This window comes from Methyloversatilis sp. (assembly GCF_030696805.1).
In the GTDB taxonomy this organism is placed as follows: Bacteria; Pseudomonadota; Gammaproteobacteria; order Burkholderiales; family Rhodocyclaceae; genus Methyloversatilis.
The window spans coordinates 1-49,050 of record NZ_JAUYRO010000097.1 but is presented as its reverse complement, the minus strand read 5'-3'; the positions used below and the strand labels follow the sequence as shown (position 1 = coordinate 49,050).

At 64.0% G+C, this 49,050-nt stretch carries 43 protein-coding genes and 1 pseudogene; 28 read left to right on the top strand and 16 right to left on the bottom strand.

Annotated elements, in window-relative coordinates; genetic code table 11:
- Positions 1-386 precede the first annotated feature (386 nt).
- The 5 genes from fchA to glyA all read right to left on the bottom strand — a co-directional run bounded on the left by fchA (position 387) and on the right by glyA (position 5,507).
- Positions 387-1,016 carry a methenyltetrahydrofolate cyclohydrolase gene (fchA, locus tag Q8R75_RS16890; protein WP_305626009.1) on the bottom strand — a complete coding sequence of 210 codons (630 nt, stop codon included), beginning with the start codon at positions 1,014-1,016 and terminating at the stop codon, positions 387-389.
- A gap of 3 nt (positions 1,017-1,019) precedes the next feature.
- Positions 1,020-1,880, bottom strand: coding sequence for an NADP-dependent methylenetetrahydromethanopterin/methylenetetrahydrofolate dehydrogenase (locus Q8R75_RS16885; RefSeq protein ID WP_305612433.1), 861 nt, complete (start codon positions 1,878-1,880; stop codon positions 1,020-1,022).
- 61 nt (positions 1,881-1,941) lie between these two features.
- Entirely contained in the window at positions 1,942-2,892 is a 951-nt protein-coding gene (locus Q8R75_RS16880) for a D-2-hydroxyacid dehydrogenase (RefSeq protein ID WP_305612435.1), read from the bottom strand.
- A gap of 82 nt (positions 2,893-2,974) precedes the next feature.
- Complete coding sequence (locus Q8R75_RS16875) at positions 2,975-4,162, bottom strand: aminotransferase class V-fold PLP-dependent enzyme (RefSeq protein ID WP_305612437.1); 1,188 nt, start codon at positions 4,160-4,162, stop codon at positions 2,975-2,977.
- 91 nt (positions 4,163-4,253) lie between these two features.
- Positions 4,254-5,507: a serine hydroxymethyltransferase gene (gene glyA, locus Q8R75_RS16870; protein WP_305612439.1), complete on the bottom strand. Its 1,254-nt coding sequence runs from the start codon at positions 5,505-5,507 to the stop codon at positions 4,254-4,256.
- A 272-nt stretch (positions 5,508-5,779) separates the two neighbouring features.
- Here glyA and Q8R75_RS16865 point away from each other — a divergent pair, with 272 nt between their 5' ends.
- The 12 genes and pseudogenes from Q8R75_RS16865 to Q8R75_RS16810 all read left to right on the top strand — a co-directional run bounded on the left by Q8R75_RS16865 (position 5,780) and on the right by Q8R75_RS16810 (position 24,131).
- Complete coding sequence (locus Q8R75_RS16865) at positions 5,780-6,955, top strand: malate--CoA ligase subunit beta (protein ID WP_305612441.1); 1,176 nt, start codon at positions 5,780-5,782, stop codon at positions 6,953-6,955.
- A gap of 117 nt (positions 6,956-7,072) precedes the next feature.
- Entirely contained in the window at positions 7,073-7,960 is an 888-nt protein-coding gene (gene sucD / locus Q8R75_RS16860) for a succinate--CoA ligase subunit alpha (RefSeq protein ID WP_305612443.1), read from the top strand.
- Positions 7,961-8,065: 105 nt separating this feature from the next.
- Positions 8,066-10,819, top strand: a complete 2,754-nt coding sequence (locus Q8R75_RS16855; protein WP_305612444.1) for a phosphoenolpyruvate carboxylase — start codon at positions 8,066-8,068, stop codon at positions 10,817-10,819.
- Between the two features lie 69 nt (positions 10,820-10,888).
- Complete coding sequence (locus Q8R75_RS16850) at positions 10,889-11,866, top strand: CoA ester lyase (RefSeq protein ID WP_069037546.1); 978 nt, start codon at positions 10,889-10,891, stop codon at positions 11,864-11,866.
- Between the two features lie 96 nt (positions 11,867-11,962).
- Positions 11,963-13,636 carry a formate--tetrahydrofolate ligase gene (locus Q8R75_RS16845; RefSeq protein ID WP_305626010.1) on the top strand — a complete coding sequence of 558 codons (1,674 nt, stop codon included), beginning with the start codon at positions 11,963-11,965 and terminating at the stop codon, positions 13,634-13,636.
- Positions 13,637-13,697: 61 nt separating this feature from the next.
- A pseudogene (locus Q8R75_RS16840) lies at positions 13,698-14,371 on the top strand (hypothetical protein).
- An 18-nt stretch (positions 14,372-14,389) separates the two neighbouring features.
- A complete protein-coding gene (locus Q8R75_RS16835; RefSeq protein ID WP_305626011.1) occupies positions 14,390-16,723 on the top strand; it encodes an SEC-C metal-binding domain-containing protein in 2,334 nt (777 codons plus the stop codon).
- Between the two features lie 279 nt (positions 16,724-17,002).
- Positions 17,003-17,311 carry a hypothetical protein gene (locus Q8R75_RS16830; RefSeq protein WP_305663797.1) on the top strand — a complete coding sequence of 103 codons (309 nt, stop codon included), beginning with the start codon at positions 17,003-17,005 and terminating at the stop codon, positions 17,309-17,311.
- 349 nt (positions 17,312-17,660) lie between these two features.
- The gene (locus tag Q8R75_RS16825) at positions 17,661-19,964 is read left to right on the top strand and encodes a class I SAM-dependent DNA methyltransferase (RefSeq protein ID WP_305626013.1); all 2,304 of its coding nucleotides are present in this window, start codon (positions 17,661-17,663) and stop codon (positions 19,962-19,964) included.
- Entirely contained in the window at positions 19,961-21,076 is a 1,116-nt protein-coding gene (locus Q8R75_RS16820) for a PDDEXK nuclease domain-containing protein (RefSeq protein WP_305626014.1), read from the top strand. The genes Q8R75_RS16825 and Q8R75_RS16820 overlap by 4 nt, the downstream gene beginning before the upstream one ends.
- On the top strand, positions 21,073-22,899 hold the full coding sequence (locus Q8R75_RS16815) for a DUF262 domain-containing protein (RefSeq protein ID WP_305626015.1): 1,827 nt from the start codon (positions 21,073-21,075) through the stop codon (positions 22,897-22,899). Before Q8R75_RS16820 ends, Q8R75_RS16815 begins: the two co-directional genes overlap by 4 nt.
- Positions 22,896-24,131, top strand: a complete 1,236-nt coding sequence (locus tag Q8R75_RS16810; RefSeq protein WP_305626016.1) for a hypothetical protein — start codon at positions 22,896-22,898, stop codon at positions 24,129-24,131. Before Q8R75_RS16815 ends, Q8R75_RS16810 begins: the two co-directional genes overlap by 4 nt.
- On the opposite strand, the gene Q8R75_RS16805 is transcribed toward Q8R75_RS16810, so the two are convergent.
- Positions 24,113-24,610, bottom strand: coding sequence for a hypothetical protein (locus tag Q8R75_RS16805; RefSeq protein WP_305613878.1), 498 nt, complete (start codon positions 24,608-24,610; stop codon positions 24,113-24,115). The two genes, Q8R75_RS16810 and Q8R75_RS16805, sit on opposite strands and share 19 nt — an antisense overlap.
- A gap of 69 nt (positions 24,611-24,679) precedes the next feature.
- Positions 24,680-26,761, bottom strand: coding sequence for a TonB-dependent receptor (locus Q8R75_RS16800; RefSeq protein WP_305613879.1), 2,082 nt, complete (start codon positions 26,759-26,761; stop codon positions 24,680-24,682).
- Positions 26,762-27,171: 410 nt separating this feature from the next.
- Between Q8R75_RS16800 and Q8R75_RS16795 the strand changes: the two genes are divergently transcribed.
- Positions 27,172-27,465 carry a type II toxin-antitoxin system prevent-host-death family antitoxin gene (locus Q8R75_RS16795; RefSeq protein ID WP_305611356.1) on the top strand — a complete coding sequence of 98 codons (294 nt, stop codon included), beginning with the start codon at positions 27,172-27,174 and terminating at the stop codon, positions 27,463-27,465.
- A gap of 6 nt (positions 27,466-27,471) precedes the next feature.
- Complete coding sequence (locus Q8R75_RS16790) at positions 27,472-27,903, top strand: putative toxin-antitoxin system toxin component, PIN family (protein ID WP_305611358.1); 432 nt, start codon at positions 27,472-27,474, stop codon at positions 27,901-27,903.
- A 238-nt stretch (positions 27,904-28,141) separates the two neighbouring features.
- Here the strand turns inward: Q8R75_RS16790 and Q8R75_RS16785 are convergent, their stop codons facing one another.
- Positions 28,142-28,543, bottom strand: a complete 402-nt coding sequence (locus Q8R75_RS16785; protein WP_305611360.1) for a group II truncated hemoglobin — start codon at positions 28,541-28,543, stop codon at positions 28,142-28,144.
- Between the two features lie 168 nt (positions 28,544-28,711).
- Here Q8R75_RS16785 and Q8R75_RS16780 point away from each other — a divergent pair, with 168 nt between their 5' ends.
- Complete coding sequence (locus Q8R75_RS16780) at positions 28,712-29,500, top strand: SapC family protein (protein ID WP_305626017.1); 789 nt, start codon at positions 28,712-28,714, stop codon at positions 29,498-29,500.
- Here Q8R75_RS16780 and Q8R75_RS16775 read toward each other — a convergent pair.
- Positions 29,494-30,924: an ATP-binding protein gene (locus Q8R75_RS16775; protein ID WP_305626018.1), complete on the bottom strand. Its 1,431-nt coding sequence runs from the start codon at positions 30,922-30,924 to the stop codon at positions 29,494-29,496. The two genes, Q8R75_RS16780 and Q8R75_RS16775, sit on opposite strands and share 7 nt — an antisense overlap.
- A 57-nt stretch (positions 30,925-30,981) precedes the next feature.
- Entirely contained in the window at positions 30,982-31,710 is a 729-nt protein-coding gene (gene ompR, locus Q8R75_RS16770; RefSeq protein ID WP_305612812.1) for a two-component system response regulator OmpR, read from the bottom strand.
- Between the two features lie 181 nt (positions 31,711-31,891).
- On the opposite strand from ompR, the gene Q8R75_RS16765 reads away from it, so the two are divergent.
- Genes Q8R75_RS16765 through Q8R75_RS16755 form a run of 3 tightly spaced genes read left to right on the top strand, consistent with a single transcriptional unit; the run spans position 31,892 to position 33,498 of the window.
- On the top strand, positions 31,892-32,221 hold the full coding sequence (locus tag Q8R75_RS16765) for a hypothetical protein (protein WP_305612813.1): 330 nt from the start codon (positions 31,892-31,894) through the stop codon (positions 32,219-32,221).
- A gap of 22 nt (positions 32,222-32,243) precedes the next feature.
- A complete protein-coding gene (locus Q8R75_RS16760; protein ID WP_305612815.1) occupies positions 32,244-32,582 on the top strand; it encodes a hypothetical protein in 339 nt (112 codons plus the stop codon).
- A gap of 31 nt (positions 32,583-32,613) precedes the next feature.
- The gene (locus tag Q8R75_RS16755) at positions 32,614-33,498 is read left to right on the top strand and encodes a DUF1501 domain-containing protein (RefSeq protein ID WP_305612816.1); all 885 of its coding nucleotides are present in this window, start codon (positions 32,614-32,616) and stop codon (positions 33,496-33,498) included.
- A gap of 56 nt (positions 33,499-33,554) precedes the next feature.
- Here the strand turns inward: Q8R75_RS16755 and Q8R75_RS16750 are convergent, their stop codons facing one another.
- Complete coding sequence (locus Q8R75_RS16750) at positions 33,555-35,129, bottom strand: response regulator (protein ID WP_305612817.1); 1,575 nt, start codon at positions 35,127-35,129, stop codon at positions 33,555-33,557.
- A gap of 140 nt (positions 35,130-35,269) precedes the next feature.
- Here Q8R75_RS16750 and tsaB point away from each other — a divergent pair, with 140 nt between their 5' ends.
- The 3 genes from tsaB to Q8R75_RS16735 are packed head-to-tail and all read left to right on the top strand — an operon-like array spanning position 35,270 to position 37,334.
- Positions 35,270-35,965, top strand: a complete 696-nt coding sequence (gene tsaB, locus Q8R75_RS16745) for a tRNA (adenosine(37)-N6)-threonylcarbamoyltransferase complex dimerization subunit type 1 TsaB (RefSeq protein ID WP_305612819.1) — start codon at positions 35,270-35,272, stop codon at positions 35,963-35,965.
- A gap of 59 nt (positions 35,966-36,024) precedes the next feature.
- Positions 36,025-36,525, top strand: coding sequence for a ribosomal protein S18-alanine N-acetyltransferase (rimI, locus tag Q8R75_RS16740; protein WP_336623628.1), 501 nt, complete (start codon positions 36,025-36,027; stop codon positions 36,523-36,525).
- The gene (locus Q8R75_RS16735) at positions 36,522-37,334 is read left to right on the top strand and encodes a uracil-DNA glycosylase (protein WP_305612821.1); all 813 of its coding nucleotides are present in this window, start codon (positions 36,522-36,524) and stop codon (positions 37,332-37,334) included. The genes rimI and Q8R75_RS16735 overlap by 4 nt, the downstream gene beginning before the upstream one ends.
- Before the next feature lie 39 nt (positions 37,335-37,373).
- Here Q8R75_RS16735 and lplT read toward each other — a convergent pair whose 3' ends face one another.
- Positions 37,374-38,639 carry a lysophospholipid transporter LplT gene (lplT, locus tag Q8R75_RS16730; protein ID WP_305612823.1) on the bottom strand — a complete coding sequence of 422 codons (1,266 nt, stop codon included), beginning with the start codon at positions 38,637-38,639 and terminating at the stop codon, positions 37,374-37,376.
- 246 nt (positions 38,640-38,885) lie between these two features.
- On the opposite strand from lplT, the gene Q8R75_RS16725 reads away from it, so the two are divergent.
- From Q8R75_RS16725 to radA, 3 genes are all read left to right on the top strand, one after another.
- On the top strand, positions 38,886-39,791 hold the full coding sequence (locus tag Q8R75_RS16725; RefSeq protein WP_305612824.1) for a LysR family transcriptional regulator: 906 nt from the start codon (positions 38,886-38,888) through the stop codon (positions 39,789-39,791).
- 102 nt (positions 39,792-39,893) lie between these two features.
- Positions 39,894-41,084, top strand: a complete 1,191-nt coding sequence (alr, locus tag Q8R75_RS16720) for an alanine racemase (protein WP_305612825.1) — start codon at positions 39,894-39,896, stop codon at positions 41,082-41,084.
- A gap of 6 nt (positions 41,085-41,090) precedes the next feature.
- Complete coding sequence (gene radA / locus Q8R75_RS16715) at positions 41,091-42,452, top strand: DNA repair protein RadA (protein WP_305612826.1); 1,362 nt, start codon at positions 41,091-41,093, stop codon at positions 42,450-42,452.
- A 122-nt stretch (positions 42,453-42,574) separates the two neighbouring features.
- Here radA and Q8R75_RS16710 read toward each other — a convergent pair whose 3' ends face one another.
- From Q8R75_RS16710 to Q8R75_RS16695, 4 genes are all read right to left on the bottom strand, one after another.
- Positions 42,575-43,414, bottom strand: coding sequence for a cupin domain-containing protein (locus Q8R75_RS16710; protein ID WP_305612827.1), 840 nt, complete (start codon positions 43,412-43,414; stop codon positions 42,575-42,577).
- On the bottom strand, positions 43,411-44,031 hold the full coding sequence (locus Q8R75_RS16705; RefSeq protein ID WP_305626019.1) for a sigma-70 family RNA polymerase sigma factor: 621 nt from the start codon (positions 44,029-44,031) through the stop codon (positions 43,411-43,413). The genes Q8R75_RS16710 and Q8R75_RS16705 overlap by 4 nt, the downstream gene beginning before the upstream one ends.
- A 140-nt stretch (positions 44,032-44,171) precedes the next feature.
- Complete coding sequence (locus Q8R75_RS16700) at positions 44,172-44,621, bottom strand: GNAT family N-acetyltransferase (RefSeq protein ID WP_305626020.1); 450 nt, start codon at positions 44,619-44,621, stop codon at positions 44,172-44,174.
- 2 nt (positions 44,622-44,623) lie between these two features.
- Entirely contained in the window at positions 44,624-45,943 is a 1,320-nt protein-coding gene (locus Q8R75_RS16695; RefSeq protein ID WP_305612492.1) for a DUF3422 domain-containing protein, read from the bottom strand.
- Between the two features lie 351 nt (positions 45,944-46,294).
- On the opposite strand from Q8R75_RS16695, the gene Q8R75_RS16690 reads away from it, so the two are divergent.
- From Q8R75_RS16690 to Q8R75_RS16675, 4 genes are all read left to right on the top strand, one after another.
- On the top strand, positions 46,295-46,954 hold the full coding sequence (locus tag Q8R75_RS16690) for a GspH/FimT family pseudopilin (RefSeq protein ID WP_305612491.1): 660 nt from the start codon (positions 46,295-46,297) through the stop codon (positions 46,952-46,954).
- Positions 46,954-47,406, top strand: coding sequence for a type IV pilus modification protein PilV (gene pilV, locus Q8R75_RS16685; protein WP_305626021.1), 453 nt, complete (start codon positions 46,954-46,956; stop codon positions 47,404-47,406). Before Q8R75_RS16690 ends, pilV begins: the two co-directional genes overlap by 1 nt.
- Complete coding sequence (locus Q8R75_RS16680; protein ID WP_305626022.1) at positions 47,403-48,443, top strand: PilW family protein; 1,041 nt, start codon at positions 47,403-47,405, stop codon at positions 48,441-48,443. The genes pilV and Q8R75_RS16680 overlap by 4 nt, the downstream gene beginning before the upstream one ends.
- The coding region (locus Q8R75_RS16675; RefSeq protein ID WP_305663796.1) for a PilX N-terminal domain-containing pilus assembly protein at positions 48,440-49,050 on the top strand (611 nt) is incomplete at its 3' end. The genes Q8R75_RS16680 and Q8R75_RS16675, both read left to right, overlap by 4 nt.

The following is a 49,050-nucleotide window of genomic DNA, read 5'->3' as shown; positions in this document are numbered from 1 at the left end:
GCGCTCAGCCCAACCTGCGGGTGGATGCGGGTCGGATCGGTGGGCGATTGCGTGGGGTGTCGGTGAGGCGCGTGTGGCGTGTTGTTGTTGGGCATCGCTGCGCTCAGCCCAACCTACGGGTGGATGCGGGTCGGATCGGTGGGCGATTGCGTGGGGTGTCGGTGAGGCGCGTGTGGCGTGTTGTTGTTGGGCATCGCTGCGCTCAGCCCAACCTACGACGGTGATTCGGCGGCCAACCCCGGCCTCCATTTTTGGCCGAGCAGCCGTAGGTTGGGGTGAGCGCAGCGATGCCCAACATCCGCCCCCGATTCAACGCCGATATCTTTTGTTCCCGCCCGAAAAAAAAGGGGCGCCCGCAGGCGCCCCTTGATGGCGAAGGATAAGACTCAGAGCTTGCTCTTCACCACCTCGACCACGCGGTCGGCTTCGGCCACCCACCTGGCCAGCAGGGCATCGGTTTCGGCGCGGCGTGAAGCGGCGAAATCGGCGTCCTTGATGCTGGGCACGTTGATGTCGACGTTCAGCGCTGCCGAACGCAGCGCCGCCTGGGCGGCCAGTGCGGCGACACCGGCGTCGGACACGACGTTCTTGTTGCCCTTTTCGGCAGCGATCAGGCTGAGCGCGATCACGTCGGCGCAGGCGCGGGCGCAGGCCAGCGGAGCGTCGGTGGCCATTTTCAGGCCGTCCTGGATCGCAGCCGAACGCGCAGTCTTCTGCTCGTCCGTGTCCTTCGGCAGACCGTAGGCGGCCATCAGGCCGTCAAACGCTTCGACGTCGGCGCGGATGAAATCGGTCAGCGTGGCACGCAGGCCTTCGGCTTGCGCCAGCAGGTCCTTCATGTCGCCTTCGACTTCCGCGTATGCCTTCTTGCCGATGGTCAGATTGCACACCATGCTGACCAGCGCTGCGCCCATGCCGCCCATGATGGCCGCAGCGCTGCCGCCGCCCGGCGTCGGTGCGCTGCTGGCCAGTTCGTCGAGGAAGGTGGTGACCGGCTTGTCCTTGATCATGGTCATTGCTCAGCCCACCATCGTCTTGGCCATCGCGTAGATTTCCGGCGCATCCAGCGTGATGTCGTTGCTTTCGAACAGCTTGGCCACGCAGGCGCGCTGCAGTGCGATCTTGAGCGCACCGAAACCGATGGCACCGAACACGATCTTGCCGTGCTTGACCGCGCCCTTGTCCATCATGTCGATGCCTTCGATGCCGAGCGGCGGCGTGGCGTTGGCGTCAGCCATCATTTCCAGCGTCGGGTTGTCCTTCCAGTGACGCTCTTCGAGCAGCTGGATGCCACCTGCGCCGGTTGCGATGACGATGTTCGCGCCTTCGATCGCGCGACCGCGCGCGTCATTGTCCGCCGCCTCGGCAATGCCGACGTCGAGGTTGAACGAGGCCTTCAGTTGTTTCGCCGCGTCTTCCGCGGTGGCCAATTTGCGCGACACCAGCGTGACCGTTGCACCTTCGCTGGCCAGCATCACGGCGGCGCGCGTGCCGACCGGGCCGGTACCGCCGAGGATGACGACCTTCTTGCCCTTCAACGGGCCACGGTGACCCATCCACGCGACGCAGGCGGCCGCGGTGGTGTTCGAACCGTTGCTGTCGAGCATGACCGACACGCGGAAGTTGCTGAAGAACTTCTTCTTCACCGCCTTGAACAGGGCTTCGCCTTCGGCCATGTTGCTGCCGCCGATGAAGATGGCCGTGTTCTTCTTGTCCTTCGGCGCGCGCGTGAAAATGGCGCCGTCGACCATGGCACCGACGTTGTGCGGATGCACGCCACCATAGCCGATCACGTGATCGGTGCCGCCGTCGTGGCACACCACGCTGTCGAACACCGACGGATGTTCATCGGTATCGAATTGATAGAGCAGTTTTTTCATTGTCGTCTCTCGCTGTCTTGATGAACGCGGCGCCGCCTGCACGGGGCGCTGCGAACGGTTTTCAGGTCACGGTGTTGACCGGGCTGCCCTTGACGTAGGCATCCACATTGTCGATCAACTGGTCGGCCAGGAACTGCATGGCACCGTCGGACGCCCATGCCACGTGCGGCGTCAGGATGAAGTTGGGCAGGCGCAGGTCGAGCAGCGGGTTGCCTTCCTTCGGCGGCTCCTTGGTCAGCACGTCGAAGCCGGCGCCGCCGATGACGCCTTCCTTCAGTGCGGTCACCAGATCTTCTTCATGCACCAGGCCGCCGCGCGCCGTGTTGATCAGGATGGCGCTGCGCTTCATCTTCCTGAATTGCGGCATGCTGAACATATTGCGGCTGTCCGCGGTGAGCGGGCAGTGCAGCGAAATGATGTCGGACTCGGCGAGCACCTGCTCGACCGGCGTGAATTCCACGCCCGGCGCCTTCGGACCTTCGTGGTCGGCAAACAGCACCTTCATGCCGAAGCCGCGCGCGATCTTCGCCGTGCCCTGACCGAGCGCGCCTTCGCCGAAAATGCCGATGGTGCTGTCGAACAGGTCATGGATCGGATGATCGAAAAAGCAGAACTGATCGACTTCCTGCCAGCGGCCGCGCTCCACGTCCTGCCGGTAGGCGAGGATGCTGCGGCGCAGAGCGAGGATCAGCGCGAACGCATGTTCCGGCACGGTGTGCACCGCGTAATTGCGGATGTTCGACACCGTGATGCCGCGTTCGCGGCAGGCCGGTACATCGATCACGTCGTAGCCGGTGGCGGCGACGCCGATCATCTTCAGGTTCGGCAACTGCGCAAGCACGTCGCCGCGCAACGCAACCTTGTTGGTGATGGCCACAGTCGCATTCTTCAGGCGCTCGACCACCTGGGCGGGGGAGGTGGTCTCGTATTCTTCCCAGGTGTGCTCGAACGACGGCCGACGTACGGTGGCCTTGAGCGTCGAACGGTCCAGAAACACGACGTGTTGCGACATGCTTTTTCCTCGCAGTGTTTGTAAATGCAAAAAAGGCCGGGCGAACCCGGCCGTTCAAGAGGGGTAAAAAGACGGCGGGCCCTTACTTTACCTGCTGCGTATGGGTACGCCACCAGGTCGAGGCGGCCGCGACACCGGAACCCGGGGTCACGTTGATGCCATTGTCGAGCATCGACATTTCAGCACCGGCAATCGCGCTCATCAGCGACAGGCAGTTCAGGTCGCCGACGTGGCCGATACGGAACACCTTGCCGGCCACCTTCGACAGGCCTGCACCCAGCGACAGGTTGTAGCGTGCGTAGGCATTGCTGATCACCTTGGCGGCGTCGAAACCTTCCGGCACCAGGATGGCGCTGACGGTGTTCGAGTACCACTCCGGCGCCTGGGCGCACAGCTTGAGCTTCCAGCCGTCGTGCACCGCGGCGCGCACGCCGCTGGCGAGGTATTCGTGGCGGGCGAAGATGTTTTCCAGGCCTTCCTCGAAAATCGTGTCCAGCGCTTCACGCATGCCGTAGAGCATTGGAATCGACGGCGTGTAGGGGAAGTAGCCGGTTGCGTTGTTCTTCAGCATGTCGCCGATGTCGAAGTAACAACGGCGCGAGGTCGCACCTTCCATCGCCTTGATCGCCTTCGAGCTCATGCCCAGGATACCCATGCCTGCCGGCAGCATGAAGCCCTTCTGCGAACCCGAAACCGTGCAGTCGACACCCCACTCTTCCATGCGGAAGTCGATGCTCACCAGCGAACTGACGGTATCGACCATCAGCAGCGCCGGGTGACCGGCGTTGTCCATGGCCTTGCGCACCTTGCCGATATCGCTCGACACGCCGGTGGCGGTTTCGTTCTGGCACGCCAGCACGGCCTTGATCTTGTGTTCCTTGTCGGCGCGCAGGATTTCTTCGTACTTGTCGTACGGCACGCCGGTGCCCCATTCGGTGTCGATGACCTGCACCTCGAAGCCGAGGCGCTGCGCCATGTCGGCCCAAAGGTGGCTGAACTGGCCGAAGCGCGAGCACAGCACCTTGTCTCCCGGCGACAGGGTGTTGGTGAGCGCGGCTTCCCACATGCCGGTGCCCGATGCCGGGAAGGTGACGATGGTGCCTTCGGTGGTCTTGAACACCTTCTTCAGGTCCGCCAGAACCGACAATGTCAATTCCGGAAACCTGGGCGAGCGATGATCTTCCTGTGGCACCACCATGGCACGCAGGATGCGCTCCGGCGTGTTGGTGGGGCCCGGCACGTACAGATGGTTACGGCCTGCGATACGCATATGTCAATCTCCTGAAATGAATGTTTCTAAGTCTTGAAGGTTCTGAAATCGGGAATTCCTTGGTGGCGTTCATGGCGCTCACGGTCAGTCCTTATTTGCGTCCGTATACCGGCAGTGCGGTGCACAACCGGGTGACGTCAGCGACGACACGCGCGATCACGGCGTCGTCGTTGGGTGCTTCGAGTACATCGACGATCAGGTTGGCAACCTGCTTCGCCTCGGCTTCCTTGAAACCGCGGGTCGTCATCGCCGGGCTGCCGATGCGGATGCCGCTGGTGACGAACGGCTTTTGCGGGTCGTTCGGGATGGCGTTCTTGTTCACCGTGATGTGGGCGCGCCCCAGGGCGGCTTCCGCTTCCTTGCCGGTCACGTTCTTGGCACGCAGGTCGACCAGGAACAGGTGCGACTGAGTGCGTCCGGACACGATGCGCACGCCGCGCTCGACCAGCGTCTCGGCCATCACCTGCGAGTTGTTCAGCACCTGCTGCTGGTAAGCCTTGAATTCCGGCGTTGCCGCTTCCTTGAAGGCCACGGCCTTGGCCGCGATGACGTGCATCAGCGGACCGCCCTGGATGCCCGGGAAAATCATCGAGTTGATCGGCTTTTCGAATTCGGCCTTGCCCATGATCACGCCACCGCGCGGGCCGCGCAGCGTCTTGTGCGTGGTCGAGGTGACGAAGTCGGCAATACCGATCGGGCTCGGGTACAGGCCGGCAGCGATCAGGCCGGAATAGTGGGCCATGTCGACCAGCAGGTAGGCGCCGACCGAATCGGCGATCTCGCGGAAGCGCTGGAAGTCGATGTGCAGCGAATAGGCCGACGCGCCTGCGACAATCATCTTCGGCTTGTATTCATGCGCCAGCATTTCGACCTGCTTGTAGTCGATCGCTTCGGTTTCCGGATCCAGACCGTAGGCGACGCCCTTGTAGATCTTGCCGGAGAAGTTCACCGACGAACCGTGCGTCAGGTGACCGCCATGGGCCAGCGACATGCCCAGGATCGTGTCGCCCGGCTGCAGCATCGACATGTATACAGCGGCATTGGCCTGCGAGCCCGAGTGCGGCTGCACGTTGGCGAATTCGGCGCCGAACAGCGCCTTCAGGCGATCGATCGCCAGCTGTTCCGCAACGTCGACAAACTCACAGCCACCGTAGTAGCGCTTGCCCGGATAACCCTCGGCGTACTTGTTCGTCAGTACCGAACCTTGCGCTTCCATGACCGCAGGGCTGGCGTAGTTTTCCGACGCGATCAGCTCGATGTGGTGTTCCTGGCGTGCGTACTCCGCCTCCATGGCGGCCCACAGTTCGGGATCGGAATGGGCGATGGTCTGTTTCGGGTCAAACATGGGATGCCTTTCGGGGAAGTGAGCGTCTGGCCCGGTTTCGGGCGTTGGCGCGTGAACTAAAACAAGACAAATCAACTATATCGTACGAACGCAAGCCGTCGTATCGGACTTTCTTATCGCCGGGATAAGTATAAGTGAAGCTTAATTCAAACAGCCTCATCCATAATCAAATCCATAGGTTTGCGTTCCGGACCTCCGCGCTGCCCGAAGGTCGGCTGCCGGTGATACGACGTCAAACAGTCCTCTGAATTCAATCTGACAGAAGGTGAAGCATGGACATTCACGAATACCAAGCGAAAGAGCTGCTGGCCGGTTTCGGAGTTCCGGTGCCGCGCGGCAGCGTGGCCTACAGCCCGGATCAGGCTGTCTATACGGCGACGGAACTGGGCGGCTGGCACTGGGCGGTGAAGGCACAGGTGCACTCAGGGGCGCGCGGCAAGGCAGGTGGCATCAAGCTGTGCAAGACCTATCACGAGGTCGATGCGGCGGCTCGCGAACTGCTCGGCAAGCGTCTTGTTACGGTGCAGACCGGCCCTGAAGGCAAGCCGGTGCAACGTGTTTACGTCGAAGTCGCCGAGCCGTTCGAACGCGAGCTGTATCTGGGCATCGTGCTCGATCGCAAGGCCGAGCGGGTTCGTGTGATCGCCTCGGCCGAAGGCGGCATGGACATCGAGGAACTGGCCAACACCGCACCGGAAAAGATCATGCAGGTCGTGGTCGAGCCGGCGGTCGGCCTGCAGGCCTTCCAGGCCCGGCAGATCGCCTTTGGCCTGAAGCTGAACATCAAGCAGGTATCGCGTGCCGTCACCGCGATCATGGGCGCCTATCGCGCCTTCCGCGATCTCGACGCGACCATGGTCGAAATCAACCCGCTGGTGGTGACCAAGGACGACCGCGTACTGGCGCTCGACGCCAAGATGTCGTTCGACGACAACGCGATGTTCCGTCAGCGTGCCGTGGCCGACATGCGTGACCCGTCGCAGGAAGATCCGCGCGAAGTGCAGGCGGCCGAGCACAACCTGAACTATGTGGGTCTGGAAGGCGACATCGGCTGCATCATCAACGGTGCCGGTCTGGCCATGGCCACGATGGACACCATCAAGTACGCCGGCGGCGCACCGGCCAACTTCCTCGACGTCGGCGGCGGCGCCTCGCCCGAGCGCGTGGCCAATTCCTTCCGCCTCGTGCTGTCGGACAAGAACGTCAAGGCCATCCTGGTCAATATCTTCGCCGGTATCAACCGCTGCGACTGGGTCGCCCAGGGCGTCGTTCAGGCGTGCAACGACATCGATATCACGGTGCCGCTGATCGTTCGTCTGGCCGGAACGAACGAGGAAGAGGGGCAGCGCATCATCCGCGAAAGCGGGCTGCCCATCATCAGCGCCAGTTCGCTCACCGAGGCAGCGAAGAAGGCGGTCGAAGCGGCACGCGCCCACGCAGCGAGCTGAGAAAAAAAAGGACCCCACGCTCACTTCGTTCGCTGCCCCCGAGGGGGCTGCGCTCGCCCTTGGGGCGGCTCGGCGGGCGGCGCGTAGCGGATAACCGATGCACAAGAGGATTTAGATATGAGCATTCTGATCAACGAAAAAACCAAGATCATCGTCCAGGGTTTCACCGGCGACAAAGGCAGCTTCCACGCCAAGGAAATGATCGAGTACGGCACCAATGTGGTCGGCGGCGTCACGCCGGGCAAGGGCGGCTCGACCCATCTGGGCAAGCCGGTGTTCAACACGGTGGCCGAAGCGGTCGAAGCGACCGGTGCCGAAGCCAGCATCACTTTCGTGGCGCCGGCCTTCTGCGCCGATGCCATCATGGAAGCGGCCGATGCCGGCCTCCAGCTCGTGTGCTCGATCACCGATGGCATCCCGGCGCAGGACATGATGCGCGTCAAGCGCTACCTGATGCGCTATCCGAAAGAACGCCGCACATTGCTGGTCGGCCCCAACTGCGCCGGCATCATCAGCCCGGGCCAGGCCATGCTGGGCATCATGCCGGGTCATATCTACAAGCAGGGCACGGTCGGCATCGTGTCGCGCTCGGGCACGCTGGGTTATGAAGCGGCGGCGCAGATGAAGGCGCTGGGCATCGGCGTGTCGACCTCGGTCGGCATCGGCGGCGACCCGATCAACGGCTCGTCCTTCCTCGATCACCTGATGAAGTTCCAGGAAGATCCGGACACGACGGCGGTCGTGATGATCGGCGAAATCGGCGGCCCGCAGGAAGCGGAAGCGTCGGCCTGGGTGAAGGAAAACATGACCAAGCCGGTGGTTGGCTACGTCGCCGGCCTGACGGCACCGAAGGGCCGCCGCATGGGTCACGCCGGCGCCATCATTTCGGCAGCCGGTGATTCGGCTGCGGAGAAGTCGGAAATCATGCGTTCCTACGGTCTGTCGGTCGCCCCGAGTGCGGGCGAACTGGGCACGACCGTCGCCGCCATGATGGCCAAGCTCTGATCGAACGACGTCTGATCCAGGCGCCATCCGCTGCGCTGCACTGTCCGTCGGGCCGCTCCGGTCCGGCGGGCAGCGCCCAACCTCGACCAGCGAAGGTCCATCGTGGTGAGTGATCCCGTTTCCGTCCCGGCGTCGTCCGACGCTTCGGGGCCTGGTTTTTCCGAGAAGGCCGTCGACCTGCTGTTCGCGCTGTTGCGCGATGTGGTCCAGCGCCATCATCCCGAATTGCTGAACGTGCTGTCCGGCGGCACATCGGGCGCCGGGCTGTCGCCGCAGATGCTCGGCCGCGCCATCCAGGCGCAGGGCATCCTGTTCCAGTTGCTGTCGATCGCCGAACAGAACGGCGGGATGCGCAAGCGCCGCGAAGTCGAGCGGCTGCAGGGACGCGAATGTCTGCCCGGCACTTTCGCCCACGTGTTTGCTGCGGCGCGCAAGGCCGGGCTGAGCGCCGACGCGGTGCGCGCCGCCTTCGCCGGCCTCAAGGTGCGGCCGGTGCTGACCGCCCATCCGACCGAAGCCAAGCGGGTGACCGTGCTCGAACGGCACCGTCGCATCTACCGCCTGCTGATCGATCTCGAATCGCCGCGCTGGACACCGCGTGAGCGCACCGGGCTCGAAGGCACGCTTCGCAATGAAATCGAACTGTTGTGGCTGACCGGCGAGTTGCGCCTTGAAAAGCCCAATGTGTCGCAGGAAATTGCCTGGGGCCTGCACTTCTTCAATGAAACCTTGTTCGACGTCGCGCCCGATGTGCTGGCACGCGCCGATGAGGCGATGGCCGAGCACTTCGGCGCCGACGAAGCCGGGCTGCCCGGTTTCCTGGAATTCGGTTCGTGGATCGGCGGTGATCGCGACGGCAACCCCTTCGTCACCAACGCCATCACGCGCGGCGCGCTGACCGAATGCCGGCTGGCGGCGCTGCGTCGTCACCGGCAAAGCGTGTTCGATCTGGTGCGCAGCCTGTCGGTGACCGAGGCGGCACTTGCGCTGCCGGATGACTTCCGCGACGCGCTGACGCTGGCGCTCGAAGAACGCAGCGACGGCAATGCGATCGCGGCGCGCAATCCGGGCGAGCCGTTCCGCCAGTTCCTGGTGTGCATGCTGGCCCGGCTCGACGACAGCATTGCCGATGCGCTGGGCGAGTCGAACGACGCCAGCGCGCGTCACGGCTATGAATCGGCCGAACGCCTGATCGCCGACTTGCGCACGCTGGAAACCGGCCTGGCGGAATGCGGTCTGGCCGCGCTGGCCGACAGCGAAGTGCGCCCGGTTCGCCGCGAGGTCGAGGTGTTCCGCTTCAGCACCGTGCGACTCGACCTGCGCGAAAACTCCACCCGCGTCACCCAGACGCTGGAAGCGCTGTGGCGCGCCGGCCGCGGCGAGCCGGCCGATACGCCGGCGCCGGAGCAGACCGGCCCTGAATGGCGCGACTGGCTGCTCGCCGAACTGGCACAGCCGCGCAGCGGCCCGCGCGACTTCGACGAACTGCCGGCGGTGGCCAGCGAAACGCTGGGCCTGTTCCGCCTGATCGCCGAACTGCGGCCGCGCCTGGGTCGCGACGCCTTCGGCAGCTTCATATTGAGCATGACGCGCAATGTGTCAGACGTGCTCGGCGTCTATCTGCTGGCCAAGGAAGCCGGGTTGTACGCGGACCCGGGCGGCGTCGAACGCTGCGCGCTGCCCATCATGCCGCTGTTCGAAACCATCGAAGACCTGCGTCGCGCGCCGGCGATCATGCGCGAGCTGCTGGCCATGCCGCTGATCAAGCGTTCGGTGCGCGCGCTCGGCGGTGTGCAGGAAGTGATGATCGGCTACTCGGATTCGAACAAGGACGGCGGCTTCCTGTCGTCGAACTGGGAGCTGTACAAGGCGCAGATGAAGATGACTTCGGTCGGCACGGAAGCCGGCGTGAAGATCGCCTTCTTCCACGGCCGCGGCGGCTCGGTCAGCCGCGGCGGCGTGCCGGCCGGGCGCGCCATCGCGGCGCAGCCGGCCGGCTCGATCCAGGGCATCTTCCGCCTGACCGAGCAGGGTGAGGTCATCTCTTCGAAGTATGCGAACAAGGGCACGGCTGCATTCAACCTAGAACTGCTGGCGGCCAGCGTGTTCGACCATGCGCTGAAGTCCGGACGCAGTGACGGCATCACGATGGTGGCCGAATTCGACGACGCGCTCGAAGCCCTCTCCGGCGCCGCACACGCCGCCTACGCGAACCTGATCGGTCACCCCGGGCTGGTGAGCTACTTCCAGGAAGCCAGCCCGCTCGACGAAATTTCGCTGCTCAACATCGGCTCGCGCCCGGCGCGTCGCTTCGGCGCGCGTTCGCTGTCCGAGCTGCGGGCGATTCCGTGGGTGTTCGCGTGGGCGCAGAACCGCCACCTGATCACCGGCTGGTTCGGCGTCGGCTCCAGTCTGGATAACTTCACCCGCGTGCGCGGGGCCAGCGGCGAAGCACTGCTGGCGCGCATGTTCAACGAATCGCCGCTGTTCCGGCTGATCGTCGACGAGGTCGAAAAGACGCTTGCGGTAGTCGATCTCGAACTGGCGCGCGAATACAGCCTGCTGGTGGCCGACGCCGGGGTGCGCGAAGAGGTGTTCGGCATGATCGTGCGCGAGCACGAAATCACCTGCAGCCAGATCCTTCGGCTGTCCGGTTCGCGCACGCTGGCCGAGCGTTTCCCCGACTATCGTCAGAAGCTCGGTAACCGCCTGCCGGTGGTCAATCAGGTCAGCCGGCAGCAGATCGGGTTGCTGCGCGCCTACCGCCAGACCGACGACGCGGCTCGCAAGGAGGAATTCCGCAAGGCGCTGTTGCTGTCGATCAACTGCGTGGCCGCCGGTTTCGGCGCCACCGGCTGACCGGGTGCGCCCTGTTCATCGTTTTGAACCATTCATTCAACATTCACACCATCAACGGAGGAGACATCCATGAGCTTCACAATCATCGAACAAGCCACACCGCGCCTGCACCGCTCCGAACTCGCCGTCCCGGGTTCCAACCCGGGCATGTTCGAAAAGGCCGCCAAGTCAGCCGCCGACATCATCTTTCTCGACTGCGAAGACGCGGTTGCACCGGATGACAAGGAACAGGCACGCAAGAACATCATCCAGGGCCTGAACGAGATCGACTGGGGCACCAAGACGATGATGGTGCGCATCAACGGTCTCGACACCCACTACATGTACCGCGACGTGGTCGACATCGTCGAAGCCTGCCCGCGCCTGGACATGATCCTGATCCCGAAGGCCGGTGTGGCGGCGGACGTGTACGCGGTCGACATGATGGTCACGCAGATCGAAGCGGCGAAGAAGCGCACCAAGCGCATCGGCTTCGAAGTGCTGATCGAAACCGCGCTTGGCATGGCCAATGTGGAAGCGATCGCCCAGTCGTCGAAGCGCCTCGAAGCGATGAGCTTCGGCGTCGCCGACTACGCCGCCTCGACGCGTGCCCGCACGACCGTGATCGGCGGCGTGAACAAGGACAGCGTCGTGCTGAGCGACAAGGACGAAGCCGGCAACCGCCAGGCCTTCTGGACCGACCCGTGGCACGCCGCGCAGACGCGCATGATGGTGGCCTGCCGCGCCTACGGTCTGCGCCCGATCGACGGCCCGTTTGGTGACTTCAACGATCCGGACGGCTATATTTCAGCCGCGAATCGCGCCGCAGTGCTGGGCTACGAAGGCAAGTGGGCCATCCACCCGTCGCAGATCGAACTGGCAAACACGGTGTACACGCCGTCGGCTGCCGAAGTGACCAAGGCCCGCCGCATCCTCGAAGCGATGGCCCAGGCGGCGAAGGAAGGTCGCGGTGCGGTGTCGCTCGACGGGCGCCTGATCGACATCGCCAGCATCCGCATGGCCGAAGCGCTGATCGCCAAGGCCGACAGCATCGCCGCGGCGACCTGATCGCTGCATATATATAGAGGGGGCGCGCATCGGCACTCGCCGGTCGCGCCCGCATCCGATTCATGACCACATCTCGACTACACGGAAAAAACCGATATGGCATCCGATATTGAAATTGCACAGCAGGCCAAGATGTTGCGCATCAGCGAGGTCGTGTCCAAGCTGGGTATCCCGGAAGACGCGATCGAGCCGTACGGCCACTACAAGGCCAAGGTGTCGCTCGAATACCTGAACACGCTGAAGGACCGCCCGGACGGCAAGCTCATCCTGGTCACCGCGATCAGCCCGACGCCGGCCGGCGAAGGCAAGACCACGACCACGGTCGGTCTGGGTGATGCGCTGAACCGCATCGGCAAGAAAACCATGATCTGCCTGCGCGAACCATCGCTCGGGCCGGTGTTCGGCGTGAAGGGCGGGGCGGCCGGCGGCGGCTACGCCCAGATCGTGCCGATGGAAGACATCAACCTGCACTTCACCGGTGACTTCCACGCCATCGGTGCCGCGCACAACCTGCTGTCGGCGCTCATCGACAACCACATCAACCACGGCAACGAGCTGCGCATCGACCCGCGCCTCATCCAGTGGAAGCGTGTGGTCGACATGAACGACCGCGCACTGCGCAAGATCACCATCGGCCTGGGCGGCACCGCCAACGGCTTCGTGCGCGAAGATGGCTACGACATCGTGGTGGCCTCCGAAGTGATGGCCATCCTGTGTCTGGCCGGTTCGCTGTCCGACCTGAAGGAACGCCTCGGCCGCATCATCATCGGCTACACGATGGGCGACAAGAAGCCGGTGTATGCGAGCGACCTGAAGGCGCAGGGCGCCATGGCCACATTGCTGAAGGACGCGATCAAGCCGAACATCGTGCAGACGCTGGAAAACAACCCGGCCATCATCCACGGCGGCCCGTTCGCCAACATCGCGCACGGCTGCAATTCGGTCACCGCGACCAAGGCCGGTTTGAAGATGGCCGACTACGTCGTGACCGAAGCCGGCTTCGGCGCCGACCTGGGTGCCGAAAAGTTCATCGACATCAAGTGCCGCATGGCCGGGCTCAACCCCGCTGCCGTCGTGCTGGTCGCCACCATCCGCGCGCTCAAGTTCCACGGCGGCGTGAAGAAGGAAGAGCTGAACCAGGAAAACCTGGCCGCGCTCGAAAAGGGCATCTGCAACATCGAGCGCCACCTGAAGAACATCAAGGAGCACTACGGCCTGCCGTGCGTCGTGTCGGTCAATCACTTCACCTTCGACACCGACGCCGAAATCGCGCTGCTGAAGAGCCGCATCGAAGCCCTCGGCGGCAAGTTCGTCATCGCCCGCCACTGGGCGAGCGGCGGTGCCGGCGCCGAAGAACTGGCCCGCATGGTCGCCGACATCTGCGACAACGCGCCCGGCCAGCACACCTTCGTGTATGACGCCAACGCCACGCTGCAGGACAAGATCACCACCATCGCCACCAAGATCTACGGCGCCGGTGCAGTGACCTTCGCCGACGCCGCGCGCAAGCAGCTTGAGGGCTGGAATGCCGACTACGGCCACTTCCCGGTGTGCATGGCCAAGACCCAGATGTCGTTCTCGGCCGACGCCAACGCCAAGGGTGCCCCCAGCGGCCACACCCTGAACGTGCGCGAAGTGCGCCTGGCCAACGGCGCCGGCTTCGTCGTCGCCGTCTGCGGCGACATGATGACCATGCCGGGCCTGCCGAAGGTGCCGAGCGCAGAGAAGATCGACATCGACGACCACGGCAAGGTGTCGGGGTTGTTCTGATCTGAGCATCCCCGAAAAGAAAAGGCCGCCCTCGGGCGGCCTTTTCTTTTCACCATTCATCATGGCAAAACTCAGGCTCACCAAGTCCGCAGTCGATGCGGTAAAACCTCAGACGCATGCCATCAAACTACGGGAGACGCTGGTGACTAACTCCCTATACAAGATTACAACCTCGGGCCGTAAGGTGTTCGTGCGCCAGTGACGCACGAACGCGGACGAGCGCCTTGAGCGTGCCTTTGGCCAGGACGGGGAGCTGACGGTCGAAAAGACCCATCGCCGGCGTAGGAATGGATGACTCAGTTGCGTGAGGGGAGCGATCCTGCTGCCGGCAAGACAGCGGCACGCAAGGCCCGACGATCAAGGAGTTGTGTCTGAAGTTCATGGAGGACTACTCCAACGTACGTAACAAGCCCAGCACGCCGGGACGGCTACCCCTACGTCCTGCCCTCACCAAATGGCCCGACCAAGACTCTCACCGAAGGTGAGTGTTGCTGTGGCTGGAGCCGGGCCCAAGGCCGCTGGGGCAACACTCCGGCACACACGCCTTTCGTAACCGCTCTGCCGCCGACATCTTTAACTCGGGCATTCCAGTCAAGGTGGGCATGGCGCCGACGGCACACAAGACCGTGGCAATGTTTATCCGCTACGGTTCACACTCAGGATGACTCACTGCGCACGGCATCGGAGTTGGTTGCTAAGCGCCGCAGAACGGTGATCATGGGTAAGAGCAACTGATAGTACGGGAGAATAGTTTTGGACGAAAAAAAACTAAATGAGGTCACCGCTTCTTTGTTGAAGGACATGGAAGCCGGTTCCGCTCGCATCCGCGAACTAATTGTTGCTATGCCTCCGCATGATTTGCTCGGCTACATCTATGCCCAGTACATGATGAAAGCGATGGCAGATCAAAGCGCCGCCGAGGGGCAGTGCGAAACGGACGCCCCAGATGAACTGATTAACGAAAACCAGTTCTTGCTGGAGTATGTGCACGCGGTTCTCGCGGCAGATGCTGCTCCTGCGGAAATGACATTCGACGAAGCTCGTTGCGCAGAGCTGTTTGAGCTTGGCCGCAAACTGCGAGAGCAGGCCATATTTTTCGCAATGGCCACGTCTGCTGGTACCAAAGATGGCATCTTCGGTCCCGCCACTGCCGATATTGAATTTCACGCGAAATCCACTTGGGTCATGATGCGTGGGAACCGCTACCAGGTTTTGGAGCGCGAGTTTTACCGCTACGTTCTGGCGCCTCACAATGATGTCCTACAAGAAGTGTATGGCGTTGGTGCCGCCGATATTGCGGAAGGCTTCCAGGCCATGGCTGACGCCACGCGTTCAGGGCATGCCGACGCTTCTATGGCGATCATGAAGCAGTTTGAGGCAGCTCAGGCCTTCGCTGCGGCACAGGATAAGCCTTTGGAAGACGTCATGGAGGAATGGGTTGCAGCCAATGCGGAACAGGCGAAAGCCACCGAGCGGGCAATGGATGACATGTTTCGGGGCGGCATCACCAACGTAAGCCGTCACACGAAGCTACCGCCAACGCTGCTAGCGGACCTAGCGTATCAGCGCGGAGAAGAAACGGAGTTCTTCGCTGCGGGCGATTTTGCGGGGACCCCCTACCGGACATTGCCCGCCCGGAAGAAACCATTGATTCAGCTTGGGGCAGACTACTATGCCGTCGACCCGTGTTTCGCCCGCGATGCGGGGTATCGCGCGCTTCTTTACAATCTGCTGCAGCGAAAACCGGAATACAAGAAGACGTTTGAGGATCGTCAGAGGAAGATGAGCGAAGCTGCCTTCGCCGACATTCTGGTCGCTCAGCTCCCAAGCGCCACAGTCCTCCAGGAGATCTACTACAAGAATCCGGTCAGTAAGCAATGGTCCGAGAACGACGCCCTAATCTTGGTAGATGACGTGCTGCTTTTAGTTGAGGCCAAGGCTGGTGCGGCCGCCACCATTGCATCGCCAGCGCTTGATTTCGACCGCCACGTCCAATCCGTTCAGGACTTGGTGCTCAAGGCGTACAAGCAGTGCGAGCGCTTCTTCAATTATCTGAATTCCGCGGATGAAGTGTCTCTCTATCGCCTGGTGGACGGCAAATACGAAGAATGCGGCCTTGTCCGCCGTTCCGAATACCGAGTGATGGTGCCGATTGGGTTGACCGTTGAGTCGTTCTCGCCCTTTTCAGCATACTGCAAGGAACTGCCGCAGGTTGAGCCGCTACTTGGAAGGCATGCCTTCGTTTCGTTGTCCATCGACGATCTGTTTGTACTCAAGCGACTCCTGCCTACACCCGGCGAGTTCGCCCATTACATGGAGGTGCGACAAGCCGTGGCGGGGATGCGCCAGTCTCATCTTTTCGACGAGTTTGACCACTTGGGCGCGTATCTGAAGAAGAACCGTTTCGATCATGACATTGCCGAGCAGTTGAAGGGTGGCAAGGCGAGCATGCTTATCTGGGATGGCATGAGCGACATCGTCGACAGAAGCTTCGAGGGTGATGACTGGGAAAACGGGCCGTTTCCTACACAAGACTTCCCGGCTGAGGTGCTGAAGTTGCTTGGGGCGCTAGACGCAACCCGAGCGCGCGGGTGGCTTTCGGCGGAGAGCCATATCCGTGATCTAGGCGAGGAAGGCCGGAATAATCTGGCCAAGATGCTGTCCGACCTTCGACAAACTCTGAACCAGCATCCCGCTCGCTACTTCATTCTGTCCGGTGATGGTGGAGCGTTCTTCGTTTGGCTTCTAAGGCATGACCACCCAATTGACTGGACCAAGGTGAATAACAAGGCCAGCGCAGCTGCGCTTACCGTCAAGGCGTCCAACGTCGTCGGCATCGTGGCAGAAGTTAGTGCCGATGGAAGTTACTCTTCGGCGCAGTCTTTCGCAGTCCACACCCCGACAGAGAGAACGGAAGAAAACGCCCACATATATGAAGATGCCGCGCGAATGGCTAACCCCGCGCGTTCAGTCAATCTCAATCGGCGAAAGAATGTCATCCCTGCTGTCAAAAGCAAAAAGATAGGACGGAATGCCGCGTGTCCGTGCGGGAGCGGAGCAAAGTTCAAAAGGTGTCACGGCAGTTGAGTGCTCGTAGGTACTGTTGACCGACCAGATATTATTTGTACGGCCTTTATATCGGTTTTAACGGCTAATTTATGGTCTGCTATCCGCGGAACAATCGGGGGCCGAACAATCGGCGAACAATCGGGGACAGACCACGAATAAGTCTTCTACCTTCGAGTGAGTATTCGTTGTCTTTCCTCTATTGCCACGCAGGACAAGTCATGATACGCGGAAGGATACGGATATTTATGGTCGGCCCATTTCTCGTAGCTTGTGGAGCGATCCATCGGCTATTCTGTCATGGGAATGAAGATGATCCTGGTGAATCTATTGTTAGAACGCTATCGCACGGCGTTAGTATTTTCCTATAGAACGCTCGTACTAATACTCATGCTTATCGCGATTCAAAAGATCGACAGTTTGAACGCCAAATTAATATCGATCGCAACTGATGCATCGGATGCTGCGGAATACGCAGAGCAAGCATTCGGGTTAGCGGAGGTCACAAGATCAGCAGCGATTGGCGCCGATATTAATGCTTCGAAAGCGGTAAAAGCAGCGGAGGCGGCACGTTCAGAGTGTCTTTTTCAAGCCTTGCAAGGTAAATAACTAGAGACAGGCGGCAGATCGTGAATATCAGAGGGGAAAATAGGGGCAGAATTTTTCCGTATATTCTTTTGAGTACGATCGCAGTGCGATGAAGATACGCGTAATTTGTGTGTATTTGCAATGGGTGGCCGAGCACGAATACAAGAACGCGGGGTGATAAATTGCACCCCTATTTTTCTCATTCGAGATGACTTTGCCCAGCGAGCTAGATCGAACCTCTCACTCCCAATGTCGGCACGACCTAATACACAGGTTCATACCCAAAAAGAAACGTCAGCAGCCTTCGTCAAGTAGTCTTTACGAAAGCGCCACCCCACCTCACCACGTACATGACGAACCTCCCCGACTGATGGACCAAGCAACCCACAACAAGATCGTTTCCTTCATCTGGGGCATCGCCGACGATGTCCTGCGCGACCTCTTCAAGCGGGGCAAGTACCCGGACGTGATTCTGCCGATGTGCGTCATCCGGCGGATGGATGCGGTGCTCGAGCCGACGAAGCAGCAGGTACTCGGTACCCGCAAGATGCTCGACGACGCCGGCATCACCGAGCAGCGGGCGGCGCTTTGTGCGGCGGCGGGGCAGGCGTTCTACAACACGTCGAGGTTTACGCTGCGCGACCTCAAGTCGCGCGGCAGCCAGCAGCAGTTGCTGGCCGACTTCGAGGACTACCTGGACGGCTTTTCGCCGAACGTTCAGGACATCCTCGACAACTTCAAATTCCGCAACCAGTTGCAGACGCTGTCGAAGGCTGATGCCATCGGCACGCTGATCAACAAGTTTCTCGACCCCGACATCGATCTTTCGCCGGCCGGCATCGACAACCACTCGATGGGCACGGTGTTCGAGGAGCTCGTCCGCAAGTTCAACGAAGAGAACAACGAAGAGGCGGGCGAGCACTGGACGCCGCGCGACGCGGTGCGCCTGATGGCCAACCTGGTGTTCCTGCCGATCGAGGCCGACATCCGCTCGGGCACCTATCTGCTTTATGACTGCGCCTGCGGCACCGGCGGCATGCTCACCGTGGCCGAAGAGACGCTGACCGCCATCGGCGACCGGCGCGGCCAGCAGGTCAGAAGTCTGCTCTACGGTCAGGAGATCAACCCGGAAACTTACGCGGTCTGCAAGGCCGACATGCTGCTGAAGGGCGAGGGCGATAGCGCGGACCACATCGTGGGTGGCGCGGAATGGTCCACGCTGGCGCACGACGCTTTTCCCGCGCAGGAATTCGACTTCATGATCGCCAACCCGCCTTACGGGAAGAGCTGGAAGAAGGACCTGGAGGCGATGGGCGGCAAGGACGGCATGCGCGACCCGCGCTTCAAGGTGATGCACGCGGGCGAGGAACTGTCGCTGGTCACGCGCTCAAGCGACGGGCAGATGCTCTTCCTGGCCAACATGGCTTCGAAGATGAACGGGAAGTCGGCGCTGGGCAGCCGCATCGCCGAGGTGCATAACGGCTCGTCGCTATTCACCGGCGATGCGGGGCAGGGCGAGAGCAATATCCGCCGCTGGCTGATCGAAAACGACTGGCTCGAAGCCATCGTCGCGCTGCCGCTCAACCTCTTCTACAACACCGGCATCGCCACGTACGTGTGGGTGCTGTCGAACCGAAAGCCCGCGCACCGCACAGGGCAGGTGCAGCTCATCGACGCCAGCCAGTGGTTCAAGCCGCTGCGCAAGAACCTCGGCAAGAAGAACTGCGAACTGTCGCCCGACGACATCGACCGCATCAGCCGCACCTTCCTCGATTTCAAGGAGACCCCGGAATCGAAGATCTTCCCCAACGCGGCCTTCGGCTACTGGAAGGTGACGGTCGAGCGCCCGCTGCGCCTGCACAGCCAGCTCACGCTCAAGGCCATCGACACGTTGCGGTTCACGTCCGGCGACGAAGACATCCGCGCGGCGCTGGTCGATGAGTTCGGCGACGACCTGTTCTCCGGGTTTGCCAATGTGTCGGCCTCCCTGGAGCAGCGCCTGGCCGACTGGGGTAATGATGAGGACGAGGGCGACGATGAGGACGGCGGCGCGAAGAAGGGCCTGCCCGAGAAGAAGCGCAAGAAGCTGCTCGACCCGAAGACATGGGAGCGCGACGGCCGCCTGGTCGAAGTCGCCAACATGCTGCGAGCGTCACTGGGTGAAGCGTTGTTCGAAGACCACAACCTGTTCCGCGACCGCATCGACGCCGCGCTCAAGCAGGCCGGTATCAAGCTCGCCGCTGCCGATCTGAAGCAGATTCTGAAGGCCGTGAGCTGGCGCGTCGACACCGCGGCGCCCGTCATCGCCAGGGTGCACAAGCCGGGCAAGGTCAAGGCCGACCCGCTGCGCGGCCTGTTCGAGGCCACCGTCGATGGCAAGCCCGCCGTCGTCGAATACGAGCCGGATTCCGACCTGCGCGACACCGAACAGGTGCCGCTGCTGGAAGAGGGCGGCATCGAAGCCTTCATCCGCCGCGAGGTGCTGCCCTACACGCCCGACGCCTGGATCAAGGAAGACGCCACCCGGATCGGCTACGAAATCAGCTTCACGCGCCACTTCTACAAGCCGCAGCCCCTGCGTACGCTGGAAGAGATCAGCGCCGACATCCTCGCCATCGAGAAAGAGGCGGAGGGCTTGCTTGATGGGTTGCTGAAGGTGAATGCCGAAGCATGAAAAACACCTCCGCCGGACAAGGCAATTCGGCACGCTCGAAGGCCACGGTGGAGGCGCCGGTCGAGCGCGCCTTCGACGAGATCGTCGAGTTGATCCGGGCCGCTCGCCAGCAGGCCGCGCGGGCGGTGAACACCGGGTTGATCGAACTCTACTGGCGCATCGGTGACTATCTACACCGGAAGATCGAGGCCGACGGCTGGGCCAAGGGCACGGTCGTGCAACTGGCTGCCTGGATCGCGCAGCGCGAGCCTGGCCTGCGCGGTTTCTCGCCGCAGAATCTCTGGCGCATGCGGCAGTTCTTCGTCGCCTACCGGGACGATGCAGAACTCTCACCGCTGTTGAGAGACTTGCCCTGGTCTTCCCATCTGCACATCCTCAGCCGCTCGAAGAGATCCGAGGAGCGCGAGTTCTACCTGCGGATGGCGACGCAGAATCGTTGGTCGGTCCGAGAAGTGGCGCGACAGCTCGATGCTGCCCTCTTCGAGAGGGCGGTACTGAGTCCTCCAAAACTCTCAACAGCGTTGAGAGAATTGCATCCTGCGGCCGCCAGCCATTTCAAGGACGTCTACCTCCTCGAGTTCCTGGCCCTGCCCGGCGAGCATTCCGAAGCTGACCTGCACCAATCGCTGTTGCGGAATCTTGGACGCTTCCTGACCGAACTGGGGCGCGACTTCTGCTACGTCGGCTCCGAATACCCGGTGCAAGTCGGCGGCCAGGACTTCGCGCTCGATTTGTTGTTCTTCCACCGCGGCCTCAACTGTCTCCTGGCGATTGAATTGAAGGTCACCGCCTTTCAGCCCGAGCACCTCGGCAAGCTCAACTTCTACCTCGAGGCCCTCGACCGCGACGCGCGCAAGCCGCACGAGAACCCGGCGATCGGATTGCTGCTGTGCGCCTCGAAGGACAACGAGGTGGTGGAATACGCCCTCAGTCGATCGCTCTCGCCGGCCTTGATCGCCGAGTACCAGACCCAACTGCCCGACAAGAAACTGCTCGCGGCCAAGCTGCACGAGTTCTACGCCCTCAACGCGCCGGAGCAGGCCAGGGCCAAGCCTGCGAGCAAGTCAGCGAAGCGGACGAAGATGCGCAAGAACGATGGAGCGGCAAAGTGAGAGAAATTCTCGGCAAGGCCAAGACAGTTCGCGAACTGCTCAAGGGAGTGAAGTACTCCATCGACTACTACCAGCGCGAATACAAGTGGCACGAGAAGCAGATCCGCGAACTCGTGGACGACCTGAGCGACAAGTTTCTGGAGGAGTATCAGCCTGCGCACCCGCGCAGCAAGGTCGCCGACTATCCCCACTACTTTCTCGGCTCCATCATCATCAGCAAGAAGGAAAGCGTCGGCTACATTGTGGACGGGCAGCAGCGGCTTACCAGTCTCACGCTGCTGCTGATCCTCCTCCGCAACCTGCAAAAGGACCAGACGAAGCAGGTGAATGTGGACGAGCTGATCTTCTCCGAGAAGTTCGACCAGAAGTCCTTCAACCTCCATGTCGATGAGCGCACCCAGGCAATGGAGGCGCTCTACGACGGTCAGCCTTTCGACGTCACCGATCGCCCCGAGTCGGTACAGAATCTCGTGCAGCGCTACCGCGACCTCGAAACCTGCTTCCCCGAGGAACTGCGCGAAGCAGCACTGCCTTACTTCATCGACTGGCTGCTGGAGAACGTCCACCTCGTCGAGATAACCGCGTACTCAGACGACGACGCCTACACGATCTTCGAGACCATGAACGACCGCGGGCTCTCGCTCAGCCCCACGGACATGCTCAAAGGCTACCTGCTCGCCAACATCGACGAGGCCAAGCGCACCAGCGCCAACACTCGCTGGCGCGACCGCATCCGCGAACTCAACGGTGCGGGCAAGGAAGTGGAATCCGATTGCTTCAAGGCGTGGTTCCGCAGTCAGCACGCCACCAAGATCCGCGAGCGCAAGAAAGGCGCAAAGCCCGAGGACTTCGACCGCATCGGCACCGAGTTTCACCGCTGGCTGCGCGACGCCGCCGACACTGTGGGCCTCAAGCAGAGCGACGACTTCTACCGCTTCATCGACCGCGACTTCGACTTCTACAGCCGGCAATACCTGCGGCTCATCGAGGCTGCGCAGGAGCCCGTGCCCGGCCTGGAGCACGTGCTCTACAACGCTCAGCAGGGCTTCACCTTGCAATATATGCTCCTGCTCGCGCCGCTACGTCCCGACGACAGCGAGCCGGTGGTCGTCCGCAAGGTCGGCCTCGTGGCGCAGTATCTCGACATCCTGCTCACGTGGCGGCTGTGGAACTTCCGCACCATCGCCTACTCGACCATGCAGTACGCCATGTTCGTGGTGATGCGTGACATTCGCGGCCTTGCGGCCGATGCCCTTGCCCACAAGCTGCACGAGTTCCTTGGCAAGGAAGGCGAGACCTTCGCCAGCAACGACCGCTTGCGGATGCACCAGCAGAACCGCTACCCCCTGCACCGCATCCTGGCCCGCCTCACCGACTATGTGGAAACGCAGTCCGGCCAACCCTCGCGCTATCTCGACTACGTGAGCGAGGGCAAAACCCGCTACGAAGTGGAGCACATCTGGGCCGACCATGCCGAACGCCACACCGCCGAGTTCGGCCATCCCGCTGACTTCGGCGAGCACCGCAACCGCATTGGCGGTCTGCTGCTTCTACCAAAGAGTTTCAACGCCAGCTACGGCGACCTCACCTACGCCGAGAAACTACCGCACTACAACACCCAGAACCTGCTGGCGCGCTCGTTGCACGCTCAGTGCTATGACCGCAACCCAGGCTTCCTCCGCTTCATGGAGCAGAGCGGCCTTCCGTTCGTGGCGCGGGCCGAATTCAACAAAGCCGACCTCGAAAGCCGCAGTCAGCTCTACCGGCAGATCGCCGAGCGCATCTGGAACCCCGCTGACCTGTTGACGGGAGGCCAGCCATGATCGCCGACCTCAAGCCGTATGCGGAGTACAAGGAGTCGGGGCTGTTGTGGCTCGGGCAGGTGCCGGGGCATTGGGTGACCAAGCGTGGCAAATCCTACTTGGCCACCATCGACGAACGGTCAAAGACCGGCAGAGAGGAGCTTCTCACCGTTAGCTCCGCTCGCGGAGTGGTGCCTCGCAGCAGCGCCAATGTGACGATGTTCAAGGCGGAGTCCTACGCTGGTCACAAGTTGTGCTGGCCTGGCGACTTAGTCATCAACATTCTCTGGGCGTGGGGCGGCGGATTGGGCGTGTCACAGCATCATGGAATCATCAGCACCGCTTACAGCGTCTATCGGAGCCGTCCTTCAGCGCAGATCAATCCCCGGTTTCTGCACGAGTTGGTCCGTTCGTCAGCGATCCACTGGGAGCTACAGGTCAGGTCGAAGGGCGTCTGGATTTCCCGACTACAGCTGACCGACACAGCGTTTCTTGACGCACCAATCCCGCTTCCCCCACCCGACGAGCAGGTGGCGATTGTGCGGTTTCTGGACTGGGCGAACGGGCGGCTGGAACGAGCGATCCGGGGGAAGCGGAAGGTGATTGCGCTGCTTAACGAACAGAAGCAGGCCATCATCCACCGCGCCGTCACCCGCGGCCTCGACCCCTCCGTCCCCCTCAAACCCTCCGGCATCCCCTGGCTCGGCGATATTCCTGAGCACTGGGAATTGGCCCATGGTGTGGCCGTCGGCCGGCACTTCGGTAAGCGTGCCCGCGTCGAGCACGGTCATGCCTTCCTGCATCGGGTAGCGCGCGCCCTGACGGCCGTTGAGGCGGATCTGTTCGGACAGGTTTTCCTGCACTCCGGCCGGGCCGTAGGTTTCGGTCAGACCATAGACGTGGGTGATGCCGAAGCCGATGCGTGCCATGCCTTCGATCAGCGCCGCCGGGGGCGCTGCGCCGGCGACCGAAGTCGGAGAACAGGAAGTTACTTGTTCAAGTCGACGGGCGAGGGGTGGCAGTCGCCCATGACGGCGTGCTTCGCCAGTATGTCGAGAGCCATTCGCGCCCGCCGCAGAAGTGAAGCCCGGCTGATGTATCGGAAGGCTTCTGGTCAGTGGTATCCGGGACACCTCACGGATATCGGACGCGCGACCGACAGCCCCGGCCTCACCCTGAAAAGCGCCTTGCCCGACCCCTGCCGCGCCCCGAAGGACGCCAGCAGGCCCGCGCGTCAATCCGCGATGCGGTAGCCCGCGTGGCAGGCGACGCAGTTCTGCAGGTTCGCTGCCAGCAGCTGATTCACGGCATCCTTGTCGCCCATCGTCGTGGCGATGTCGGCGATTTCGTCGAAGCCGGCGTGGGTGGTGCGGCCCAGCGGCAGGAAGGCGGGCGGTGCCTTCCTGCGGATGTCCTGCACCATGGAATTGGGGTTGGCGAAGTCGTCCTTGTGCGCCTTCAGGCCGACGCTGGAGGCGGCCTCGGCGACGGCTTTCATGTCGTTGGCCTGACTGGCGGCGAGAATGCGCTGGGTCGCCGCGAGGAATTCGCGCATTTCGGCCAGCAGGAAGGCGCGTTCGGCGGCGTTCAGCGGAATGGGGTGGCGCGCGTCGATGGCGTCGGCGGGCGCGTGGCGGGCGTCGTGTGCGGCCGAGGGCAGGGCGACGGTCACGAACAGGGCGGCTGCGGCACAGCAGAAGGTGGTGAAGCCGAGGCGTCGGAGTGTTTTCATGATGGATGTGTCGATGGGGTGATGGAGTGAAGGATGGCGGGCCGCCGGCACGGCCGCCCGCACGCAGGATCAGAAACTGCCGCGCCAGCTCACCTGCAGCGAACGGCCCACGGCGCGCAGTTCCTGTCCGGACAGGCCGTCGGCGAGGTGTTCGTGATAGGTCTTGTCGGCGAGGTTGCGCACGGCCACGCGCAGGCTTTGCGAGCGCTCGAGCGGGATGGTGAAACCGGCGTCCGCGGTGACGAAGCCCGCGGTTTCATCTTCCGCGCCGCGCGTGAAGACGGTGGCCACGCGGTCCTGGCGGTCGACCAGGCGCAGCGTGAAGTCGGCCCGCACGGCATCGAGCACCTTGCCGGTCCAGCCCAGCGACAGCTCGTCGGCCGGCATCTGGAACAGCGGTTCGTCGAGGTCGTCGTTGTCGCCGCGCAGCGCTGAATACGCCGCGCTCAGCCAGTGACCGCGCGCGATCTGCCAGCGCAGCGATGCTTCGATGCCGCGTATCGTCGCCGAACCGAGATTCACGTTCTTCTTGCAGTTCGCTGCATTGGGGCCACCGCAGGCGGCGATCGCTTCGGCACCGCTCAGGATGCGGCCGGTCAGGTAGTTGTCGATGCGGTTGTGATAGGCCGACAGGCTGTAGGCGAAATCGTCGCTGCTGCCCTTGATGCCCAGTTCGAACTGGTCGGCCTTTTCCGCTTCGACCTCCGGGCTGCCGGCGTAGAAGTAACCGTCGCCGCGCAGGCCGGATTCGTAGCGCTCTCGCATGCCCGGCGCGCGAAACGCGCGGGCATAGCTGGCGTAGGGACGCAGCAGCGGCGTGATGCGGTAGATCGCGCCCAGGCTGCCCGAAAGTGCGCTGTCCGCGCCGGCCAGCCCGGTCGTGCGTGCGCCGTTGCTCATGCTGTCAGCGTCGGACGTGACCTTGTCATGGCGCAGGCCGGCCAGCACGTTCAGCGCACCGAAACGCATGTCGTCCTGCACATAGGCGCCGATGGCGCGTACGCGTGCATCATCGAAGGGTGCGTTCTCCGCGAAGGTCGCGAAGGCCGGCGCTGCCGCCATCTGCCGGTTCGGGTCGGCGCGCATTTCCCAGGCATTCACGCCGGCCGACAACAGATGTTGCGGATGGACCAGCCAGTCGCCGCGGGCGTCGAAGCCGTCGGTTTCGAAGTCCACGCGGGTGGTGACGATGTCGCGCCCGAGCCAGTTGGCGTAGGCGAAGATCTGCCGCTGCATGTTCTGGCGGTAGAGGCGCACATCAAGGTTGAGCGGGCGGTCGCCGCCGGCCTGCAGGCTGTAGCCCAGTTCGAACAGGCTGCGTTCCTGCCCGGGTGAGCGCACCGTGGTGCTGCGGCTGGCGGGATTGCTCGGGTGCGGCCGGGTCGAACCCGGGTACCACACGTCTTCGTCGCGATGCAGCTGGGCCGATACGCGCAATTGCTGTTCGCCGTCGATGCGGAAGCGGTACTGGCCGATCAGCGCATCGGAATCGTAGCCGGTGCGCGCGGCCTTGCCGTCCGGCGTGTCGTAGTCGCCGATGCGGGCTGTCGACACGCCGATCATCAGCGCGTGATCGCCATGGCCGATATTCGTGACCGCGGTGCCGCGCAGGCCTTCGCTGGCGCTGTCGAAGCGGGCGCCGGCATCGATGCGCGCGCCATCGACAAACTTCGCCTGCGGCAACAGCACATTGATGGCGCCGCCCAGTGCACCGGTTCCGTAGAGCACCGATGCGCCGCCGCGCACCACTTCGACCATTTCCGCCAGGCCGAGCGACATGAACGAGGCGATGGCGCCGGCCGGCTGCGCGGAATTGAAGCGCATGCCATCGACCAGCAGCACGATGCTGTCGCGACCAAGCCCGCGGATCACCGGGTTCTGTCCCTGGGCGCTGTCCGAGGCGACGGCAATGCCCGGCTCGCCGCGCAGCGCTTCGCCCACGTTTGCGCTGCCGCGCCGGTCGAGTTCGGTGCGATCGAGCGCCGTCGTGGCGATCGGTGTTTCGTTGTCGGACATGGCGTAACCCGTAGCGGTCACGGTGACGGACGGAAGGATCTTGTCGGCGTCCGCGGCCTGTGCGGCGGGAAAGGCGCACAGCAATGCGATCGCGATAGGGGGTGCGGCAGCGCGCAGGGGCGGGTGCAGGGGCATGACAGTCTCCGTAAGGGGCTGGCTGGCATGCGCTGGCTCGCCTGATCAATAGATCTATACAAAAGTAAGCTTATGAGAATGATTTGCGTTTGATGTTGATCAAGGTTAGCTGAATGGCGCGCCGACGCTGTCGTCAGCATCCCGGACGCCTTCACCCGCTGACGCCAGCCCGCCCACACCCGTCGCGCTCGTAAGGCGCGGGTGAGTGGTGGATGTCCGCTTCCGATTCCGCGCAAAGCAGGCTCGGAGCCGGGCGAAGTCGAACGAAAATTCGGGGGTGATGCGAGATGGACAGCTGATACACGGTGCCGTTGGCTCCCGGATCTGTTCATCTACATGCCTGAAGTTCACTTGATTCTCAACGAGGGCCGGACCATCATGATCATGATGGTCATAGCAATGGAGGGGGCGTGATTACCGAAACGAGTGCAGTGAGTTTTCGGCAGAATCTGGGCGAGATGCTCAATCAGGTGCAGTACCGCCACGACAGCATCGTGATCAACAAGGACGGCAAGCCCGTGGCAGCGCTGGTCGACGCCCGCCTGTTCGAGCGCATCCGCCGTATGCAGAGCCGCTTCGACGCACTGTGCCAGCGCATCGAGGGCGGCTTTGCCGGCGTGCCGGAAGCGGAAGGGATGGCCGAGATCGACGCCGCCATCGCGCAAGACCGGGTGCAGGCAGGTTCTTCGGCCACCCGGCGCTGAGACCTCGTGGCAACGCTGCGGGTCGTGCTCGACACCAACGTGCTGCTGTCGGGCATTGCGTATCCGGGCAGCCTGCCGGGCAAGATACTGGCCGCGTGGCGCCACGGTTCGGTGGACGTGGTGCTCTCTATATACATACTGGAAGAATTGCGGCGCGTGCTGCCACGCCTCGAGCATCGCCATGGCCTGACGGCGACGGAGATCGACGACCTCGTCGATGTGCTTTCGATCCAGGCCGAAGTCATCGAACCGCTGCCAAGTCTCGAACCGGACCTTCGCTATGGGAACGACCAGCCGGTACTGGCCACCCTGCTCGCCGCGCTGAATACCTCGGGCGCTCACTACCTTGTGACGGGCGACAAAGACCTGCTCGCGTTGGCGGATCGTTATGCCATTGTGACGCCGGCCGCTTTCTGGTCGGCCCATGGCGGGCTGTGAGCGCCGGGTAAGGCGACGGTCGACGCGCTGTTGCAGGACATCGGCCGCGACCCGCAACGCGTGCCGCAGATACTCGCCAGCATCCTGCGCCACCTTGCCCGATGAGGCGAGGCACGGATGCGGAGCAGCCTTCGCACAGATGTTTCGATAGGCCAGGTTCGCTGCGGCGCGGCGGGCGAGCGCCATCGGTTAGCCGGCTGGAGTTCCCTCCCCCGACGGGCAGGCCTGCCGACGGTCGCTAACCGGCCATGTTCCGCATGTGGTCGGCCAGGTCAGCCAGCGCGCCGTAAAGCTGCGCGTTGGAATCGTCCGGCGGCAGCACTTCTTCCATCGCCATGCGCATGCACATGAGCCACTGGTCGCGTTCCGCCTCGCCGATCGTGAAGGGCAGATGGCGCGCGCGCAGGCGCGGGTGGCCGTAGGCTTCGATGTACAGCTGCGGGCCGCCGAGCCAGCCGGACAGATACATGTAGAGCTTTTCGGCTGAGCCGGACAGGTCGGCCGGATGCAGCTTGCGGATGCCGTAGGCCTCGGGCAGCGTGTCCATCAGCTCGTAGAAGCGATCGACCAGCGTGCGCACGGCGGGGGCGCCACCGATGTGGTCGTAGAAGGTGGTGCTGGCGGGTTGGGTCTGTGTCATGGGGTGGTGAGCGTGTTCAGTCGGCTACCGGTGGTGGCCTCAAAGCGTGATTTTATATCGCTCCGGCCTGCCGGACTTTGGGCATCGCGCGGTCGTTTTTCGCGCGGCGGCCCGAGCGGGCGGCATAGAATCTGCCCCGGCGCACTCCCATCCACCGGAAGGATTTCAATGAAAACGCTGCTTTTCTACGACAGTGTGGTCGTTCTGAACCGCGACACCCACCGTGACCTTCACCTGAAGCCGCAGGACAACCTGCGTTTCGCCGCGAGCACCAACTGCGTGCCGCTGGCGCTGGTCGAGTTCGGCGATGTGGCGCGCGAGTACCCGATCGTGTTCGCACGGCTGCCGGGCGGTCTGGTACCGGTGGCGCTGCTCGGTCTGCGCGACGCGGAAAACCTCTATCTGAACGACGAAGGCAAGTGGGACGCACGCTACGTGCCCGCCTTCGTGCGCCGCTACCCTTTCGTCGCGGTGCAGGACAACACGGCCCCCGACAAGCTGCTGGTGTGCATGGACGAACAGTTTCCGGGCTTCAACAAGGAAGAGGGCGAACGACTGTTTGACGAGAACGGCGCCGAAACGCCCTTCCTGAAGAATGCGCTGGCGTTCGTGCAGGGTTACCAGAACGAGGCGCAGCGCACGGCGGAGTTCTGCCGCGAGGTCGAACAGCTTGGCCTGCTGAACGAAATGAGCGCGATGGCCGAACTGAAGGACGGTCGCAAGTTCCGCCTCGATGGGCTGTGGGTGATCGACGAAGCGAAGCTGCAATCACTGTCGGCGGCGGCGGCGGTCGATCTGTTCCGCCGCGGCTGGATGGGTCTGGTCTATGCGCAACTGCTGTCGCTCGGCCATCTGCGCGTGCTGCTGGACCGCACGGCGCAGCGCGGCGGTGACGCACCGGCCGCAGCGGCCGATGATGCGACTGTCACGGCGACCGAATCAGGCAGCGTTCACTGATTCTGCCGGTCACGGCTGGCTGCTGCCGGTGGGGTCAGCGGCAGTTGCAGGCGGGCGATCAGCCCGCCGCCCTCGCGCTGCAGCAGTTCGAACCGGCCGCCGTGCGCACGCAAGGTGCGCTCGACGATGGCCAGACCCAGTCCGGCGCCGCTCTGTCCGGTGCGCGAATTGTCCAGTCGCGTGAAGGGCCGCTTCAGACGGTCGATCTGCTCGGGCGGTATGCCCGGGCCGCGGTCGCTCACGTCGATGCAGGCGACCGGTCCGTCCACCACGCATGACAGTTCGATAGGCTTGTCTTCACCGGCGTGACGCAGCGCGTTGTCGATCAGATTGTTCAGGCAACGGCGGATGGCGAGCGGGCGAAAGCGCAAGGCCGGCACCGGATCGAGCCGCGCTGCGCTGACCGCGAAGCCGTGCCGGGTGTAGGCCTGGGCCGCTTCCAGCACGAGGCTGGCCAGATCGCCTTCGACCGGTTCTTCGCCGGTGGTCATGCGGGCGAAGTCGAGAAACTGGCCGATGATCTTGTCCATGTCATCGATGTCGGCGCTCATGTCGCGCACCGTGTCCGGGTCAAGCCCGGCCATTTCCATGTCGAGCCGCAGTCGGGTCAGCGGCGTGCGCAGGTCGTGCGAAATGCCGGCCAGAATGAGCGCGCGCTCGTCTTCCATGCGCGCCAGATCGTCGGCCATCTGGTTGAACGCATGCGCCACTTCGGCCAGTTCCTCGGCGCCGTGTTCGGGCAGCGGAGCGGGGCGCTCGCCGCGACCGATCGCGCGGGCCGCGCGCTTCATCGCCGACAGCGGCCGGGTCACCCGGCGCACGATCAGGAAGGCGCCCCCGAGCGCGAGCAGCAGCGCGGCGGTGCCCCAGCCGACCACTTCGAGCGCCAGCGGGCGCTCGATGCGGTTGCGCGGCAGCATGAGCCAGTAATCGTCGAGGCCTTCGCCGTCGGAGATGCTGAAGCTGACAAACAGTCCGGTCTGGATGCCGCGCGATACGACAATGCGGGTGCGCGGGTCGAGCCGCTTGCGCAGTTCGTCCTCGATGGCAGCCAGGGAGCGGTCGCCGGGGATCGGGTCGAAACCCGGAATGTCGCCGTCGAGATAGATGCGCAGGCCTTCGCGCATCGACAGGTCGGTCAACAGTTCGACGCGTCGCTGCGGGTCGGCGCTGACCAGCGAAGCACGGGTGAGGTTGATGACGCTGATGATGATCTGCGCCGCCTGCTGCGCACGTGGCGCGCGCTCCAGCCAGGCGTAGATGCCCGACCACGCGAGTACCGAGGCGGTCAGCAGGCCGGCCAGCAGCAGGAAAGTGCGCGCCAGCAATGTGCGCGGCAGCAGCGGAAATCGGCGCAGCGGCGCGCGCAGGGCCTGACTGGTCAGCCGGGCGAACCTGCCGCGGCGACGCGTGCGCCTTACCACGGGTAAAACGCCGGCGCGCAGCCGGTCGAAGTGTGACCGGCTGCCGCAGGGGCGTGATCAGGCATGCCGTGTACCGTCAGGTACGAATACGTAGCCGAAGCCCCACACGGTCTGCAGGTAGCGCGGCTTGGCGGGGTCGTCTTCGACGAGCTTGCGCAGGCGCGACATCTGGACGTCGATCGAGCGATCGAAAGCGTCATACTCGCGGCCGCGCGCCAGTTCCATCAGCTTGTCGCGCGACAGCGGCACGCGCGGCGATTCGAGCAGCACCTTGAGCAGCGAAAACTCGCCGGTCGTGAGCACCTGCTCCTGCTCATCGCGGGTCAGCGTGCGCGCGGCGAGATTGACCTCGACCTGGCCGAAGTGCACCACGCGTTCGTCGAGCGCCGGCGCGCCGGGCGGGGGCTTCGGTGCCTGCCGGCGCAGCACTGCATTGATGCGGGCGACCAGCTCGCGCGGGTTGAAGGGCTTGGGCAAGTAGTCGTCGGCCCCCATTTCGAGACCGACGATGCGGTCGACCTCGTCGCCCTTGGCGGTCAGCATGACCACCGGGATCGTGTTGTCCTGGGCACGCAGCCGGCGGCAGATGGCGAGGCCGTCTTCGCCGGGCAGCATCAGGTCGAGCACCATGAGGTCGTACAGTTCGCGCGCCAGCGCGCGGTCCATCTGCGTGCTGTCGGCCACGGCCTTGACCGCGAACCCCTGTTCTCCGAGGTAGCGCTCGAGCAGGGCGCGCAGACGGGCGTCGTCGTCGACGATGAGGACCTTGCGTTTTTTTTCTTCCATGGCGTGATGCTACCCGAGCGGGTCTGCAGTATTCAATCTGCCGGTGAGCGCATGTAAGCGGCACCGCAGGCGTTAACGTGCGCTTACAAACCGTGGCGGTCTGCTCACATCCGGCTAACAGCGGATGTCCAGGCTTCGTCCATCAACCAGTCAAGGCGGGAAACGCCACAGGGAGGCAGTGATGAAAGGGTTCGGAGTGATGGTTGGCGCGTGTCTCTGCAGCGCATCGTTTACCGCGTCGGCGGCCAGTGCGATGTTGCCCCTGGTGCAGGCGGGTGGTGCGGCGAAAGTCGAAGTGCAGACACCCTTTGAACCCATTCCGGCCCGCTCATCGGATACCCTGAAGCGGGATGGGGCAGGTACAGCATCGTCGGATGTGGCGCAGGGCAAGGATCAGGCGGCACATCTGGCTCGGCAGTACGCACTTCACCGCGCCAGTCTCTACCTCTACAATCCGGGTCGCATCGGGCCAATGGCGCGAGCGCCGGGCGGTGCCGCAGTTGAACAGTAGCGACGGCAAGGAGCTAACAAGAATGATGGGTGCAGACCTGAGCAGCGTACGACGGCGGCGTGCCGTGCTGTGCTCCTGTATGGGCGCGGCGGTCATTGTTTCGACGACGTTCGAGGCCGCTGGGGGCGAACCGGTCGGACGTCGCGATTTCGTCGGCGGCCAGTACATGGAACGCATCATGCCCGCCAGCGGTGAGCTGCCGCCGATGCGCCGTTTCGACGGCGAGGATCCGACAGCGGCCCGCCGTGCCAATTACGGTGACCAGCGCGGCCCCGGGCTGACGCCGGAAGAGCGGCGGCAGCTGCGGCGCGATATCCGTGACGCATCGCGCGAGCTCTACCGCGACAAGCCGGACCGTTAGCCAAATACCCCGCCTATCTCCCCGACGACCGATGGACAGACGTCATTTCCTGCAATGCGCCGCTGCAGCGCCGCTGGCCGGAGGGAGCATCGGGGCTGCCGAAGCAGCCCCCTGCGGCCGGCTGCTGATCGTGATTGATCTGGTCGGCGGCAACGACGGTCTCAATACCGTCATCCCCCTTTCCGATCCACGCTACACCGCACTCAGGCCGACCATTGCGATCGACCTAAAAAGCTGCTTGCCGCTTGATGAGCGCAACGCGCTGCATCCGGCGCTGCAGCCCCTGATGCCGCTGTGGTCGGCCGGCGAACTGACGGTCGTGCATGGCGTGGGCAGCGCCGAGGCGAGCCTGTCGCACCACCGTGCGGCCGAGCTCATGCAGGCTGCCTTGCCCGACTTTCCGTCGGCGGACGCCGCTGAGAATTTTCCGGAATCTTTACTCGCCCATTTACCCGCCCAGTCCTTACTCGCGCAGGCGCTTGAGCAGATCGTGTCCGGCGCGCCGCTGCAGTCGCTGCACCTTGCACTGCACGGCTTCGATACGCACGAGCGCCAGCCCGAGGTGCATGCCCGTCTGCTGGCGCGACTCGCCGCGACGATGTCGGTGCTGCGCGCGGCGTTGCAGGCGTCGGGCCGCTGGTCCGACACGCTGTTGATGACACGCTCGGAATTCGGTCGTCGCGCGGCGGAAAACCTCAGTGCCGGAACCGATCACGGCAGCGCCGGTGTTCAGTTCATCGCCGGCGGTCGGCTGGCGGGTGGGGTGTCTGGCGCACAGCCTGATCTCGATCGGCTCGACCGACGCGGCAATCCACCGCCACAGGTCGAGACCGGCAGGCTGAATCGCGATGTTGCCGCCTGGTGGTCAGGTGCGCAGGCCCGATTTGTCCCGGCCGCGGCATTTTCGTCGACTTGAGCCGCTGGCACGTCTTGCTGTAATCCCCTCGGCGCCGATCAACGGAGCTTTCAGGTTCATCCCGGACTGCTGACCCGCGCCGTCGGCTTGTGCCGTTCGAAGCCGTGCTTCTGCGCCACCCTGTTGTAGTGGATGTGCGCGTCGATGACGCTGCGCTCGCGCGGAGCCAGCGTGAAGGCGTCAATCAGGATATTGCGCGCGTCCGTCGCGAGCGCGTCGTCCCAGGTCACATCCAGCCGCTTGATCAGTGTGCCAAGCCGCGTCAGTTCGGCCTCGATGTGCTCGAGGTCGGGGCCTTCGGCGCGCTCGGCTTCAAGCTGCGCTGCCGCAACCTTGGCACGATCACGCGCCGACTGTGACTGGCGCTTCAGCCGGTTCGGCAGCACACCGGGCGTGTCGGGCAATGTGCTGATCAGTTTCTCGGCCGCGTCCTGGCGGTCGGTTTGCAGACAGGCTTCGGCCAGTTCCGTCGTGGCGAGCGTGTCCGGTGTGCGCAGTTGTTCATGGGTCTTGAGCGCCTGGTCGATGGCGCGACGCGCGCCTTCCTCATCGCCGTTGCGACTCAACCTGCGCGCCTCGATGACGTCGGACAGCACGGCGGCACGTTCGCTGTCGCCCAGCATGGTGCGCATTTCCTTCATGCGCTGATTGATTTCGGCATCCGTATCGTCAAGCCCGACGAGGCTCTTGATCAGCGTGAGGTGGTCTTCAGTACAGCTCAGCGACGTGCCTTCGGTTCGCTCGACCACCCGCCGCATGACGGTCGCGGCTTGCCCGACATCGCCCAGTTCGAGACAGATTTCGCCCAGGCTGCGCAGCCGCCGAAGATTGTCCGGCGCGATCGAATCGGCGCGTTCGTAGAAGGTGCGCGCTTCGGTGAGCTCACCGTTGCGTTCGTGCAATTCGCCGAGGAAATCATAAACACCCATGAAATCCGGAAACTCTTCGCTGATCTGTGCCGCCATCTCGGCGGCTTCGCGCGCCTCGCCGCGCTCGCGCAGCACCATTGCATAGCCGATGCGCGCCCAGGGCACGGAGTTGCGGGCGATGATGGCCTGATAGATTTCGCTCGCTTCATCGAGTCGGCCCAGCGCGATCAGCGCTTCTGCGCGGATGCGCAGCGCGTCCAGCGCATAGCGCGGCGTACGTTCGACCACCCGGTCGCATTCGAGTATCACGCCCGGCAGGTTGCGCTGGGCCATTTCGACGAAGACGGCCTTCAGCGCGAGCTTCTTTTCGACTGCCCGCTCCAGGCGTTCGGCCAGCTGGCCGGAGGTGAAGGGTTTGAGCAGGTAATCGTCCGGGGCGAATTCGGCTGCCGACACGACGCGCGCGCGCAGACGTTCGCCGGTGACGATGATGAATACCGATGACAGCGGGAGGATGTTGTTCAGCCGGAGTTCTTCGAGGGTGCGCAGGCCATCATGCTTTTCGCCGAAGTTGTGGTCGCACAGCACGACGTCAGGCGTCGTGGCGGAGCACTGGCGCAGCAGATCGCCGGCGGTTCCGGCCATGGCGACATGCTTCACGCCGGCCTGCGACAGTTGCGTGCGCAGCCAGGTACGGACGACCTGATTCGCGTCGGCAATGACGACGCGCATCTTGTCCAGTCCTTCGGTCGGCAGAAACATGACGACAAAGCCCCTTCCGGGGGTTAACGATAACGCCGCAATGAACGGCTCGGAAAGCGCTTTACTTGAAGCGGCAGAGCGGGCCGGACACGCCGGAACACCCTACAATCATGCGCTTTAACATCGAATCGCCGTAAGGAATGAAGCTGCTTGCGATTGAAACATCGTCCGAAACCGCCTCGGTCGCCCTGTTGCTTGACGATGAGGTGCTCGTGCGCGAAGGCGGCACACCCGGCACGCACGCCCGCTTCGTGCTGCCATGGGTGACCGAACTGCTGGGCGAAAGCGGACTGACGCTGCCGCAGCTCGACGGCATCGCGTTCAGCGCCGGGCCGGGCAGTTTCACCGGCCTGCGGCTTGCCGTGTCGGTGGCCCAGGGTTTGTCGGTCGGCAGCGGCGTCAGGCTGGTGGCCGTTCCGACACTCGAAGCGCTGGCGCTGTCGGCAGGAGACGGATTCAGATGCGTCTGCGTCGATGCGCGCATGAGCGAGGTGTACAGCGCGTGCTATGAAGTGCGCGGTGCCGACGTGTCGGGGCTGTCGAAGATTCGGGTGAGCCCGCCGGCCGGGCTGCAAAGGCCCGACGGCGACCTGGCGTCGTGGCAGGGCTGCGGCAGCGGGTTCGCGCTTGCCGGGGTTGCCGGACTTCCATGGGTCGCGGATCTGGGTGCGATCGATACCGGCCTGACCGCGCATGCGCGGCAGATCGGCCGTCTGGGTTGTCTGCGTCTGGCGGCCGGTGAAGGCATCGACGCTGCGTTGGCGTCGCCGATCTATGTGCGAGACAAGGTGGCGCAGACCACCGCCGAACGCCTTGCTGCGGGTGGCCGCGCGTGATGGAAACGGCTGCGCCTTCCGTACCGCCCGTTGAACAGGCGCAGCGCGCTTTCGCGCCGATGCGTGAAAGTGACCTGGACGAGGTGGCCCGACTGGAAAGCACGCTGTACGACTTCCCGTGGACACGGATGAACTTCGCCGATTCGCTGATCGCCGGCTATTGCTGCCGCGTGCTGTATCAGGACGGCGTGCTGGTCGCCTATGCGGTGATGATGTGCGTGCTCGACGAAGCGCATCTGCTCAATCTGAGCGTCGCCGGCGACAGGCAGCGGCGCGGTCTGGGCCGCCTGATGCTCGACCATCTGGCGCGCGAGGCGGCTCTTTACGGTGCCGAACGCATGTTTCTCGAAGTCCGTCCGTCCAATCTTGCGGCGCGCGCGATGTACGACGCCGCCGCCTTCCAGCCGATCGGCCGTCGTCCGCGCTATTACCCGGCGCTCGACGGGCGTGAGGACGCCATCGTGATGAGTGCGGAACTGGGCGAGCGCTGGCGTGCGGGTGTTCGCGCGGGATCGAGTCACACGATGATCGAAGGCATGAATGAAGGATGGCGTCGATGAACCGGCGTGCATCCGTGTTGAGGGAGATGGGTCTGGCGCCGCTCTGGCGCCTGCGCGATGCGCCCGAAGCGGGTGGGGACAGCCCGCCAGCGGAAGAACACGCGGCCGCCGCTGGCGTGTCCGATGCCGCGGACGTGGTCGCCGCAGCCCCTGGTCGCGAGCGGCTCGCCGTGCCCGCTGCAGCAGCACGACCGCCGGTAATGCCGACTGCCTCGCCGGTCGTTGCGCCGGCCCCGGTGCGCGTGGCAACAGACGGTATGGACTGGGATGAACTTGAAGCCGCGATCGGCGCCTGCCGCGCCTGTGCGCTGCATGAACGCCGCACGATGGCGGTGCCGGGCGTCGGCGACCGCGCAGCCGACTGGCTGTTCGTCGGCGAAGGGCCGGGTGCCGAAGAGGACCTGCGCGGCGAGCCCTTCGTCGGTCAGGCGGGCAAGCTGCTCGATGCGATGCTTGCCGCCATTGGTCTGGCGCGCGGGCGGAATGTGTACATCGCGAATGCGGTGAAATGCCGGCCACCGGGCAACCGTACGCCGGAAGCGGTCGAGATGACCACCTGCCAGCCCTATCTCGAGCGGCAGATCGAACTGATCCAGCCACGCATCATCGTGGCACTGGGCCGGCCGGCCGCGCAAACCTTGCTCGGCGGCGAAGTGAAGATCAACGCGGCGCGTGGACGCCTGTTCGACCGCGCCGGCATTCCGGTGGTCGTCACCTATCACCCTGCCTACTTGCTTCGCAGCCCCCAGGACAAGGCCAAGGCATGGGAAGACCTGTGTTTCGCGCGGGCCGCGCTGGCGCCGCGCTGAGCCGTCGGGCCGGGAAGCAGGGCAGTGGAGGCCGGGCGGTCAGTGGCTGAAGCCGTCGTCGAGCAGCGACACATCGTCGCGCTTGCGCTGGTTGGCCTTGTGCCACTTGCCGACCATGAACATGGTGGCGGCGACGAACAGACCGAACATGACCATCACGGCGAACACCGACAAGCCGGCGGCGAGCAGCGCGGCGTACAGCCCGGTCATGATCAGGATGGACAGGTTTTCGTTGAAGTTCTGCACCGCAATCGAGTGACCCGCGCCCATCAGCATGTGGCCGCGGTGCTGCAGCAGCGCATTCATCGGCACGACGAAGAAACCGGCACAGGCGCCGATCAGGATAAGGATCGGCACCGCCACCCACAGCTGTGTCACGTAGATCATCAGCGGCACCAGCAGCCCCATCGCAATGCCCAGCGGGATGACCCGCACCGATCCGCGCAACGTGAGGCGTCTTGCTGCCATGATGGCCCCGATGGCAATGCCCACTGCCACCACGCCCTGCAGTTTCGACGCCTGCGACAGGCCCATGCCCAGTGCGCGGTCTGCCCAGTCGATCACGATGAACTGCAGCGTCGCGCCGGCGCCCCAGAACAGTGTGGTCACCGCAAGCGAAATCTGCCCCAGCTTGTCCCGCCACAAGGCCTTGAAACTGTGGCTGAAATCGGCGATCAGTGCGGCCGGGCTGTTGTTGAGCGGTTTGAGCGGCACGCCGGTGTCCGGAATGAACAGATTGAAGATGCCGGCCAGTACATAGAGCAGGCCGACCAGCATCAGACTGATTTCAACGGTGGTGTCCAGGCCGGTATCGACAAAGGGCAAATCGATCGCCAGCAGTCGCGCGCTCAGCGACGGATCGATCAGCAGACCGCCCAGCAGCACGCCAAGAATGATGGCGCCTACCGTCAGGCCTTCGATCCAGCCATTGGCGACCACCAGCAGACGGTGCGGCAGGTACTCGGTCAGGATGCCGTACTTGGCCGGCGAATAGGATGCGGCGCCCAGGCCGACCACGGCGTAGGCGAGCAGCGGATGCACATGCCAGAACATCAGCGCACAGCCAACGACCTTGATGCCGTTGCTGATGAGCATCACGCGGCGCTTGGCCATCGAATCGGCCAGCGCACCGACGAAGGCGGCAAGCAGCACGTACGAAATGGTGAAGAACAGCTTGAGGAGAGGTATCTGCCAGTCGGGTGCCAGCGCATCTTTCAGCACGAAGATGGCTACGACGAGCAATGCATTGTCGGCGAGCGCAGAAAAGAACTGCGCGGCCATTATCATGTAGAAGCCGAGAGGCATCGGGCGTTGTGTGCCGGAACTGCACGCCGGCCCTGCGCGAAAAGTGCGCCTTTATACCACGAAGCCCGCACTGTCCAGATGACGTGACATGGCGCTGTTACACTGCTTTCCGCTGATGCAATGCAGCACCCGCGAGGGCCGTATCGGCCGTCCTGAAAAGCCGCTTGACCTTACATTTTGGTTGACCTGCGAGCGTCAACTTGGTCTATAACCACGAGGGCGAGCGTCACTTATAAAGAGGGAAAAATGCCTGATAGAAGGCTGGAGGTGTTTCACGCAGCGGCGAGCCAGATGTCCTTTACCCGCGCCGCAGAACTGCTGCAGATGACGCAGCCCGCCGTCACCTTCCAGATCAAGCAACTCGAGGAACATTTCGGCACCCGATTGTTCGAGCGCGCCCACGGCCGCGTGACGCTGACGCTGGAAGGTCTGAAGGTGAAGGATTACGCCGACCGTATCCTCGACCTGTTCGCGACGCTCGAAAACGAACTGCAGGAAATGGCAAGTGACCTGCGTGGTCACCTGCTGATCGGCGCCACGCCAACAGTGGCGGAATACCACTTGCCGCCGGTGCTGGCAGCGTTCCGCATTGCGCATCCGAACGTGGTGCCGCGGCTTACCGTGGACAACCCGGGCGTGATCGAGGACATGGTGGACGAGCGCGTGCTCGACATCGGCATCGTCGAAGGTCTGGGTCGCGGTGGCGCGCAGGTGATGGTCGAACCGTGCGCCGAAGATGAGCTGGTGGTCGTCTGCGCACCGGATTTCCCGCTGGCCAGACTGGACGAGGTCACGCCGGAGCACCTGCTGCAGCACCCGTGCGCGGGCCGCGATGCGGGCAGCGTACGCGCGCTGCTCGAAGACTACCTGTCACGGGGCGGTGTCGATCCGGCCAAGCTTCCGCTGGCATTCGAACTCGACCGGCTGTCGTCGGTGAAGGGCGTGCTCGAACGCGGTCTGGCCTACGCCATCCTTTCGCGTGCCGCCATCCGGCATGAAACCAGCCTCGGACTGCTGGTCGCCGTACCGTTGCGTCCCCGGCTGATCCGTCACATGGCGCTGCTCTATCCGTCGGAGCGCTTCCGCACCTACATGGCCAAACAGTTCGGCGAGTTTGCATCGGTGCGTCTGGCGAAGCAGAGCGGGCGCTGAAACCCGGCCCGGCATCTGTTCGGTACAGTCGAAACGGATGCCGGCCGGCGCCGGATAGTAGAATTCGCGGCTTCGCTGATTTCCTGCCCTCCGTTGCCCTTCATGTCGCGCCCGTCCCACACCGCTCCCTTTCCGCTGTTCCGCCCGATCCATGCGCGCATCGACTTCGACGCCTTGCGCCACAACTATCTGCGCACCCGCGAGCTGGCGGGCGGGGCAAAAATGTGGGCGGTCATCAAGGCCAACGCCTACGGTCATGGCATCACGCGCATTGCACGCGGGCTGAGCACGCTGGCTGACGGCTTCGCGCTGCTCGATCTGGAAGACGCAGTGCGGCTGCGCGAAGCCGGTATCCGGCAACCCATCCTGCTGCTCGAAGGCTTCTTCAGCCCGCACGACCTGCCTGAAATCGCGGCACGCCGGCTGTCGGTCGTGGTGCATACGATGGACCAGCTCGACTGGCTGGAATCGGTCGCACTGCCTGCGGATGCCCGCATTCCGTTGTTCCTGAAGGTGAATACCGGCATGAACCGGCTCGGCATCACGCCGGATTGCACACTCGCCGCGCTGGATCGGCTGCGCGCCTGGCCGCACGCCGGCCCCGTCGGACTGATGACCCACTTCGCCGATGCCGATGGCGAGCGCGGCGTCGAAGCTCAACTGGCGCGCTTTGCGCCGCTTGTCCGCAATTTCGACGGACCGGTGTCGCTGGCCAATTCGGCAGCGCTGCTGCGCTTTCCGCAGACGCACGCGACCTGGGTGCGCCCGGGCATCCTGTTGTATGGCGCCAGTCCGGCCACGGCATATGCCAGCGCGGCGGACATCGGTCTCAAGCCGGTGATGCGCTTCGAGGCGCGCATCATTTCGGTGCAGCACCTGCAGCCCGGCGAGCGCATCGGCTATGGTGGCACCTTCACCGCGGAACGTGCGATGCGCATCGGCACGATTGCCTGCGGTTATGCCGACGGTTACCCGCGCCATGCGCCAAGCGGTACGCCGGTGGCGGTGGACGGCGTGCGCAGCAGGCTGGTCGGCAGGGTGTCGATGGACATGATCGCGGTTGACCTGACCGATCTGCCGGCCACCGGGCTGGGCAGCGTGGTCGAACTGTGGGGCGAGTACGTGACGCTTGACGAAGTGGCCGCCGCGGCCGGTACGGTCAATTACGAACTGGTGTGCGCGCTCGCGCTGCGCGTGCCGGCGGTCGAGGTCGGCGTGGCTGACTTGTCCGAAGCCGGAACCGACGCCAGAACGGGCGCCAGTGAGGCGCCGCCTCTGGTTGCGGTGCGCTGAGCCGCGATGGCCAAGGCAAAGAGCGTCTATTCCTGCACCGAATGCGGTGCCACCAGCCCGAAGTGGGCGGGTCAATGTCTGGGTTGTTCCGGTTGGAACACGCTGGTCGAAACCGTTGCGGAGCAGGGCGCCGGTGCGCACCGCTTTGCCTCTCTGGCTGGTACTGCGCAGGTGCAGACGCTGGCCGACATCCGGCCGCGTGACGAACCGCGCCTGGCAACCGGGCTGGAGGAATTCGATCGCGTGCTGGGCGGCGGGCTGGTGCCCGGTGGCGTGGTGCTGATCGGCGGTGACCCGGGCATCGGCAAGTCGACGCTGCTGCTGCAGGCACTGGCCCAGCTCGCTTCGCGGGTGAGCACGCTCTACATCACCGGCGAGGAGTCGGGCGAGCAGGTGGCGCTGCGCGCCCAGCGCCTCGCGCTTGACCCGTCCGGCCTGCAGTTGCTGGCGGAAATCAATCTGGAAAAGATCGGCGCCGTGCTGAACGACACCCGGCCGCGCGTCGTGGTGGTCGATTCGATCCAGACCGTCTATTCGGAACAGCTCACCTCCGCGCCCGGTTCCGTTGCGCAGGTGCGCGAGTGCGCGGCGCAGCTCACGCGGGCAGCGAAACAGGCCGGGCACAGCCTGATCCTGGTCGGCCATGTCACCAAGGAAGGCACGCTGGCCGGGCCGCGAGTGCTTGAACACATCGTCGACACGGTGCTGTATTTCGAAGGTGAAACCAGTTCCAGCTTCCGCCTGATCCGGGCGTTCAAGAACCGGTATGGCGCGGTGAACGAACTGGGCGTGTTCGCCATGACCGAGCGCGGACTGCGCGGCGTGTCCAACCCGTCGGCGATGTTCCTGTCTCATCACGGCCAGCCGGTGTCAGGTTCTTGCGTGATGGTGACGCAGGAAGGCACACGGCCGCTGCTGGTCGAAATCCAGGCGCTGGTGGACAGCGCACACGGCAATCCGCGCCGGCTGACGGTCGGGCTGGATGCGGCGCGGCTGGCCATGCTGCTCGCTGTGCTGCACCGGCACGCCGGCGTGGTGTGCGCCGATCAGGACGTGTTCGTCAACGCGGTCGGTGGCGTGAAGATCGGCGAGCCGGCGGGCGATCTCGCGGTGCTGCTGGCCATCGTGTCATCGCTGAAAAATCGTCCGCTGCCGCAAAAATTGGTTGCCTTCGGCGAAGTCGGCCTGGCCGGCGAAATCCGCCCGGCACCGCGCGGACAGGAACGCCTGCGCGAAGCCGCCAAGCTGGGCTTCACGCATGCGCTGATCCCGAAAGCCAACGCTCCGAAACAGAAGATCGACGGCCTGACCATCATTCCGGTCGAGCGCATAGAAGAAGCCTTCACAAAATTGCGCGAACTGGAGTGACGCACCTGCGCATGTCGCGGCCCTGCGGCGATAAGCGCCCCGGAGCATCGGCTGGTCGCTGACCGGATGTGCGTATCGCGGACAGGGTCCGCTCCTGCGAAGGGGCAAGCACTGGCGCGGTTTTAGTTTGTCCGCAGCGCCTGTGCCACCTTGGCGTGCAGGTAGAACAGCGCGCCGACGTCGCTGCTCAGCTCGAAGTCGTCGGCGTCGGGGTGTGCGTAGTCGTACTCGCCGGCGCGCAGCAGGGTGTCGCCGACAAATGCTTCGCCCTCGAGCACCAGATATTCGCCCTCGGCCGCGGCGAGTGACTTCGGCACCCGGGCGCCGGGTGCAACGCGCAGCAGCATCGACGCTTCGTCAGCGCCGTCGAACAGCCGCTTGGCCTGCACGCCGGGTGACAGGTCGGACCACATGCCTTCGCCGGCTCGTATCGTGTGCGGTGCGCTGCCGCGGCTGGGCAGCCAGGCGGTGACCATGTCGCGGATCACGCGGCCGGTGTGGCCGAGCGACACGCCGCGCAGATAGATCAGCGCGCCACCGTTCGAGCGCACGCGCCCATGGCGGCTGCCGGCCGGCGCTTCGTGATAGTCGCCGGCGCGGATGTCGATGTCATCCATCTGCAGGTCGCCGCGCAGCACCAGACACTGTTCGTGTTCGTGATGTCGATGCATCGGCAACGCGGCGCCGGGGTCAAACTCGACCAGCACCGAGCGCGTGCTCGCGCCTTCGTTCAGCAGTTTTGCGCGCACGCCATCGACCACGCGCGTCCAGCCGTCTTCGCTGGCGCGTATCCGGGTGTGGTGCGCCTGTGCCTGCACGCTGTCGCGGGCGCGCGCCAGCAGGCGGCTGCGCAGGGCGTCGCTGCGTGCCTGTTCGAGTTCTACCGGCTTGAGCGCCGCAGCCAGCAGGTGCTGCAGCGTGTCGCCCGTGTCGTCGTCGGGTGAGAGCGGCGGCGTGCTCATGCGTGGGTATCCAGTGCGCCCATGTCTGGCGGAAGTACCTTTCCCAGCGCGTTCAGCGCGCGCCGGATATGTGATTTGACGGTGCCGAGCGGCAGGGAGGACTGAACGGCAATCTCCTCATGTGTCAGTCCGCGGAAAAAGGCCAGTGAAAGCAATTGTCGCGGAAGCACGTCGAGCGATTCCAGTGCGGCGTGCAGTGCGTGGTGCCTTTGTACGGCTTCGAGCAGGTTCTGCGGGTCGCCTTCGCAGGCGGCTTCGACCGCCATCAATATTTCCGGCTCCGGGTGCAGTTCTGCGTCATCGTTGCGGCGCAGCGCGTCGAGTGCGCGGCTGCGCGTCATCGTCATCAGCCAGGCCATCGGGTTGCCGCGCGCGGCGTCAAAGCGCAAGGCCTGTCGCCACGCCTGCCAGAACACTTCTTCGGCAACTTCCTCGGCGACCTGCGGGTTGCGCGTGATGCGCAGCGCGAGGCCGTACACGCGGCGCACCGTGCGGTCGTACAGCGAGCCGAGCGCAGCCTCGTCGCCGTCGCCCATGCGCCCGATGAGTGCGCACAGCAGCGCCTCGTCGTCAGACGAAGGGATACGCGCTACGGTGTCGGATGACATCGGGTTCATGGGGACAAATGTCGACAGGACGACGATCGGGAATGTCCGCGCAAACGGTGCGCTGCGGCCCATGATCCTTCCCTGATTGCCCTGTTGAACACCCTACGCAGCGCGTCGCAATACGGATGCAGCGGCATGTGGCCTGCGCGTCAGTCGAGCATCAGGCGCATCGCCTTCATGTCCGAGCCTGCGAATCCATGCTGCCGGTAGAAGCGTTGCGCATCGAGGTTGTGACCATCGGTCAGCAGCGTGATGCGGCGGCATCCGCGTTGCCGTGCGCAGTCGATCGCGGCCTTGAGCAGCCGGCTGCCGCAACCTCGCCCGCGCTGGCCGGGCTGCACCACCATGTCTTCCAGCAACGCAACGCGGCTGCCGAGCGCGGTGCTGGTCAGGTAGAGCAGGCTGACCATGCCGACCGGACAGCCATCTTCGGCGAGCACCAGGATGTCGCCGCTGTCCGGCGCCTCGAGGATGCGCTGCAGACCCCGCGCCTGCGTCGCCGCATCGGCAACAAACTCGGCCTCCTGCGCGAACAGTTGCGCCAGCAGGGCGCACAGGCCGGGCACGTCGGCGGGGGTGGCGTGACGCAGTGTCGGCATGATCAATGCGTGCCTTCTTCGGCCGCCAGCTTGCGTCGCATGCGGCGCAGCCCCAGCGCAGCCAGCCCGGCGATGACCGGAATCGAGATCGCGGTGATCGCTTCGGGGCTGACCGGCAGCCAGGCATGCAGGCCCTTCGCGAGATACTGCACCAGTTGCGAGGCGTAATACGTGATGGCGACGATGGACAGCCCCTCCACCGTCTCCTGCAGCCGCATCTGAAGTTTCGCGCGCCGGTTCATCTGCCCCAGCAATTCCTGATTCTGGCGCTCCAGTTCGATGTCCACCCGGGTACGCAGCAGTTGCGAGTTGCGGGCAATCCGCCCCGACAGCTCTTCCTGCCGCCGTGCAATCGCCTCGCAGGTGCTGATCGCGGGGGCCAGCCGGCGGTCCATGAATTCACCGATGGTCGGAAAGCTTTCGACCCGCTGCTCGCGCAACTCGGCGATGCGGCTGTTCACCAGCCGGTAGTAGGCCTGCGCCGCACCGAAGCGGAAGGTGGCGCGCGCCACCGAACGCTCGACTTCAGCAGCGAGCCGGGTCAGGTGCGACAGCACATTGCGTTCGTCTTCCGGCGTCGTGGCGGCACCCATGCTGTCCATCAGGTCTGCCAGTTCGCCTTCGGCCCGGCCGAGCAGGCGCCCGACGTCCTTGGCGACCGGAAAGGCGAGCAGGGCCATCACGCGATAGGTTTCGATCTCGAGCAGGCGCTGCACTGTGCGACCTGCCTGGCGCGGCGTCAGGCGCTCATCGAGCACCAGGTAGCGCGACCAGCCGTCGGTCAGCATGAAATCGGTGAACACCCACGCCGCACCGTCGGCGACCTGGGCGGCCACGCCCTGGCGCCCGCTGGCGATCAGGCCGTCCATCACGGATTTCGGCCCGAGTGCCGTGGTGGATTGCAGCTCGATGTGCGTGGCCACCATTACCGAGCCGGGCAGTTTCTCCAGCCAGCCGGCCGGCACGCGCGGCAGCGCGCCGTGACGCGCATCGGTTTCGTCGGCGCGCGGCGTGCAGAAGAAGGCGTAGCTGGAAAACTCGTTGTGGCGCTCCCACTTCAGCAGGAAGTCGCCGACATCGAGCTGCAGGTGACCGCCGTCTACCTCCGGCAACGGTCGGGCAAAGGCGTCCGCCAGCGCCCGCAGCTGCTGCAGCTCACTGGCTTCCGTCGTCCCGTCATGGATCAGCGCAAGGTAGGACACGCGCTTTGGATGGGTCAGCGATACCGGCGGCCGGGCGTGCACCTCGTTGTTGAGCTTGTAGCGCAGTGGGTGCTGGGGCAGATGGCCGAGCGTTCGGGCGGGGCTGTCTTTATCGGGCATGGGGCAGGTGCGGGGGCGGCATGGTCGGATTTGACCGACCGGATTGTGCAACACGCTGCGGGAAGGCGATACATGTTGGTGATGCAAGCTGGTCACGCACACCGGTGAAGGAAACAGGAAAAGCGCGCCTGATCCTGCCGACCGCAAGACAGGCCCGCTCGACGTGCCGCGCCCACCCGGCAGCTGGCGCGGATAGCAAGCGGATCCGGGAGTCGTGACGGATGTCACGGCAACCGGCCGCGGCGGCGCCGTTCGGGTGCCGGTTCCTGCCGTTCGTCATTGCCGGCTCGCGTCCGAAGGTTGTCATGACGTAAGTTGAGATCAGAATTCCTTTTCCGGTCCAGCCCGTCCATGACGCGTCTTCGCACTGCGCACGCCGGTTTCACGATGATCGAATTGATGATCGTGGTCACCCTGATGGCCATTCTGGCGGCGTTCGCATTTCCGTCTTTCCAGAGCTTCATCGCGTCGAGCCGCCTCACGGCCGAATCGAACGAGTTGCTGTCGGGCATGAATCTGGCGCGTTCCGAGGCGGTCCGTATCCAGCGGCGCGTGCTGCTGTGCCGGGCGGCTGCCGCCGACGGTGTGGTGAATTTCAGCGCAACCACCGGCTGCGTGACGACCGCAGACAGCGAGCCCTGGCAGGCCTGGGCGGTATTTGTCGATGAGAACACCAATGGCGCCATAGACGGCACCGAGCGCATCGTGCGAGTGCAGGCCATCACCGGCAACGCACTGGAACTCATTTCGAATGATGACCTCGCCGCCGCCGGTAACCGTATCGCGTTTCGTCCCGACGGGATGGCTCGTGGCCAGAATTCGCTCGCGCTGCAGGCCGCGGAAGTCCGCGTGTGCGACCGTAGCGGTGCGCTCAGCGGCAGCAACATGCGGGTGGTGTCGCTGGTGTCGGGCAGTCGCATGTCGGTCGCGCGGGGGACCGATGCAAATTGCGGAGTGACCGTGGCGCCCGTGGAAGAGGGTGGCGGCAGCACGCCGGTGGAGGGAAGCTGATGAAGCATCAATCGAGTCCGCTGCAGCGGGGGGTGTCGCTGATCGAAGTGCTGGTCGCATTGTTCGTACTGGCTTTCGGCATGCTCGGTATTGCCGGCATGCAGACCATGGCGATGAAGGCGAACCAGAGCGCCTTCGAGCGCAATGCGGCGGTGATCGCCGCCTATTCGATTGCCGAACGCATGCGCAGCAACCAGACGCTGGCGCGCAACGGCACCTACAACCGCGACTTACCAGCTTCCGGGTGCGAAATACCGACTGGTACCGAGCCGGCGACCATCGACATCAACCAGTGGCTGAGCGGGCTGGCGAACAATCTCGGCGCTGGTTCGTGCGGCGGGATTTCCTGCACAGGTACCCCCGTATCCTGCCGCATCACGGTGCGCTGGGACGATAGCCGGGTGACCAGCGGGGCGAGCGATCACACATTCCAGGTGGATGTCCGCATATGAATATCTTCCATTCTTCCCAGCGCGGTACATCGCTGGTCGAGGTGCTGGTTACGCTGGTGCTCGGGCTGGTGGTATCGGCCGGTGCCATCGCCATGGTGATGAGCAACCGTGAGGCTTACCGTTCTACCGAAGCGCTGTCGCGCATCCAGGAATCGACCCGCATGGCGTTTGAGCTGATGTCGCGTGACCTGCGTGCAGTCGGCATCAATTCCTGCAACGGCGGTCGCTCTCGTGTGGTCAATCTGCTGAAAGATCCCGCTACGAAGTTTTGGTCTGACTGGTCTGACACCACTCGCGGGTTGCGTGGTTTTGACAACACGACGGCCTCGCTTGCTGCGGTGATCGGCACCGGCGAAGGTCAGCGCGTGTCGGGTACTGATCTAGTGGAGGCGATTCACGGCGGTACGGCCGCCTTTTCGGTCAGTGCTCACAATGATGGGGCATCGACGATCACGCTCGCCACTCCGCACACGCTGGCCAGCGGAGATCTGGTTGTGCTGTGCGACTTCGAGAACAGCGCAATTTTTCAGGTCAGTGCGGTTGATGTGTCGACCAATTCGATCGTTCACGATATTGGTGCGGGATCGCCGGGTAATTGCTCCAGCGGGCTGGCGTTCCGGACGCCGGTGGCCTGCGATGGCCTTGCGGGCGTGCGCAAGGTGTTTCCGCCGGGCTCGCAGCTCATGCGGCTGCAGGCGGCCGCCTGGTTCGTCGGCAACAACGGTCGCGGTAGCAACACGAACAGCCCGACTTCGCTGTATCGGGTCAGCGTCAGCAACAACGCCGGCAGTGCGGAGCAGGAGGCACAGGAAATCGTCGAAGGCGTGCGTGACATGCAGATCACCTATCGCCTGCCCGGCGGCGATTACCTGACGGCTACGAACATCACGGCGCTCAATCGTTGGAACGAAGTCGTTGCCATCCAGATCGAGCTCGTTATCGATGCACCGGATACCGGTACGGCGACCAATGCGGCGGGCGCCCGGCTTACACGGCGCATTTCCCACGTTGTGAATTTGAGGAACCGCGTGTCATGAGTGCACGACATCCTGATCTGCGCTCGCAGCGCGGCGCCACCCTGCTGGTCGCGCTGGTGATGCTGATCGTCATGACCCTGCTCGGGCTGGCGAGTATTCGTGGCACCAGCATGCAGGAGAAGATGGGCGCCAACATGTACGACCGCAGCCTGGCTTTCCAGGCGGTCGAATCGGCGCTGCGCGAAGCCGAGGCGAGCATCACTGTCACGACGACAGTCACCAACAGCAACGGTTTGTACTGCCTGCCCGGCGGAACGCCACCGCTGTGTGCCATTGCCGCCCCGACGCCGCCCAGCGGTGGGGAAGGTGGCGAGGGTGGTTCGGAGAGCACGCCGGTCGCACCTGCCTACACCGAACGCTGGAACGATTCCGCGACGCAGTGGAGCCAAGCGACTGCATGGTGGGGGCAAGTCGATTCCGATGCAAAAGTCCGCATGGTGGGTGACGCAGACACCCCGCCGCAATACATCATCGAATACATGGGTGAATTCGAGGACGGCACGGGCTGCGGTCGCCGCGGCAGTACGGCTTGCCGCGGGCCGCGCTACCGGATCACCGCGCGCATGCCGCCGGTCGAGGGGCGGCCGAATGTCGCTTTGCAGACCAC

What these genes read in the sequence shown, in the direction of transcription:
- fchA (WP_305626009.1), bottom strand. Translation starts at nt 1,016, where the DNA reads ATGACCATGATCAAGGACAAGCCGGTCACCACCTTCCTCGACGAACTG.
- Q8R75_RS16885 (WP_305612433.1), bottom strand. Translation starts at nt 1,880, where the DNA reads ATGAAAAAACTGCTCTATCAATTCGATACCGATGAACATCCGTCGGTG.
- Q8R75_RS16880 (WP_305612435.1), bottom strand. Translation starts at nt 2,892, where the DNA reads ATGTCGCAACACGTCGTGTTTCTGGACCGTTCGACGCTCAAGGCCACC.
- Q8R75_RS16875 (WP_305612437.1), bottom strand. Translation starts at nt 4,162, where the DNA reads ATGCGTATCGCAGGCCGTAACCATCTGTACGTGCCGGGCCCCACCAAC.
- glyA (WP_305612439.1), bottom strand. Translation starts at nt 5,507, where the DNA reads ATGTTTGACCCGAAACAGACCATCGCCCATTCCGATCCCGAACTGTGG.
- Q8R75_RS16865 (WP_305612441.1), top strand. Translation starts at nt 5,780, where the DNA reads ATGGACATTCACGAATACCAAGCGAAAGAGCTGCTGGCCGGTTTCGGA.
- sucD (WP_305612443.1), top strand. Translation starts at nt 7,073, where the DNA reads ATGAGCATTCTGATCAACGAAAAAACCAAGATCATCGTCCAGGGTTTC.
- Q8R75_RS16850 (WP_069037546.1), top strand. Translation starts at nt 10,889, where the DNA reads ATGAGCTTCACAATCATCGAACAAGCCACACCGCGCCTGCACCGCTCC.
- Q8R75_RS16845 (WP_305626010.1), top strand. Translation starts at nt 11,963, where the DNA reads ATGGCATCCGATATTGAAATTGCACAGCAGGCCAAGATGTTGCGCATC.
- Q8R75_RS16830 (WP_305663797.1), top strand. Translation starts at nt 17,003, where the DNA reads ATGGGAATGAAGATGATCCTGGTGAATCTATTGTTAGAACGCTATCGC.
- Q8R75_RS16825 (WP_305626013.1), top strand. Translation starts at nt 17,661, where the DNA reads ATGGACCAAGCAACCCACAACAAGATCGTTTCCTTCATCTGGGGCATC.
- Q8R75_RS16820 (WP_305626014.1), top strand. Translation starts at nt 19,961, where the DNA reads ATGAAAAACACCTCCGCCGGACAAGGCAATTCGGCACGCTCGAAGGCC.
- Q8R75_RS16810 (WP_305626016.1), top strand. Translation starts at nt 22,896, where the DNA reads ATGATCGCCGACCTCAAGCCGTATGCGGAGTACAAGGAGTCGGGGCTG.
- Q8R75_RS16805 (WP_305613878.1), bottom strand. Translation starts at nt 24,610, where the DNA reads ATGAAAACACTCCGACGCCTCGGCTTCACCACCTTCTGCTGTGCCGCA.
- Q8R75_RS16800 (WP_305613879.1), bottom strand. Translation starts at nt 26,761, where the DNA reads ATGCCCCTGCACCCGCCCCTGCGCGCTGCCGCACCCCCTATCGCGATC.
- Q8R75_RS16785 (WP_305611360.1), bottom strand. Translation starts at nt 28,543, where the DNA reads ATGACACAGACCCAACCCGCCAGCACCACCTTCTACGACCACATCGGT.
- Q8R75_RS16780 (WP_305626017.1), top strand. Translation starts at nt 28,712, where the DNA reads ATGAAAACGCTGCTTTTCTACGACAGTGTGGTCGTTCTGAACCGCGAC.
- ompR (WP_305612812.1), bottom strand. Translation starts at nt 31,710, where the DNA reads ATGGAAGAAAAAAAACGCAAGGTCCTCATCGTCGACGACGACGCCCGT.
- Q8R75_RS16765 (WP_305612813.1), top strand. Translation starts at nt 31,892, where the DNA reads ATGAAAGGGTTCGGAGTGATGGTTGGCGCGTGTCTCTGCAGCGCATCG.
- Q8R75_RS16760 (WP_305612815.1), top strand. Translation starts at nt 32,244, where the DNA reads ATGATGGGTGCAGACCTGAGCAGCGTACGACGGCGGCGTGCCGTGCTG.
- Q8R75_RS16755 (WP_305612816.1), top strand. Translation starts at nt 32,614, where the DNA reads ATGGACAGACGTCATTTCCTGCAATGCGCCGCTGCAGCGCCGCTGGCC.
- Q8R75_RS16750 (WP_305612817.1), bottom strand. Translation starts at nt 35,129, where the DNA reads ATGTTTCTGCCGACCGAAGGACTGGACAAGATGCGCGTCGTCATTGCC.
- tsaB (WP_305612819.1), top strand. Translation starts at nt 35,270, where the DNA reads ATGAAGCTGCTTGCGATTGAAACATCGTCCGAAACCGCCTCGGTCGCC.
- rimI (WP_336623628.1), top strand. Translation starts at nt 36,025, where the DNA reads ATGCGTGAAAGTGACCTGGACGAGGTGGCCCGACTGGAAAGCACGCTG.
- Q8R75_RS16735 (WP_305612821.1), top strand. Translation starts at nt 36,522, where the DNA reads ATGAACCGGCGTGCATCCGTGTTGAGGGAGATGGGTCTGGCGCCGCTC.
- lplT (WP_305612823.1), bottom strand. Translation starts at nt 38,639, where the DNA reads ATGCCTCTCGGCTTCTACATGATAATGGCCGCGCAGTTCTTTTCTGCG.
- Q8R75_RS16725 (WP_305612824.1), top strand. Translation starts at nt 38,886, where the DNA reads ATGCCTGATAGAAGGCTGGAGGTGTTTCACGCAGCGGCGAGCCAGATG.
- alr (WP_305612825.1), top strand. Translation starts at nt 39,894, where the DNA reads ATGTCGCGCCCGTCCCACACCGCTCCCTTTCCGCTGTTCCGCCCGATC.
- radA (WP_305612826.1), top strand. Translation starts at nt 41,091, where the DNA reads ATGGCCAAGGCAAAGAGCGTCTATTCCTGCACCGAATGCGGTGCCACC.
- Q8R75_RS16710 (WP_305612827.1), bottom strand. Translation starts at nt 43,414, where the DNA reads ATGAGCACGCCGCCGCTCTCACCCGACGACGACACGGGCGACACGCTG.
- Q8R75_RS16705 (WP_305626019.1), bottom strand. Translation starts at nt 44,031, where the DNA reads ATGAACCCGATGTCATCCGACACCGTAGCGCGTATCCCTTCGTCTGAC.
- Q8R75_RS16700 (WP_305626020.1), bottom strand. Translation starts at nt 44,621, where the DNA reads ATGCCGACACTGCGTCACGCCACCCCCGCCGACGTGCCCGGCCTGTGC.
- Q8R75_RS16695 (WP_305612492.1), bottom strand. Translation starts at nt 45,943, where the DNA reads ATGCCCGATAAAGACAGCCCCGCCCGAACGCTCGGCCATCTGCCCCAG.
- Q8R75_RS16690 (WP_305612491.1), top strand. Translation starts at nt 46,295, where the DNA reads ATGACGCGTCTTCGCACTGCGCACGCCGGTTTCACGATGATCGAATTG.
- pilV (WP_305626021.1), top strand. Translation starts at nt 46,954, where the DNA reads ATGAAGCATCAATCGAGTCCGCTGCAGCGGGGGGTGTCGCTGATCGAA.
- Q8R75_RS16680 (WP_305626022.1), top strand. Translation starts at nt 47,403, where the DNA reads ATGAATATCTTCCATTCTTCCCAGCGCGGTACATCGCTGGTCGAGGTG.